This is a genomic window from Collinsella sp. An7, from assembly GCF_002159335.1.
Classification (GTDB): Bacteria; Actinomycetota; Coriobacteriia; order Coriobacteriales; family Coriobacteriaceae; genus Coprousia.
In genome coordinates, this window is the sequence record NZ_NFHP01000004.1 from 173015 (window position 1) to 230685 (window position 57671).

Sequence of the window (57671 nt, forward strand, 5' to 3'; positions counted from 1 at the left end):
GTGTTCTCCATGTCTGTTACCAGCTCAAAGGGCACGTCGGTGAGCTCGGCCCAGCCCATGCGGCACGCGATGCACGTGCGGCTGAAGCTCGGGTTGGTAAAGAGCGCCACCTTGAGCCCGCGCCCGAGCACCTGCTCGAGGGCCTCGTGCGCACCAGCCCGCGGGCAGGCGGCGATGAGCCGGTCGTTCTTGCGGGGGAGGATCTCGCGCTCGTAGTAGTCAAAGACCTCGGCAATGACCGGGTCGGTCACCGCCACGCCGCTGCGCCGTGTGAGCTCGTCATCAAAGAAGGCTCGGTTGGTGCGTGTGTCGTCAGGCTCGCGTACGTTGTTGTTGAGGTCGATCATCGCGCCGGAGTACGCCGCAAACGCGGCAAAGGGGTTCTTGCGGCCGATGTCGGCAAGCAGCGCAGCCTCGTCCTTGGCAAACACCGCGATGAACGCGCTCAGGTTGATGCTGAGCAGCGTGTCGTCCATATCAAATGCAACCGCTTTGAGCATGTACCGTCCCCCTCGCGCATGTTGCCGTCGGACCCTGTCTGTACCCGTTTTGGGCGCGCTGCACGCCGTCTCCACGCGATGCGCGCCTTACGGTTTTGTCACCCGCCGGCATCGCGCGCAGGGTGCGGGCCGACCTTTTACCGTTCTGGGCGCGCCGCCGGCCCGCGCGATTGCGCGAATTTTCGCACCGGTCGTAAAAATGCGCAAGTCATCCTTGAAAAACGGGGCACATCAACGTATTCTTTAGTCCTGTGAGTTTCTGTCGAGGCTCACGTCCGTATCTGTCGGCCCCCGAGTGTTCCCAACCGGTGGGAGGCGCGCCACCCGGCGCAACATCCATCGTAGGTCTAGCGGTCGGGGCCCCGTACATCGAAAGGGGTCCACCTTTGAGTGAGATTCAGAACGCGTCCATCTTCTCTCTCGACGATGTGAATGAAGAGGAGATGAACAACCTTATCGACGGCACCATCACCGATTTCGATGAGGGCGATCTTGTCAGCGGCACTGTCGTCAAGATCGAGAAGGACGAGGTCCTGGTTGACATCGGCTTCAAGTCTGAGGGCGTCATCCCCGTCCGCGAGCTCTCCATCCGCAAGGACGCCAACCCGGCCGACATCGTCAAGCTCGGCGATTCCATCGAGGCCCTCGTGCTCCAGAAGGAGGACAAGGACGGCCGTCTTGTGCTCTCCAAGAAGCGTGCCGAGTACGAGCGCGCCTGGAACCGCATCGAGGAGAAGTTCAACTCCGGCGAGAACGTCGAGGGCGAGGTCATCGAGGTCGTCAAGGGCGGCCTTATCCTCGACATCGGCCTGCGCGGCTTCCTGCCCGCCTCCCTCGTCGACCTCCGTCGTGTCAAGGATCTCAGCTCCTACCTCGGCACCCGCATCGAGGCGCGCGTCATCGAGATGGACCGCAACCGCAACAACGTCGTTCTCTCCCGCCGCGTGGTGCTCGAGGAGTCCCGTAAGGCAGAGCGCACCGAGATCCTCTCCAAGCTCAAGGCCGGTATGCGCCTCAAGGGCACGGTCTCCTCGATTGTGGACTTCGGCGCGTTTGTGGACCTCGGCGGCATCGATGGCCTGATCCACATCTCCGAGCTCTCCTGGAACCACGTCAACCACCCCTCCGAGGTCGTCAAGGTCGGCCAGGAGGTCGAGGTCGAGGTGCTCGACGTCGATCTCAACCGCGAGCGCATCTCGCTCGGCCTCAAGCAGACCACCGAGGATCCGTGGCGTTCGCTCGTCAAGAAGTACCCGGTTGGTGCCATCGTCGAGGGCACCGTCACCAAGCTCGTGCCGTTCGGTGCGTTCGTTGACCTCGGCGAGGGCATCGAGGGTCTCGTGCACATCTCCGAGATGGCCAACAAGCACGTGGACCAGCCGAGCCAGGTCACCCATGTGGGCGCCAAGGTGCAGGTGAAGGTCATGGAGATTGACCTCGACCGTCGCCGCATCTCCCTCTCGATGAAGTCCGCCGCCGAGACCCTCGGCGTCGAGATCGAGGTTGCCCCGCTCGACAAGCCGGAGGAGAAGGACGCCGAGTAGGCTCCAACCCTGCGGTAGCAGCGTGAGACGCACGGCCCGTCGCCCCTTCGGCGGCGGGCCGTTTTGCATATCGGGGCGGCGTGTGACCTGTCTGCCCGCGGCGGCTATCCGGCGGCTGAGGGCGTTTGGAGCGGGGTTGAGCGTCGGGCTCTCCACTGCCGCTCGTTTGATGATGTAAGGTGCAATCTGCGAAAGGAGTCGCTATGGGGGAGTGTACAGCCGACGTGCCGTTTGGCGTGTTGGCGCGGCCTGTTGTGATTTTTGACTTTGACGGGACGCTCGCCGATACGGGGCGGGCGGTCATCCACGTGGTGGAGGCCACGCTCCGCGTACACGGCTACGACCCCGAGGCAATGGGCGACCTGCGCCGCTTCATCGGACCGCCGCTCGTTGACGGCTTTGGGCTCGTCTGCGGTGTGACGGCTGAGGAGGCTGAGCCGCTTATCGCCACTTACCGGAGCATCTTTGCCCGCGAGGTGGGACCTAAGGACTACCCGCCGCTCCCCGGGATGGTAGAGCTCGTGGAAGTGCTTCGTGCGCATGGCGTGCGGACTGCGGTTGCGTCCTCGCGGCTCGAGACTTCGGTGCACGACATGCTCGCGAACCTGCCGTTTGCGCCCTTCGATGCGGTAGCGGGTCGCTTGGAGCCCGGGCGGAGTACCAAGGCGGACTGCATCCGCGCGGTGCTCGAGATGCTTGGGTGCACGGCGGCGGACGCTGTGATGGTGGGCGACCGGCATCACGATGTCGACGGTGCCCACGAGCTGGGGCTACCCTGCATCGGTATCTATCGCGACGAGGACGCCCGCGCGGAGCTTGAGGCGGCGGGCGCCGATGCCCTCTGCCCTAGCGCGGCCGCCGCGGCGCGGTTCCTTGGTGTGGTGCTGCGGTAGCTGCTGTCCGGCCGAACGGCTATCCTAGGGGAGGGTGCTCCGGCGCCCGCAACCGCGCAACCGCTATCGCCGCATCGCGGCAGAGAGGAACTCATATGGATATCACCAACCAGCAGGAGCTCGAGGCGCGCGTCGACGCCTACATCGACGAGGTCTGGCCGGAGGTCATCGCCGACATTGAGCGGCTCGTCAAGCACCCGTCCGTTGCCGACGAGACCAAGGCCGAGCCGGGTGCCCCGTTTGGTCCCGAGGTTCGCGGTGCGCTCGACGAAGCGCTCGGCATCGCGGAGCGCCTGGGCTACACCACGGGCGACGATAAGGGCTACCTCGGCTGGGGCGATATCCCCGGCGAGACGGAGACCCAGCTCGCCACGATCTGTCACGTGGACGTGGTCCCGGCCGGCCCCGGCTGGACGGGCGACCCCTTTACCGTGCGCCAGCGTGAGGGCTATCTCCTCGGTCGCGGCGTCTCCGACGACAAGGGCCCGGCTGTGCTCTCGCTCTATGCGGGAGCCTTCTTGCTGCATGAGGGTATCACGCCGCGCTACAGCTTCCGTGCGCTCTTGGGTTGCGACGAGGAGGTGGGGATGACCGACGTTCACCACTACCTCGAGACGCACGAGAACCCCGCCTTCCTCTTTACGCCCGATGCCGAGTTCCCCGTCTGCAACGCCGAGAAGGGCCTCTTTGGGGCGACCTTTGCCAGCGGGGCCATCGAGGACGGCCGCATCATCAGCTGGTCGGGCGCCGAGGCCACGAACGCCATCCCGAGCGAGTCGATCATTGAGCTCGCCGTCGACGCTGCGGAGCTTCCCGCCCCGAAAGCAAACGCCGACCGCCTCACCATCGAGGAGGTCCGTTCCGGTGTGACCCGCATCACGGCGCACGGCATCGGCGGGCACGCCGCCATGCCGGAGGGGTCGCTCAACGCCATCGGGCTCATCGTTACCTACCTGCGCGAGCTCACGGGGGTGCTTGCGCCCGAGGAGGAGCGCTTTGTTGAGCTCCTTGCCATCGTGCACGCCGACACAGCTGGGGAGGCCATGGGCATCGCGTCTGCGGACGAGGCGTTCGGCCCCCTCACGGCCAATGCCGGCGTGATCGAGGTGGCGGACGGCCATATTACCCAGACGCTCGACTGCCGCTGCCCGGCGAGCATCACCGCCGAGGAGATGGAGTGCACGCTCACGGAGCTCGCGACGCGCTATGGCGCCACACTCACCGTCGACAGCACCAAGCCGCCCTTCTCGGTCGATGCGGCGCACCCGGCGGTCCAGACGCTCATCAACGTGTACCGCGAGGTCTCGGGTAACCACGAGGCTGCCCCGTTCTCGATGGGCGGCGGCACCTACGCGCGCAACTTTGCCTGCGCGGTGAGCTTTGGCCCCGAGGAGCCCGCAGCCGCCACGCTGAGCTGGGTAGGGCCCATGCACGGCCCCGACGAGGGCGCCAGCGAGGAGGCCCTCAAGCGCGCCCTCAAGATCTACATCCTGGCCATCCTGAAGCTCCAGGAAGTCGAGCTCTAACGTAAAACGTGGCCCGGGTTTCCCGGGCCACACCATCTTTTCCCTCTTCCAAGCATCGGTTTGCGCGCAGTGGGGCGAAAGGCCCTGGACCCGGCGACGCCGGACTCCTCGCAGGGCGAGTCGCGAAGCGAGCCCAATGGGCGCCGAGCCCAGAGAGGAGCCCGGCGTCGCCGGGTCCAGGGCCGTCAGACCAGAACTGGCCCCTTTGTAAACTGCACGTAAACCGTGCGTACCCCATGCGTAACGTTTGATTAGACCTCGGTAATGGCTCGCCGACGCCGCCTGCAGGCGCTGCGAGCCGCTTTATTCTTCCTTCCGGTATTCGGACCTGTGCCGCGCAGCCCCTGGCGCGCGGGTCGTCGCGGGGAGCAGAGACCCCGCGCCGCCGTCCGGCAAACGTGTTCTTGGAAGGAGAACCATGCTCGCATTCGATTGCTCTCGTCGCCAGTTCCTCGGCCTCGCCGGTGGCCTCGCTGCCTTCGCTGGCCTCGGCCTCGCCGGCTGCGGCTCCGAGCCCGCCGCCACGGGTTCCGCCGCTGCTTCCGCCGATCTCACCGGTACGGTGACCTACGATGGCGCCTCCTCGTTCCAGGCGCTCGTCGAGGCCGCTGCCGAGCAGTTCATGGCTGAGAACGAGAACGTCTCCATCACCGGTTCCGGCAACGGCTCGGGCACCGGCCTCACCGCGGTTGCCGACGGCACCGTGACCATCGGCAACTCCGACGTCTTTGCCGAGACCAAGCTCGAGGCCGACCAGTGCGCCGACCTCGTCGACCATGAGGTGGCCGTCGTGGGCATGGGCCCCGTGGTCTCCATGAACGTCACCGTCGACGACCTCACGCTCGAGCAGCTCCGCGGCATCTTCTCCGGTGAGATCACCAACTGGAGCGAGGTCGGCGGCGAGGACGCGGACATCTACGTCATGAACCGCAAGTCCGGCTCCGGCACCCGCGCCACCTTCGAGGCTGCCGTCTTCGGTGCCGGCGAGCCCGAGTCCACCTTCAAGGGCGACGCCGAGCTCGACAAGTCCGGCGACGTCGTGACCCAGATCGGCGGCACCGACAACGCCATCTCCTACCTCGACTTCTCGCACTTCGACGACACCAAGTTCAAGGCCATCAAGGTCAACGGCATCGAGCCCACCTCCGAGAACGTCACGGACAACTCCTTCCCGATCTGGGCCACCGAGCACATGTACTGCAAGGAGGACGCCGACGAGGCGACCAAGGCCTTCCTCGAGTACATGCTCTCCGACGACGTCCAGGGTTCCCTTGTGGAGGAGCAGGGCTTCATCCCGGTTTCCGATATGAAGGTCGTCAAGGATGCCGAGGGCAACGTCACCGAGAAGTAAGTAATTACTTCGACTTGATTTACGCCTGTACGTAAACTCATCGAAAGGTGCGCTATGGCAAAGCAGATGCCAAAACGCAACCTTGAGAAGGTTGGCTTGAGTGTCACGGGCGCCTGCGTAGCGCTCGTGACACTTGTCGTTGTAGCGCTCATCTTCATGGTTGCGCAGCGCGGTCTCTCCACCTTCTTCAAGGATGGCGTTAGTGTTCTAGAGTTCTTCACCGGTACGGAGTGGAACCTCGCTGTCGAGAATCCGGAGACGGGCCTGCCCTTCACGGGTGCGCTGCCGCTTATCGTGACCTCGTTTGCGGTGACTATCATCTCCACGGTCATCGCCCTGCCCATCGCGATCGGTTCGGCCATCTACGTGGTTGAGATCCAACCCAAGTTCGGCCAGAAGTACTTCCAGCCGCTCATCGAGCTTTTGGTGGGCATCCCCTCGGTCGTCTTCGGTCTTATCGGCTTTCATGTCATCGTGGGTGCCGTCCGTGCGATTTTCAACGTGGAGCTCGGCCTCGGTATCCTGCCCGGCTCCATCGTGCTTGCGCTCATGATCTTGCCGACCATCACCACGCTCTCTATCGACGCGCTGCGCGCCGTGCCGCAGAGCTACCGCGAGGGCTCGCTCGCTCTTGGCTATACCCGCTGGCAGACCATCTGGCACGTGGTGCTCAAGAGCGCCACGCCCTCGCTCATGACCGCCGTCATCCTCGGTATGACGCGCGCCTTCGGCGAGACGCTCGCCGTGCGCATGGTCATCGGCGGCGTGGAGGCCATGCCCGCCGGGCTCATCGACTCCGCGTCCACCATCACCACGACGCTCACCACGAGCATGGCCGTATACGCCACGGGCTCGGTCCAAAACGACACGCTCTGGACGCTCGGTCTGCTTCTTATGGGCATGTCACTCATCTTCATCCTGATCATCCATCTCATCGGTGCAAAGGGGGCGAAGGCTCGTGGCTAACGCAACGACAACAACCGCTGCCACCTCCGGTGCGCACGCTCCCGAGCAGGAGGGGCGCATCCGCCGCGCCATGCGCAACGACAAGCTGGCGACGGGCATCCTCACCGTTATCGTGGGCGTCGTCATGGCGATCGTCGTGGCCATGGTCGCCTACATCCTCTTCCAGGGTGTGGGCCAGCTTTTCCAGCCGGGCTTCCTTACCGAGGCCAGCCGTTCCAACGGTACCGAGGGCGGTATCGCCTACCAGCTGTTCGACTCGTTCTACCTGCTCGTGCTGACCCTCATCATCTCGGTGCCGATTTCGCTGTTCGGTGCGGTCTTCCTCGTGGAGTACGCGCCCGACGGCCCCGTCACCAAGATCGCGTCCACGGCCATCGAGACGCTCTCAAGCCTGCCCTCGATCGTGGTCGGCATGTTCGGCTTCCTCATGTTCTCGGTGAACTTCGGCTGGGGGTACTCGCTCATCTCGGGCGCCATCGCGCTCACGATGTTCAACATCCCCATTCTGACCCGCGTCATCACCCAGGCGCTCGAGGACGTTCCCGCAAGCCAACGCGACGCGTGCCTGGCCATGGGCCTCACCCGCTGGGAGACGACGCTGCACGTCCTCATTCCAGCGGCCATGCCCGCCATCGTCACGGGCGTGGTGCTCTCTGCCGGCCGCGTGTTTGGTGAGGCGGCGGCGCTGCTCTTCACCTCCGGTATGTCGAGTCCGGCGCGCCTGAACTTCTTCTCCCTCAACTTCGCGAGCCCCACGTGCGCCTGGAACATCTTCCGCCCCGGTGAGTCGCTCGCGGTCCACATCTATAAGATCTACGGCGAGGGCAGCCCGGAGGCGCAGCACATCGTCTGGGGTACCGCTGCGGTCCTCATGATTTGCGTGCTTCTGTTCAACGTGCTTTCCCGTATCGCCGGCAAGGCCCTCGCGAGGAGGATGACCGCAGAATGACCAACGATACTGATCAGTTCCTCGCGAGCGTCGACTCCAGCGAGCGCACGCCGCGCGTGACAGGCCGGGCGATTTCGAACGAGGTCATGCTCGAGACCCATGACGTGAACGTCTACTACGGCGAGAACCACGCCCTGCACGACACCTCGCTCAAGTTCCACACCGGCGAGATCACGGCCCTCATCGGTCCGTCCGGTTGCGGCAAGTCGACGTTTCTGCGCTCGCTCAACCTCATGAACCGCGAGATCCGCGGCTGCCGCGTGACGGGCGAGATCATCTACCGCGACCATAACATCAACACCGCGACCGAGAACCTCTACGAACTTCGCAAGTCGATCGGCATGGTGTTCCAGCAGCCCAACCCCTTCCATAAGTCCATCCGCGAGAACATCACCTTCGCGCCCAAGCGCCACGGTTTGCACGACAAGGACGCGCTCGACGAGCTCGTGGAGGAGTCCCTGCGCGGTGCAGCACTTTGGGACGAGGTGAAGGACAAGCTCGACGAGAGCGCCTTTGCGCTCTCGGGCGGACAGCAGCAGCGCCTGTGCATCGCGCGCACGCTCGCCATGCATCCGGACGTGATCCTCTTTGACGAGCCCTGCTCGGCGCTCGACCCCATCTCCACGCTCGCGATCGAGGACCTCATGAACTCGATCGTGGAGAACCGCGCCATCATCATCGTGACGCACAACATGGAGCAGGCCTCGCGCGTGTCCAACCGCACGGCGTTCTTCTACATGGGCGAGATGGTGGAGTACGGCGAGACCGACCAGATCTTCCAGCGCCCCACCGACAAGCGCCTGAACGATTACCTCACGGGCATGTTCTCGTAGGCGTGTGGCGCAGCTCGATTGCTCCGAGCGCACGGTGCGGTGCTCAACCAGCTCCTTCCCTTCCAAGGCGGCGACCCTCTCTGCGGGTCGCCGCCTTCGTATTAGGGCCGATTCTTCGCGAGGGCTTAGGGGTCGAACTTGGCCGGGCGGGGCTTAGCGGCCGGGTGCCCCTGTACCCTTCGGGTGGAAGCGGGCCCTGCCCGGGGCGCGCGGGGGGGTTTTGCGCTACAGTAAGGCGGATATATCGGAATCACCGAGGGAGCAAACCCATGGCAGAAACCCCGACCGCCGCGCCCGCCTTTACGCGCGCGCACTTCATCGGCATCGGCGGTGCCGGCATGAGCGGCATCGCACTCGTCCTCCACGAGCGCGGTTACGTCGTTACCGGCTCCGACCTCAAGACCTCCCGCTACATCCGCCAGCTCACCCGAGCCGGCGTGGATATCCGCATCGGGCACCGCGCCGAGACCATCGACGAGGCCTCACCCGACGTGGTGGTGGTCTCGACCGCCATCCCCGAGACTAACCCCGAGCTCGCCCGTGCTCGCGAGCTGGGCATTCCCGTGTGGCCCCGCGCCAAGATGCTCTCTGCGCTCGGCGCCGGCTACACCACCGTTGCCGTGGCGGGCACCCATGGCAAGACCACCACGTCTTCTATGGTTGCCACCATGCTCGACCGCATGGGCGAGGACCCGAGCTTTCTCATCGGCGGCATCGTGGAGGGCTACGACACCAACGGCCGCAACGGCCATGGCCCGTACTTTGTGGCGGAGGCCGACGAGTCCGATAGCTCCTTCCTCTTTCTCAACCCCAACGTGGTCGTGGTCACCAATGTTGAGGCCGACCACATGGACCACTACGGCTCCCTTGCCGAGATCGAGCGCACCTTCGCCGAGTTCATGGACCTGGTGGGCGAGGATGGTACGGTCGTGGTATGCGGCGATTCCCAACACCTCGCCGAGCTGGCGCGCTCGACGGGTCGCCGCGTAGTGACCTATGGCTTTGACGCGGGCAACGACGTGGTCTGCACCCCGCGCGCCCACGAGCGCTCCATCGCCAACGCGGCGACGGTCGCCTTTGCGCCGGAGCGCAGCTACGATATCGAGATCAAGAGCAACCCGGGTCGCCACAATCTCCTCAACGCCACCGCCGCGCTCGTGGTGGCAGACGTGCTCGGGCTCGACGTGGCCAAGGCCGCCGAGGCGCTCTCGAGCTTTGAGGGGGTCCGCCGGCGCTTCACCCATGTGGGCGATGTGGACGGCGTGACGGTGGTGGACGATTACGGTCACCACCCGACCGAGATCCGCGCCACGCTCGCCGCTGCCAAGACGCTCGGGTTTGCGCACGTTGACGTGGTCTTTCAGCCGCACCGCTACTCGCGGCTCCAGGCCTTTGCGAGCGACTTTGCCGACGCCTTTGCCGACGCCGACCGGCTCGTGCTCATCGACGTGTTCTCCGCCGGCGAGATGCCCATCCCGGGCGTCACGAGCAAGATGCTCGCCGACCTCGTGCGCGAGCGGCATCCGGGCAAGGAGGTCCACTACGTAGCGGACCGCATGGCGCTCTCGGAGGCGCTCAGGGGTGTGGTCGAGTCGGGCGACCTGCTTATCACCATGGGTGCGGGCGACGTAACGACCGTCGGCCCCGACTTTATCGACTACTGCGCCGCGCAGGACGCGTGAGACGGCGATGGGACTCTTTAACGCCGTCATGGCGCTTTCGGGCGCCGCTGACACCGACCTCATCGAGCAGGAGCGCCTCGCGCGTCACACGAGCTACCGCATCGGCGGCAAGGCTGACCTCTTTCTCGTGTGCCATAGCTACCACGCGCTGCGCCGCGCCATCGACGTGCTCGGCGAGGAGGGGGTGCCCTGGGTCATCATCGGCAAGGGGTCAAACCTGCTCGTGGCAGACGAGGGCTATCGCGGCGCGGTGGTCACGCTCGGGCGCGAGTTCTCGCGCATGGTCGTCTCAGAGGACGGCGTCACGCTCACCGTGGGCGCCGGCGTGATTTTGGCGCGGCTCGTCAACGAGGCGCTCACGCGCGGGCTCACGGGCCTCGAGTTTGCCGTGGGAATCCCCGGCACGCTCGGCGGCGCCATCTCCATGAACGCCGGCACGCGCGAGCAGGGCATCGGCAGCGTGGTGGAGGACGTCCTCACGCTCAAACCGGGCGCGGGTCTCAGGCACTACGCGCACGACGACGTGCAGTGGGGGTACCGCGCGTGCACCTTGCCGCGCGACGAGATCGTGCTCGAGGCCACGGTCAAGCTCGCTCCGGGCGAGAAGGGTAAGATCCGCCAGGTTATGGAGAAGTCGCTCGATCGCCGGCGCAAGACGCAGCCGCTCGGCAGCGCATGCTGCGGCTCGGTCTTTAAGAATCCTGCCGACATGAGTGTGGGCAAGATGATCGAGGACTGTGGATTGAAGGGTTTTTCGGTCGGCGGGGCCGAGGTTTCGCCGATTCACGCTAACTTTATCGTGAACACGGGAACGGCAACGGCCGCCGACGTGGCGTCCGTCATCAAGAAGGTGCATGAGGAGGTACGAAAGGCGTATGGCGTCGAGCTCCAACCGGAAGTCAAATTCCTCGGCTTCTAAGGCCTCGAAGCCCACCTTCCGGCGCGCCGGCGGCAAGGGCTCGCCCCGCCCCGTCGCAAGCCCCTCGCCGCGCCCCGCGCAGCCCGCGCGGAAGGCGCCCTCCAAGCTCATCAGCTCGTATTCGCCCCGCACCAAGGCGGGCAAGCCCTCTGCGGGTTCGCTGCGGCAGCCTCGTTCCTCGGCGGTCCCACGTCCGCGCGCTGCGGGGCAGGGGAGCGTGCGGTCCGGCGCCCCCAAGCGCCTGGGGACCCCTGCGGGCATGTCTGCCGCGCGCCGTCCGCTTGCGCAGAAGCCCGCTCAGAAAAAGCCCCTCGCGCAGGCGCCCACCACGCAGAAGCCCGCCAAGCAGAAACCAACGAAGCAGAAGCCCACCAAGCAGAAGGCGGTCGCCGTCCGTAAGAAGACCTCCCCGCGCCCCTTCTCGGCCACCTCGGTGACGTCTGTTGCCGCCCAGCCGCGTACCGCACGCTCCGAGCGCGGTGCGGGCCCGGTTGCGCGGGTGCTCGGCGCGGTGGGCGGCGTCTTTGCCACCATCGGTCGGCTTATCGGACATATCGCCTCCGCGCGCGCTCTCGCCATCGCCATCGCCGCGGCCGTGGTGCTCGGCGTGGCGGGCGTGGTGGTTGCCAACTCGCCGATCTTTGCCGCCACGAACATCGTCGTCGAGGGGAGCGAGCACGTATCGGCCGAGACCGTCAAGCGCCTCATCTCCGTGCCTGACGGTACGACCCTCCTCAACGTCGACACCGCCGCCATCGCTTCCTCGCTCGAGGAGAATCCCTGGGTGAGCGGCGTGTCGGTGGAGCGCGAATGGCCCAACACCCTGCGCATCGTGCCGAAGGAGCGCGCCGTCTCGGCCATCGTCTACATCACGGCCGACGACATCGCCTGGGCGGTGGGGGACGACGGCTGCTGGATCGCGCCCGTCTCGCTCTCGGTGCAGGTGGACGCCGAGGGCAATGTCATAGATACCGCAACGGGCTCCGGCACCTCTGGGGCTGACGGCGCCGATACGGCCGCCACCGAGGGCGGAGACGGCACCGAGCTCGGCCAGGATCCCGCCGCTGCAACGGCTGCCCAGCAGCTCACGGGCACCGATGCCGCTCGCGCCCTCGCCCGTTCCTCGGGAGCGCTCCTCTTTACTGACGTACCGGCCGATATCGAGCCCTCCACGGGTCAGGAGGTCACCTCCGACGTGGTCCTTGCCGGCCTCAAATACGCCAACGGTTTCTCTGACGCCTTCAAGCAGCAGATTCAGAGCCTCTCGCTGCCCTCGGTCGATGCGATTACCGCCTACCTTACCTCCGGTATCGAGGTCGCCCTCGGCGAGCCCACCGATATCGAGACCAAGGAGCGGGTCGTCACGCGCCTGCTCGAGCAGCAGGAGGGCGTGACCTACATCAACGTGCGCGTGCCCGACAGCTACTCCTTCCGGAGCGCCCCTGCCGCTTAGCGGAGACGCGATTCGGTGAACGGTTGAGGGCATTACCTGCGCTTTGTCTGACAATTACACAATTCGGCGCTCGTCATTTGACGCATCCTGCCGATTTGTGCAAAGATAAGCGGGTTTACCTCGCACTTTAATGTAAACTTGAAGGTTAAGGTACGGGCTTCGGCATACAGAGCTTCGGCAGCCATCCGGCAACCGGCATCGGAGGACCACATGCACGAGAACGAGATCAACAACTATCTTGCCGTCATCAAGGTGGTCGGCGTCGGCGGCGGCGGCACCAACGCCGTCAACCGCATGATCGAGGAGGGCATCCGCGGCGTCGAGTTCGTAGCCATCAACACCGACGCGCAGGCGCTGGCGATCTCTGATGCCGACATCAAGGTCCACATCGGCACCGAGATCACCCGTGGCCTCGGCGCCGGCGCCAACCCCGAGATCGGCCGCAAGGCAGCCGACGAGAGCCGTGACGACATCAAGGAGGCGCTCGCGGGCGCTGACATGGTGTTCATCACCGCGGGCGAGGGCGGCGGCACCGGTACCGGCGCGGCACCCATCGTGGCCGATATCGCCATGAACGACATCGGTGCGCTCACCGTCGCCGTGGTCACCAAGCCCTTCACCTTTGAGGGTCGCAAGCGCAAGAAGTCGGCCGAGGAGGGCATCGCCACGCTCTCGCAGTGCGTCGACACCATGATCGTCATCCCCAACGACAAGCTGCTCGACATCGCCGACAAGAAGACCACCATGCTCGAGGCCTTCTCCAACGCCGACGGCGTGCTCTCGCAGGGCACCCAGGGCATCACCGACCTCATCACGGTCCCGGGCGTCATCAACCTCGACTTCGCCGACGTAAAGACCATCATGAAGCAGGCCGGTACCGCCATGATGGGCATCGGCACCGCCTCTGGCGACAACCGTTCGGTCGACGCTGCCCAGCAGGCCATCTCGAGCCCGCTGCTCGAGAGCTCCATCGACGGCGCGACCCGCGTGCTGCTCTCTATCGCCGGCTCCAAGGACCTCGGCATCCAGGAGATCAACGACGCGGCCGACCTCGTTGCCAACGCCGTCGACCCCGAGGCCAACATCATCTTCGGTACCGTGGTGGACGAATCCCTGGGCGATCAGGTGCGCATCACCGTCATCGCCACCGGCTTCTCCGATTCCAACGTCAGCCGTCAGGACGAGCTCTTTGCCGCGGCGCCCAAGTCGAGCGATTCGTCGAGCTCCTCGCGCGGCACCAGCTCCTCCACGAGCGCTCCCGCGAGCCGCACCATCGGCGGCCAGGAGGTCCACAACTTTGGTAACGACCAGTTTGAGCTCCCGGACTTTCTCAAGCGCGGTAACTTTTAAGGGTTTGTGCTAGAAGCGCAAACCTCGACGCTGCGCGGGCCTCAGGCACGTCATCTTGCCGTTCACTCGTGGGTCGCCGCCGTAAGGCGTGCTCCCTCTTAGTTCACGGCAACCTGGCGTGCCTGGGGCCCGCTCGCTGTTGTGGGTCCGACCTACGGGGATAAATGCTTGTGCGGGGGTGGCACGCTTGCTGTGGTGGGCTCTACCTATAGCGTTAGATACCTACGTGAACTGTGGCGTTCTCGCTATAGCGGGCTCCATCTAAGGAGGTCGAGTAGCTGTCCCTCTGAGGCTACCCTTGGCCGTGCGGGCTCTAGCCGGAAATGCGGTTGCCGCGCATGTATGGGGCTCACTGGCTGATGCCGGTGCCGCTTGGGTTGTGTCTCAGCAACGCCGGGTATAACGTTGCCTAACCGTTGTGGAGAGGAGCGCAGATGGAGCGGCGTACGTATAAGAACGGCGTGACACTCGTCGGGTCGTCTGAGGGGCCGGTTGCTTTTGCCTTTACGGAGCGGACGGGCGGGGTTTCTCATCCGCCCTTCTCCTCGTTGAACCTTGGGACGCACGTGGGGGACGACCCCGCGGCAGTGGGGGAGAACCGTCGCCTCGTACTCGAGGCTCTAGGCTGCGAAGATGCGCTCTGCCACCTCATCGTGCCCAATCAGGTCCATGGTGACCATGTGGCTGTGGTCCGCTCTCCAGACGAAGAGGCCCTCGACGCCGTGCGGGCCGAGGTGGCCGACGGAGCGGACGCCGTCGTCTGCACCTTGCCCGGTGTGCCCGTACTCCTCTGCTTTGCCGACTGCGTGCCGGTGCTGCTTACCTGCGAGCGCGGCTTTGCCGTGGTGCACTCCGGCTGGAAGGGCACGATCGCGGGCATCGCGGCCAAGGCCGCGCGCGTGCTCGCCCAAGAGACCGGTGCGGCGCCGCGCGAAATCCGCGCCTATATCGGCCCGCACATCACGGGAGCGGAGTACGAGGTGTCGACCGAGCTCATCGAGCGCTTCGCCGAGCGCTTCCCGGGTGTGGTCGCGCTTGGGCCGTCGCGCCTGCTCGACCTCGCCGCCTGCATCCGCGCCGCCTTGGGCGAGGCGGGGGTTTCCGCGGAAAACGTCTGCGACCCCGACCTCTCCACCGTGCGCGAGAACGACCGGTTCTTCTCCTACCGGGCGGAGAACGGGCGCTGTGGCCGTCACGGTGCGGTCGCCATCATGCGGTAGGCGCCGCCCGCGTCTGCCCTCGCGACGCGCCGCTATCGCACCAAACGCGCCCTGGCGGGCCCTGCACCGCGTGGGCGCCACTGCCCGCCGCATTGCCCAGCGCAGCCTTACCGTGACAGCGCGCTTACAAAACCCTGACACCCGCCCTCTAGACTAACGATGCGACTATTCCGGGGCGCTTGAGCGCCCGGCACCGATTGGAGTCTAGCTATGCGCAAACTGTTCTCCCGCCAGCTCGTCGAGGCGCGCCACGAGATGCTCGCCATCTACGAGGCCATCGACCTTACGCTTCACGACGCCGTGCACGCGTTTGTGACGGGCGACAAGAAGCTCGCGAGCAAGACCAAGAAGCGGACCCTCCAGATCGATGCGCGCTGCGCCAACCTCGAGGCCGTCTGCTACAACCTCATCGCCACGCAGGGCCCTGTCGCCTCAGACTTCCGCCTGCTCCAGACCATCATCTACACTGACTTCTGCCTGCAGCGCATGTGCGATAAGGTGCGCCGCGTCGCGCGTGCGGCAAAGCTGCGCGTCTCGTCCGAGATCGAGCTGCCCGCCGAGCTCATCGAGCTCGTGAAGCAGGAGGCCTCGAGCGTCTACAAGGTCATGGGCACCGCCGCCTCCGTCCTCGTGACGAACGACCTCGGTCTCCTCTGCACGCTGAGCGACCAGGAGGAGTCGGCGCACGGCATCTACGAGGAGTTCTTCCGCGCCTACAACCGCATGGTCACGGTCGAGCTCACCGACGACCGCTCCTACGATGACCTGCGCCGCGTGATCATGGTGTCGCGCTACCTCGACCGCTGCGCGCAGTATGCCATCGACGCTGCGGGCCGCATCGCCTTCCTCCTCACGGGGCAGCGCCTCAACTCCGGTGACATCGCAGGCTTTGACGAGGACGACCTCGAGGCCCTGCGCGTTCCCTCGGGCGAGGGCGTGATTCTGCGCCCTGCCATCGATGCCCAGAGCGTGGCCGAGATCCCGCTCGACGAGGTCACGCCCGAGCTGCGCGAGCTCATCGAGAACCCCGTCGACGAGGACGAGGACGACGAGGAGGAAGAGGACGGCCTCGCTTAGTAGCGCGGACCGCAGCCTGCGCGTGTGAAGCGGACGGTATGCGGTGCACTTCGTAAACCTTGCGTGATATGGGCGCGGCTCCCGGCTGGGGGCCGCGCCCTGCGCTAGTATGGGGCGGGGCGTTGTCCCCATCGAGGAAGAGGGTGCATCCATGACCACGTGCTTCGATATTCAGGCATATCGCGAGGAGCTCCGTCGTCGCCGCGGCGAGATTCTCACGCGCTTTGACGCCGCCCTCGCGCGTTCCGGGCGCCCGCGCGGATCAGCGCAGCTTATGGCCGTGTCCAAGACCGTTGGGGTCGACGAGGTGCTTGCGGCCATAGAAGTGGGCTACCGTCTCTTTGGCGAGAACCGCCCTCAGGAGCTCAACCGTAAGCTCGAGGGCCTGTCTGCGGCTGGCGTACCGGTAAACGGGCTCACCGCGTCGTCTGAGGCGGCGCCTGCGACTCCGGATGCCTTGACGGGGGAGACCGATGCCGAGCAGGCGTCTGTCCGCCTCGACATGATCGGGAATCTCCAGAAGAACAAGATCAACAGCGTCCTCGGCCGCGCCGCGCTCATCCACTCCGTGAGCTCGCTTCATCTGGCGCGCGCCATCTCCGAGCGGGCGGCGCGGCGCATCGCCGACGGCGGGCTTGCCGCTCCGCAGGACGTGCTGCTCGAGGTCAATGTATCGGGCGAGGCGTCCAAATCGGGCTTCGCCCCGGAGGAGCTCCGCGCGGCGATCGACGAGTTGCAGGGTCTTGATGGAATCCGCATCAGGGGGCTTATGACGATGGCTCCACGGGGGGATAACCGCATCGTGCACCAAACCTTCGCGGGCCTGCGCGAGCTGCGCGACGAGCTCGCCGCGGCGCATCCTGCGCTCGACCTCGCGGAGCTCTCGTGCGGCATGAGCGAGGACTTTGAGGCGGCGCTTGAGGAGGGGTCGACGCTCGTCAGGCTGGGCAGGGTGGTTTTCAACCCCGCCTTTGAGCTAGAATAGGCTGATAGCACATCTGTTGGGTAAAGCGTGTGTGCCAAACGCTCCATACGGAGGGGTTGAGTGACGTGGGATTCTTAGACGATATCAAGAGCCGCCTTCCCTTTGGTCAGCAGCAGGCTGGCTACGGGCAGGACGGATATGCCGATGACGGATACGATGACGGCTACTACGATGGCGATGGCTACGATGACGACTACGGCACGCAGGATGCGGGCTATGGCCAGAGCTACACCCCGCAGCACCAGCCCGAGACGAGCGGCGTGCTCGGTCAGACCCGCCGTGGCGAGGCCGAGTCGGTAGCGGTCTATACCCGCTCCGGTCAGCTCGTGGGCGACGCCGACCGCCACGCCACCACCTACAACCCGCCCGCTCGCTCGCAGGACGCCTATCGTCCCGGCGCGTACGACACTCCCTCGAGCTACGCCGCCACGAGTGCCGCTCGTGCCGCCGCGGCTCCAAGCCCGGCTGCATCTGCCGCCGAGAGCCATGCGGCCGCCATCTTAAACGCCACTCCGCAGCTGCCCATCTACGTGCTGCGTCCCGAGAGCTACGACGATGTGGAGACCGTCGTGCGCCGCGTGCGCACCAAGCAGCCTGTCGCCCTCATCTTTGTAGGCGTGCGCACCGAGGTTGCCAAGCGCGTGCTCGATTTTAGCTACGGCTTTGCCTGCGGTCTGGGCGCCTCGGTGCGTGAGGTGGGCGACCGCGTCTTTGTGGTGCTGCCCCAGGGCTGCGAGGTCACCGAGTCCGACCTCGCCAAGCTCCGGGCCGACGGATACCTCAAGTAACAGGAGCTGATTACCATTTATCAACTCGCACAGCTCGTCAGCACGCTCGTTAACTTCTACGAGATGCTGCTTCTCGTCTACATCATCCTCACGTGGTTTCCCCTGCGCGAGGGTGGGATTGTCTACGACATCGCGATGGTGCTGCGCTCGCTCTGCGAGCCGTTCCTCGGCATCTTCCGGCGCTTCATCCCGCCTATGGGCGGGATCGACTTCTCGCCGGTTATTGCAGTTCTTGCGTTGAACGTCGTGGCGCGACTGGTAATAGGTATACTGGTCTAGACGAAGCCTGGGCGTCCGCGAGCCCGTGCGGGCGCGAAGAAAAAGGAGTTTTCGCATGGCTATCACACCCCAAGACATCCAAGCGCAGACCTTCTCCGAGGCCAAGCGCGGGTACGATCCCGCCGAGGTCGACGTCTTCCTCGAGCAGCTTGCCTCCGAGGTCGACGCGATGCTCTCCAAGATCGTCGACCTTAAGAACCGCCTGACCGCGACTGAGCACGAGCTCGCCGACGCCCAGGCTCAGCTTGCTGCGCAGCCCGCGCCCGCTCCGGCGCCTGCGCCCGCTCCTCAGGCCGATTACTCCGCCACCGAGCGCCAGATCTCTGCCGCGCTCATCGCCGCTCAGCAGACGGCCGATCAGATCGTGGCCGAGGCGCAGCAGAACGCCGAGCGCATCTGCAACGAGGCCGACGCCAAGGCGCGCGATGTCATTCGTCAGGCGCTCCAGGAGAAGCAGAACGAGCTTGCCGAGATCGACCGCCTCAAGGCCTCTCGCGAGGAGTTCAAGAGCGAGTACCTCAAGCTCATCCAGCACTTCATGGACGATGCGCAGAACTCCTTCCCGTCCGACCTGCTGTCCTCCGCGCCCGTGGGTTCCGCTGCCGCCACTCCGCTGCCCGCTGCGGCACCTGCCCCTGCGCCTGCTCCGGCGCCCGCGCCTGAGCCCGCTCCGGTTGCCGATCCGTTTGCTCCGCTCGACAACTTTGGCATGGACGACCTGGACTAACCGTCTGGAGCATGCTGACCGCGAGGTCGTTTGCGGCTCGCACGTCATAGATTTGGTCTACGAGGCTGGGGTTTGCGCCCCGGCCTCTTTTTTTGCGCCGCATGGGCGTTGGGGATACGCCTCGTCCCTTCCGCGCTGCTGTGATTCTCAGCTGCTTCTGCCCATGTCTCCGCACCCGGGCGGTCCGCGTCTCGGCGCTCAGGGTGTTATCGCTTTGAGGCACGGCAGCCCTTCTGTGCTGTCGCAGCCCGCGATATCGCACTTCACCTGCCTCTGCTTCTCGTCGCAGCGCCTTGACCGCCCGTTTTGTCGTTCGCCCATGGTTTGTGCAAAATACGGGCTGAAAACGGCCGATAAAAGGGCAAACGGCATTTCTGCAAATGCGGTTCGTCCTTGTAAACGGCAAAACGGCGCCTAGCGGCCTTTTGAGTGAGAAGCTGCGGCGCAAGGCGGACCCTCGGGGCCTGCCAAGGCAGCGCCGGTGGCGTAAGGCTGACCCTGGGACGGTGCGCATTGTGTCCGCCCGATGGGGCATAATGGCTCCATCGGGCAACACGCGGGCGCGGGTTCGCTGAAAGGGGTTTTCGATGGGCAGATCGGCAGGCGGCGGTGGCGGCTCCCGAGGCGGAGGCGGCTTTGGCGGCGGAGGCCGAAGCTCTGGCGGATTCTCCGGCAGGCGCGGAGGCGGCGGAAGAAGTTTTGGCTCCCGTGGGTTCGGCGGCGGGGGAGCGCCGTGGGGCGGCTTTCGTCCGCCGCGACCCCCGCGCAGGGTCTATTACGGCGGGGGAGGCGGTTTTTGGCCCTTCCTCGCCGGCTGGGGCATCGGCAGGGGCTCATCTGCCCGTCGTGCCGCCGCAGCCGGACCGATGCCGCCCACATCGTGCGGCGACCCCGAGCGCAACAACGGAGCTGCGCGCGGCTGTCTCATCGGCATCGTGGTGGTGATTGCCTGCTTGCTGCTTTTTATGGTCATGGCACCGGGGCGCTCGTGCTCGATGTTCTCGGGCGGAGATGTCACGGCATCCACCCATACGCGCGAGCCACTGTCCGCCAGTGCAGTCAACGAGACGGCCTACTACACCGACGAGAGTGGCGACTGGATCCGCAGCCCCTCGACGCTCGAGCAGGGACTTCGCGCTTTTCAGGAGAAGACCGGCGTCCAGCCCTACATCTACATCCTGCCGAATGGCACCACAACATCTACCTCAGAGCTTACCAAGCGGGCCGAAGAGCTCTATGACACACTCTTTACCGACGAGGGGCATTTTCTGCTCGTTTTCTGTGACGACGGCAACGGCTCCTTCAACTGCGGCTATACGGCTGGGTCGCAGGCAAAGTCCGTTATGGATAGCGAGGCGGTCGGTGTTCTTGCCGATTATCTCGACCGGTATTACCAAGACCTCTCGCTAAGCGAGGAAGAGATCTTCTCCAAGGCGTTTTCGAGCACCGCCGACCGCATCATGTCGGTCACCACCTCGCCCATCGTTTATGTGGCGATCGCCGGGGCGGTGGTTGTGGTGGCCGTGATCGTGGTCGTTGTGGTGCGCCGCCGCGCGGAGGTCCGCCGCCGCGAGCAGGAGCACTTGGAGGAGATGCTCAACACCCCGCTCGAGACGTTTGGTGACGCTAAGCTCGACGATCTGGAGGAGAAGTACCGCTCGTCCTCCTCAGAGCAGTAGCGGCGCTTGCGCAGCGGGCTGACGGGGTACAAGAGTGGCTATATCGCGCGCGGGGACCGGCCTGCGCGCCCGGGCGATGCCCGGACCCGATGTGAGGGGAGCCCAAATGGGAGTGCTCGACCGTTTTGCAGACATCATCAAGGCCAACGTCAACGACTTGCTCGACCGCGCGGAGGACCCCGCCAAGATGGTCGATCAGTATCTGCGCGACCTTACCGAGTCGCTCGCGGAGGTTAAGCATGAGACCGCTGGGGTGATGGCCGAGGAGGCCCGCACGGCGCGCGCCGTGGCCGAGAACAACAAAGAGATCGAGAAGTACGCGGGTCTTGCGCGTCGGGCGCTGCAAGCCGGCAACGAGGACGATGCCCGCACCTTCCTTGCCAAGAAGCAGCAGCTTGAGGCTAAGGGCGAGAGCCTGGGCACGGCTGCCGAGGCTGCCTCGACAAACGCCCAGAGGATGCGCGACCTGCACGACAAGCTTGTGAGCGATATCGAGACGCTGCGTGGTCGGCGTGAGGCCATCAAGGCCAAGGTCGCCGTTGCCAAGACGCAGGACAAGGTCAACAAGGTGAGCTCAGCCGGTGATGGTGCCGCTGCCGCCATGAGCGCCTTTGACCGCATGGAGGCACGGGCGGACGAGATGCTCGACCGCTCCAACGCCATGAGCGAGCTCAATGCCACGCCCGAGGATGCGGCGGCTGCGCTGGAGCGCAAGTACGCTGAGGCCGGCTCGACGGCCGCGGTGGATGAGGAGCTTGAGGCGATGAAGCGGGAGATGGGGTTGTAGCTCTTCGCTTGATAAGTTGACTGACCTGATCGCCCGGGGAGGGCGGGTCCCCATGAGGTTCGGCGCCTTCGGCTCGCTGCGCGCTCACCTCACGGGGACCCGCCCTCCCCGGGTTGCTGGTACGTTGTCGCTTCGCTCCAACGTTGGGGGAAGGGCTAAGGTTGCAACTCGAACGTTGGGGGTGGGGTCGGCTTGGGTGCGCGGTCCCTGACCCGCTCTTCGGGCTTAGGCGTTGATGCTGGTGAACTCCTCTAGGGGGATGCGCCTTGCTTCTCGCTTGATGGGGTCGGCGATCGTGTCGGCTGGGTAGCCTAGGGTGAGCATCGAGATGGGGTCTGTACCCTCGGGGAGGCCAAATTCGGCGCGGGCGATGTCGGGGTCGAACATGCAGACCCAGCAGGTGCCGAGGCCAAGCTCGCAGGCCTGCATCATCATCTGGTCGACCACGATCGAGGAGTCGATGAGGGCGGCGCTCATGCCGTCGCCCCTTCGCATCCACGCGTCTTCAGTGCGGGCGCAGGCAAGGATAACCACCGGTGCCCCAAAGACGCTGCCGTCTTTAGCAAAGTGGTGCGCCGCACGCGCCGCCTTCTCGCGCAGCTCGGGCGTGTCACAGACCACGATGCGGGTAGGGTGGTTGTTATGGGCGGACGGAGCGACACGTCCCGCCTCGACCACCGCAGCAAGCACCTCAGGTTCAACGGCGCGCGACTCATAAGAACGGCACGAATACCGAGCAAGCGTAAGATCAGCAAAAGACATAGGTTCCTCCCAAGTTGAAGGACATTCTCACCGCATTGTACCGCCCATAAAAACTCGTGACAGGAACAACGCGTATGAGGAAGCGTCGTTCAGCCAACTCAACGAGCCCAGAAACCCATGCATCCCCTCAGTGCGGACAAGCCATAGTTCGAACCCGCGAGGCTCTACCTGCCTGTAGCCCGCGCAGTATCCTTCCACCCCTATTGAAGCGTGGGAGACAAGGCTGATGCCGGGAGCCCCTGCCGCCCACTGGGCAGTGAGTCGCGAAGCGAGCCGCAGGCGCCGAACTGCCCTGTGGGCGGCAGGGGCTCCCGACATCAGCCGATGCGGGCCCGACTGTGCTACAATCTCCCTCCGAAGCGGGCCAGACGGTCGCGCGAGGACGCTTTGCGCTCTCGTGAGGAAAGTCCGGGCTCCACAGGGCAGCATGCTGGCTAACGGCCAGGCGGGGCGACCCGACGGAAAGTGCCGCAGAAAAGAAGACTCCCACCTGCGCACAAGCGTAAAGGGAAAAGCTGAAACGGTGGTGTAAGAGACCACCAGCGCCGCGGCGACGTGGCGGCTGGGTAAACCCCATGCGGAGCAAGCGCGAATAGGAGCGCGATGGGCCGGCCCGGTCCGCGCTCGGGTAGCGTGCGAAGAGCCGCGCGGCAACGCGTCGGCCAAGATAAATGACCGTCCGCGACAGAACCCGGCTTATCGGCCCGCTTCATATCTTGCCTCCGCCGCCCGCGGCAGGGTGTTTTGATTCCGCTCAAGGCGTCAGATGTACGTAAGGTAAATGTAAAGGCTTCGTAAGCTCATAAACCCCCTCTATAGAACGGGCAGGTCAGAGCGCTGCCGCCTGCCGGCGCCGCGTGCCGGGGAGCGACAAATTGTCAGCTCAACATCAGAATCACGTTAAGAACCGTTAAAATGTTTGCGGTTTTGTGAAACAGTGCGCCTCGGCGCATCACGTGAGGGAAAAGAGCATACGTGGACGTTTCGCTAGGGCTGTTCCTGCAAGAGGTGGTGGCAAACCCCATCCTCGCCATCACCGTGTTGCTCACGCTCGGTGTCATCTTCGTCAACGGGTGGACCGACGCGCCCAACGCCATCGCAACCTGCGTTACCACGCGCTGCATGAACGCCCGTCCGGCGATCATCATGAGCGCCATCTTCAACTTCATGGGCGTGCTCATCATGACGCACATCAACGCCTCGGTGGCCTCAACCATCTCCAACATGGTCGACTTCGGCACCGATACGCAGATGGCCCTCGTGGCGCTCTGCGCGGCCCTCTTCTCCATCGTGGTTTACAGCGTGGGCGCCTCGATCTTTGGCATTCCCACGAGCGAGAGCCACTCGCTCATTGCCGGCCTTACCGGTGCCGCGCTCGCCACGCAGGGCGGCCTCGACGGCGTGAACGGCGAGGAGTGGGTCAAGGTCATCTACGGCCTCGTGCTGAGCTTGGCGATCGGTTTCGCCCTCGGCTGGGGCATCTGCAAGGGGCTGACCATCTTGTGCCGTAACATCGACCGGCGGCGCGCCAACGGCTTCTTTACGGGTGCGCAGATTTTTGGTGCGGCGGCCATGAGCTTCATGCACGGCGCGCAGGACGGCCAGAAGTTCATCGGCGTGCTGCTGCTCGGCGTGGCCTTCTGCAACGGCCAGCCCGATGTCTCCGGCGCGGTCATCCCCGTGTGGCTCATGATTCTCTGTTCCACGGTGATGGGCATCGGTACGAGCGTCGGCGGCGAGAAGATCATCAAGTCGGTGGGTATGGACATGGTCAAGCTCGAGAAGTACCAGGGCTTCTCGGCCGACCTCGCGGGCGCCATCTGCATCCTGCTCTCCACGGTCTTCGGAATCCCCGTCTCCACCACGCACACCAAAACGAGCGCCATCATGGGCGTCGGCGCGGTCAAGCGCCTCTCGGCCATCAACTTTACCGTGGTGCGCGATATGGTGCTCACCTGGATCTTCACCTTCCCGGGGTGCGGCCTCATCAGCTTTGTGATGGCCAAGATCTTCCTCATGGTGTTCTAGGCGAGTTATCTCTTTAGGTTGGACGGATCGGCGCGGCGCGGCCGCGTCTTCGCAAGGTTGCGATCAGCGATTGGGAGGCAATCTGCCATGGCAAGAAAGAATGACGCGTTTTACTACGACTCGTTCCGCGAGCACGCTGCGCTCTCGTGCAAGGCGGCCGAGCTTCTGCACGAGGTCATGAGCTCCTATAACGTGGAGGAGTTCAAGGCCGCGGTGGACAAGATGCACGCCATCGAGCAGGCGGCCGACGAGAAGAAGCACGAGATCAACGACGCCCTCGTCACCGCCTTTGTGACCCCGATCGAGCGCGAGGATATCGCCTTGCTGAGTGAGAATCTCGATACGGTGACCGACCGCATCGAGGGCGTGCTGCACCGCCTCTACTTTGACAACATCACCGAGATTCGCGATGATGCGCTCGAGCTTTCCGAGATGATCGTGCGCGCCTGCACCGAGATGGCCGCGCTCCTCGAGGAGCTTCCGCAGTTCAAGCGCTCCAAGACCCTGCGCGAGCACGTGATCGCCATCAACTCCCTCGAGGAGGAGGCCGACCACGCCTACATCCGCGCCATGCGCCGCCTGCACACCACCTGCACCGATCCGCTGACGGTCTTTAGCTGGCACGAGGTCTACACCTTCCTGGAGTACTGCGTCGACAGCTGCGAGCACGTAGCCGACACGGTGAGCAGCATCGTAATGAAGAACTCGTAGCGGCGTTTCGCATGCAGCGATGGGCGCCTGCGGCGGGAGCCCCACCTTCATCCTACGCTTCGGACAGTCCTGACTCGCGCGGAGGCGCCACTGGCGCCTCCGGCTCATGCGGAACTCGCGTAGGACGAAGGTGGGGCTCCCGCCGCAGGCGCCCATCGGCATTTTGTCCACGGGTGCCCTTGTAACGAGTTGACGTTCCAACTCATAATAGGCTGCGGTATTGCACATGTTTGTTATCGTGTCGAATCACTCATGCGGCAGGTCGCCGGTCGGGGTCTCCTGTTAGGGTGAATCGCGAAGCGAGGCCGCAGGCCGCTGAGCCCTAACAGGAGACCCCGACCGGCGACCGGTGGGATGCGTATAGGGAGGGTACCGTGGAGAGCTATCTTACGCTGCGTGAGGGCGTTGAGGCGGTTGGGGAGTTTGAGGATCGCCGTAGCCGCTTTATTGCGCAGCTCGTGCATGTCTCTTCTGAGGAGGAGGCTGCGGCGCACCAGGCTGCGGTGAGGGCGCGGCACTTTGATGCGCGGCATAACGTCCCTGCGTGGATTCTCGCAAACGGTACGGAGCGCGCGAGTGACGATGGCGAGCCGCAGCGTACGAGCGGTCTTCCCACGCTTGAGGTGCTCCGCGGGGCGGGGTTGCGCGATGTCTGCTGTGTGACCACTCGATACTTTGGCGGGACGCTTCTCGGTCCCGGCGGGCTCGTGCGGGCCTATACCGCGGCTGCGCAGGCGGCCATCGCTGCGGCGGAGCGCGACGGCCAGGTGGTAGAGATGACGAGCGTGCTGCCCGTTTTGCTCACGGTGCCCTACGCCCGCTACGACCAGGTGCGCGATCTGGTGGAGCGCACGGGTGGCAAGATCGCGGATACCGCCTATACCGATGCGGTGGCGCTCAGCCTCGTATATAAAGCGGGAGAGGAGCGCCCGTTTCTCGATCTGCTAACTGAGCGCTTTGCCAATACGCTTGAGCCGAGTGTGGGCGAGCCTAGGTTCGCGGAGTTCTAGAAGGGCCGCTGCCTGTTCCGTCTCGTTCGCATCGTATCATCCAGTCAGCATACTCAAACAAAAACGGACCCCGCACGCGTGTGCGGGGTCCGCTGCATCTCGGGCTTACATCCGAGCTTGGGAGTTATTAGCCCTGGTAATCGACGACATCGATCCAGCTCAGGAGGAACTCCTCGTCGACCTTGCGACCGCGCGCGAGCTCGGAGGCGGCGACGATGCTCATCCACTGGCGGACGACCTGCATCGGCATGTCGGCGCGCTCGCAGTAGAGCTCGAGGTAGGCGTCGGCCTGCTCCTTGGAGTGCAGGGCAAAGAGCAGGTAGGTCATTGCGGCGTCGGCGGCAGGGGAGCCCTGGGTGGCGTGTGCCCAGTCGCAGACGTAGAACTCGCCGTCGTCACCCACGATGACGTTGGTGGGGTTAAAGTCGCCGTGGCAGACATAGCCCTTGCTCTTGAGGCCGTTCAGACGCTCGAGCAGGTTATAGCGGGTGGTCGCGTTGATCTGCTCGAGGGAGTTGATCATGCGGGTGTACTTGTCAAACTGACGGTTGAGCTGGGTGCAGGTGTAGCTGTTGATCTTGATCTGCAGATCGACAAACTGCTCCAGGTACTCGCCAAAGCGCTGGGGCTCGGCGTCCATCTTCTCGGCGAGGGTGACGCCGGGAACCTTGCTCGTGATGAGCGCCCAGCCGCCGTCATCGAGCTGCGTGACCTCGAGCGCCTTGGGGCTCGGGATGCCGGTCTCGTTGATGCGGGCGAGGTTAAGGGCCTCGTTAAAGACGTCGGAGACGGGCTTGGTCTCGTTAAAGACCTTGGCGATCTTGTCACCGAGGTCGTAGACGACCTTGTTGCCACGGTGGACGAGCTCGACCTTGGAATCGGGAAGCATCATGACGTAACCGTCCTTTCAATCAGAAATCAGGATTGCGACCTGACGTAATGGTACCCCGTCGCAAAAAGCGCCGTCCGCGTTGGCGGCGAACGGCGCTCTGTGCTAGGTAAACGAACGGGTACCGAGCTCCGTGCGCCTTACGCCTCGTAGGACTGCGGCTCGCGGCCGTAGTACGCGTCGAGGTAAAGCTCCTTGATCTCGCTCATGAGCGGGTAGCGCGGGTTGGCGCCCGTGCACTGGTCGTTGAACGCGTTCTCGGACATCTCGTCGAGCGTCTCGAGGAAGTACTTCTCGTCCACACCGTAGTCGGCGATGGTCTTCTTGATGCCGATGGTGTCCATGAGCTCCTCGAGCTTGGTGATGAAGTTCTCAAAGACCTCGCGATCGTCGGCGCCGGTGCAGCCGCAGTAACGGCCGAGCTCAGCGTAGTCGTGGAGCGCGTGCGGATACTGATACTGCGAGAAGGTGCCCATCTTGACGGGCTTCTCGGCGGCGTTGTAGCGCATGACGCGCGTCAGGATGACGGCGTTGGCCAGGCCGTGGGGCAGGTGATGGTAGGCACCGAGCTTGTGGGCCATGGAGTGGTTGAGGCCGAGGAAGGCGTTGGCAAAGGCCATGCCGGCGAGGCAGGAGGCGTTGTGCATCTCTTCGCGGGCGTGCGGGTCGCTGGCGCCCTTCTCGTAGGCCGCGGGCAGGTTCTCAAAGACGAGCTTAGCGGCGCGCATGGAGAGGCCGCGCGTGTAGTCGGAGCTCATGATGGAGACGTAGGACTCGATGGCGTGGGTCATGACGTCGATGCCCGAGGCGCAGGTGAGTCCCTTGGGCGCGGTCATGGCGTTGTCGACGTCGACGATGGCCATGTTCGGCATGAGCTGGTAGTCGGTGATCGGCCACTTGATGCCGGTCTCGGCGTCGGTGATGATGGCGAACGGCGTCACCTCGGAGCCAGTGCCCGAAGAGGTCGGCACGGCGACGAAGTAGGCCTTCTTGCCCATCTCGGGGAAGGTGTAGACGCGCTTGCGGATGTCCATGAAGTCCATGGCCATATCCTCGAAGTTCGCCTCGGGGTGCTCGTACATGAGCCACATGATCTTGCCGGCGTCCATCGCGGAGCCGCCGCCGACGGCGATGATGAGGTCGGGTTCAAACAGGCGCATGCGCTCGACGCCCTTCTCGGCGTCCTGCAGGCGCGGATCGGGCTGGATGTCGTAGAACGCGTCGTGCGCGATGCCCAGCTCGTCGAGCTTGTCCTCGATGGCACGGCAGTTGCCGTTCTTGTAGAGGAACTGGTCGGTCACGATGAAGGCGCGCTTCTTGCCCATGACGCGGCCGAGCTCCTCGATGGCGACGGGCGTGCAGCCCTTCTTGAAGTAGATCTTCTCGGGAGCGCGGAACCACAGCATGTTCTCGCGGCGCTCCGCCACGGTCTTGATGTTCAGCAAGTGCTTCACCCCAACGTTCTCGGAGACGGAGTTGCCACCCCAGGAGCCGCAGCCCAGCGTGAGGGACGGCGCCATGGCAAAGTTGTAGAGGTCACCGATGCCGCCCTGGCTGGACGGGGTGTTGATGACGATGCGGCAGGCCTTCATGGTCTCCTCGAAGAGGGCGATCTTCTCGCGCTCGGCAGGGTGCACGTAGAGCGAGGCGGTGTGGCCCGGGCCGCCGGCGAGCACGAGGTGCTCGGCCTTGTCGACAGCCTCCTGGAAGTCCTTCGCGTGGTACATGGCGAGCACCGGCGAGAGCTTCTCGTGGGAGAACTCCTCCTTGAGCGGATCGGTGGAGGTGCACTCGACGATCAGGATCTTGGTCTTGGCCGGAACCTTGATACCGGCAAGCTCGGCGATCTGGGGAGCGGGCATACCGGGGATGCGGTGATCGAGGGCGCCGTTCTTGAACATGGCCTCGCGCAGGGCCTCGAGCTCCTTGCCCTTCTTGACAAAATAGCAGCCGCGGTACTGGAACTCGGCCTTGACCTCGTCGTAGATCGAGTCGAGCGCGGTCACGGACTGCTCGCTCGCGCAGATCATGCCGTTGTCGAAGGTCTTGGAGTGGATGATGGAGTTGACGGCGAGCTTGATGTCAGCCGTGTCGTCGATGACGACGGGGGTGTTGCCGGCGCCGACGCCGAGGGCGGGCTTGCCGGAGGAGTAGGCGGCCTTCACCATGCCGGGGCCACCGGTGGCGAGGATGATGTCAACGTCGCTCATGAGCTTGTTGGTGAGCTCGAGGGAGGGCTGATCGATCCAGCCGATGATGCCCTCGGGGGCGCCGGCCTTGACGGCGGCGTCGAGCACGACCTTGGCGGCGGCGATGGTGCACTTGGCCGCGGCGGGGTGCGGGGAGATGATGATGGCGTTGCGGGTCTTCAGGCAGATGAGGCACTTGAAGATGGCCGTCGAGGTGGGGTTGGTGGTGGGGATCACAGCGCCCACGATGCCGATCGGCTCGGCAACCTTGGTGATGCCATAGGCCTCATCGCGCTCGACGACGCCGCAGGTCTTGGTGTTCTTGTAGGCGTTGTAGATGTACTCGGCGGCGTAGTGGTTCTTGATGACCTTGTCCTCCACGACGCCACGGCCGGTGTCCTCGACCGCGAGCTTGGCGAGCGGGATGCGCTGCTTGTTGGCAGCCATGGCGGCCTCGTAGAAGATCTTGTCGACCTGCTCCTGCGTGTAGGTGGCGAAGACCTTCTGGGCCTCACGCATGTGCGCGAGCTTGGCCTCGAGGGCGTCGACGGAATCGATGACCTCAGGCGCGGCTGTTGGTTTTTTCACCATGTGTCTCTCCTCGTGACTGGTGATTTACCCTACGGCCTTGATTTTAGCAAGTAAGAACTCGGTGAATGGCAAGATTCTGGTAAACGGTACATTAAAACGTTTCATTTATTTGGAGCGTTTCAATTTTGAATGAGGGGGATTGGCGGCGAATTTGACAGCGGATACCCGGGTGGATGGGAGGGCGGAAACATTGCCTGACGCGCGGACGAACGGACTTGCCGGTTCGCCGGAAAAGGGGTCGGTCGAAGCGTCACCGCCGGCCGGTGGTAATTCCTTCTATTAGAACGAATTGGTCAAGTGCAACCCTTCAATTGACTGATTCGTTCTAGTAGAAGGGATCGGACATTGTTGGTAGAAGGATTTAGGCAGGCGACGTTGTGCTGGCGGAAAGGGTCGGCCAACCAACGACACCTTGGTGAGAAGCCAGGCCGGCGCCGGCGGGCCTTGAGGCAGAATGGGTCAGACTGGATCGACGGTATGCTGTCGGGAGGAGTCAGGCTGGTGCGCCGTTGTGCCGGTAAAAGGTATCGGGCAGGCGGCGCGTCATATCGGTGGAAAACCGTTCGGGCGATCTCAGTGCCCGCCGCCGGCCATCATCTTGACGGCGTGGCCGAACTGGTCGGCCACGGCCTCCCAGCACTCGCGCGCGGCCTTGGTCGAACCGGGAAAGTTCACAACGAGGGTGTGCCCGCGCTGCATGCAGCGGGCGCGCGAGAGCATGGCGCGGCGCGTCTTGGTGAGGGAGTAGGCGCGCATGGCCTCGGCGATGCCGGGCACGTCGCGCGGGCAGACGTCGGCGGTTGCCTCGGGTGTTACGTCACGGGGCGAAAGGCCCGTGCCGCCGCAGGTGATGACGATATCGGCCCCCTCATCGGCGGCGGCGCGGATCGCCTCGGCGATCTGGGCTCGGTCGTCGCGTACGACCACATGGCCCGTACAAACCCAGCCGGCATGGGCGACGAGCTTCTCCAAGGCCGCGCCCGCCTCGTCCGAGGCGAGGTCGCGCGTGTCCGAGCATGTGACGATGGCGAGCTTGACCGCCGGCCCCTCTGCGTGCATGTGGGCCTGCTTCATCTCCGCCGCCATTAGAGTTCAGCCCCTTCGGGGAGGTCGATGCGCACGCACGTGGCCTCGTCGCCCGCCGTGTAGCCCTGCAGGCCCTCCGGGACCATGAGCAGGCAGTTGGCGCGATGGAGCGTGCCGAGCAGGGCGGAGTTCTGCGAGCGCTCCTCGGTGACGGTGGCCTCGCCCGTCTCGGGGTCGCGCGCCACGCGGGCCCGGTCGTAGAAGCGCCGCTCCTGCCGTTTGCGCACGTTGTGGGTCACACGGGCGCGCTCGAGCGGCCGCTCGAGCAGGGTGTGGCCGCGCATGGCGCGGATGGCCGGGCGCGCGAGCATCTCAAAGCCCACACAAGCGGCAGCCGGGTTGCCCGAGAGCCCGAGGAAGGGCACGCCGCGCACGAGCCCAAAGGTGATGGCCTTTCCGGGGCGCATGGAGATGCGGTCGAAGAGCACCTCGCCCTCGCGCTGCACCAGGGCCTCGATGTAGTCGTAGTCGCCGGCGGAGGCGCCGCCGCTCGTTACCACAAAGTCGCAGCTCTCGACCATTTCGAGCACCGCTTGGGCAATGGCATCCTCGTCATCCGCCACGATGCCGAAGAATCGCGGCTCCGCGTCCGCGTCGAGCGCGGCGGCCATAAGGGCCGGTCCGTTGGCGTCGCGGATCTGCCCTCGCTGGGGCTGCTCCGTGGGCGGGACGAGCTCGGTTCCCACCGAGAGGATTCCCACCCGCGGGGCCCGGCGCACGGCGACCTCCGCCACGCCTGCCGAAGTGAGGAGCCCCGCACCCGCTGCGGTCACCACCTCGCCGGCATGCATGATAACGTCGCCCGCATGCGCTTCGAGGCCCGCCTCGCGGATGTTTTCGCCCGGTTTCGCCGGCGCCCGGAAGGTCGCGAGGGCACCCTCGTTGCCCGAGCCGTCGCCACCGGTGACCTCAACGATCTCGTACTTCACCACGGCGTCGGCACCAGCGGGTACCGGGGCGCCCGTCATGATGCGCACCGCCTCGCCAGGGCTCACCTCGCCGGTAAAGACGTGGCCCGCCGCCTCGTGGCCCGTGACCTTGAGGGTGACGGGGCGTGCGTCCGAGGCGTCCGCCAGATCGGCCGTGCGTACCGCATAGCCGTCCATGGCGCTGTTGGCAAAGGGGGAGAGGTCGATGTCGGTGGTGGCGTCGGCTGCGAGCGGCAGGCCCACGGCCCGCCATGCCTCGAGGTGCTCCTCGGGCATGGGGTGTATGTGCTCGAGCACGATGGCGCGCGCTTTTTCGACCGAGATCATCTGCTCAGACATCGCGTTCCTTTCTCACGTGGCCGGGGCTGCCCTGGCGGCGGGCCCGGGATGCGCCGGTTCGATTGCTGCTCGGCGAGCCCGCGCTGGGCTGTGCGGACGCAGCGCCCCGAGGCGGAATCTCGCGGGGGTTTGGCCGAATACAGCCGACCCCCTCTGATAGTAACAACCGATTGGGGCGCCGTGCCGGACGAGCTAGCGCCCCTTCGTCAAGAGGCGAACCGGGCTCGCCAAGATTGAATTATTCTCAAGTGAGTATAATATAGAACAGCACTCTCGTTGCGAAGCGGAGGAGGGGCGGCATACGTTGCCCCGCGCATTCGCAGAGAAAGGAGTAATCATGTCGCGCGCAACCTGCTCTCGCCGGAAGTTCGTGGCCCTCGGAGGTGTTGCCGCGGCTGCCGCCCTAGCGGGTTGCAGTTCGCAGACCGATTCAGACACGTCGGCGACCGGCTCTATGCCTGTTAAGGGTGACGCGACCGCCGATGACGTTGTGAATCTCCAGATTTTTGCCGCCAACTCGCTCGAGAAGGCCCTGCCCGATGTTGAGTCGCTCTACACCGAGCAGACCGGCGTGACGTTTGCCGACACGCAGTACAAGGGCTCCGGCGACTTGGTGGAGCAGATGCGCGGCGGCGCTCCGGTGGACATCCTCATCACCGCTTCCGCGGGCACTATGGACGATGCCGCCGAGGACGGGCTCATCGATGACGATACGCGCAAGGATATGTTTACCAATGAGCTGGTGATCGTCCGTGCGATGGGCAGCGACGTAAAGGTGGATTCGCTCGAGGACGTGGCCTCCGTCGAGGGCAACATCGCCATCGGCGAGCCGGGCGCCGTGCCCGCCGGCAAGTACGCCAACCAGGCGCTTGCGAGCGCGGGGCTCTATAGCAACGTCGAGGGCGAAGACGGCAAGTACGCCTCTTCGATCGCCGATCGCGTGGTTGAGGCGGACAAGGTCGGAACCGCAGCGCAGTATGTCGCCACAGGCGACTGCACCATCGGCTTTGTGTACTCCTCGGACGTCTATCGCTACGACGGTATCGAGATCGCCTATACCTGTCCGGCGGAGTCGCACCAGCCGATCGTCTATCCGGGTGCAGTTGCGGCCTCCTCAAAGCAGGCAAAGGCGGCCGAGGAGTTCCTCGACTTCTGCATGACCAACGAGGATGCACTCGGCGTGTGGGCCGAGTACGGCTTTGAGCTCGCTTAGCGCGGCTCTAGCTACCGAAGAAGCATGTGCCGTATCCAGCCATGATGATTAACGCCGTACCGACCGCCATGTATCGCTGGGCCCGCGGCCTTGCGTGTGTATTGCTCGCGCTCGCGCTGGTATGCGCGGGCGCGGCTGCTTGCTTGGCGCCCATGCCTGCGTGGGCGGAGGTTGAGTCGGGGGCAGAGGAGGGGAGCGCCCTCGATGCGGACTCCGGCTTGGGCGTGATCGGCTTTACACGCTATCAGCGCGGTGCCGCGCGCCCGGTTGCGGGCGAGGACGTGGGCTATCGCTTCCCCCTGCCCGCGGGCGCCAACCTCGTTGCCCTGAACACCCCGGAGCATCTGCTTGTGTACGTGGCGCCCGAGGCGGCGGAATCCCTAGAGCTCGACCTTGCGGACCCCGCCAGTGCGCAGGCGGTTTTTGAACTTGTTGCTACGCTCGACGATGAGGCCTCGCATGGCGGCGGGCGCATGTCTGACGAGGCCGGCAGCAAAAGCCTCGTGGTAACGAGCGACCCGAGCGTTAGCGTGGGCGCCTACACCTATATCTTTTTCATCGAGGCCGGGGGGCGCGCCTATTGCGCGGTGCAGCCCGCCGGCCTTGCCGCGGGCGCCGCGCCCACCGAGGCGGCCGAGGCCATGGGGCTCGATCTGGGCGAGGGCGCCGGGTGGTGCGACGGCGGTACGCTCGTCTCGGCCGAGGACGTGGCGCCCGCTGTGGAGCCTGGTCCGTTCGACCGGTTTCTCTCCTCTATCTCCCATGTTGACCTGAGCCCCCTTTGGGTCTCGCTCAAGACGAGCTTCACCGCGCTCGCCATCACCTTCGTGCTCGGGCTCTTGGCCGCGTGGCGGACCATGGGCACCTCGAGCCGCCTCAAGGGGCTCCTCGACTCCGTCTTTACCATCCCCATGGTGTTGCCGCCCACGGTCTGCGGTTTTCTGTTGCTTCTGCTCTTTGGGCGGGCCACGCCGGTGGGCAGGTGGCTCATCGAGCATGGGGTGTCGCTCGTCTTTACCTGGGAGGCCGCCGTTATCTCGGCCGTGGTGGTGAGCTTTCCGCTTATGTACCGCACGGCGCTCGGCGCCTTCGAGTCGCTCGACGCCGCCATGCTCGATGCGGCTCGCACGCTCGGCTGGAGCGAGGGCCGGATTTTCCGCAGGCTTATGATGCCCCTTGCCTGGCCGTCCATTGCGGCGGGGACCGTGCTCGCCTTTGCGCGCGCAATGGGCGAGTTTGGGTGCACGCTCTTTTTTGCCGGCAACTACGCGGGCGTTACGCAGACGATTCCGATCGCCATCTACTTTGAGTGGATGAGCGGCAACACCGATGTGGCGATCTTCTGGGTCGTCGTGGTGATCGCGCTCAGCTTTGCGGTGGTGCTCCTCATCAACCTCTACGCGGCGCGCTCGCAGCGCTATCGGATGCGCGGCGGCATTGCCCGGGGGCGGGCACGGCGGCGGGCGCCGGGGGTGGTTGCCTCTGAGGGGGATCGAGGCGGCGTCGTCGGCGCGGATGAAGATGCCGAGGCAGGCGGAGACGTGCTGCGCATCGACCGTGAGGCGCTCCGCGAGCTGCTTGGCGAGCCGGCTGGGGGCTCGGGCGCGGGCCGCCACGCCGCCGACGATGCGTCCGCGCACCCGAAGGGAGGCCGCTGATGTCGCTCTCGCTCGATATCCGCAAGCGCTATCCCGGCTTTACGCTCGACATGCAACTCGAGGCGGGGGAGGAGCGCGTAGCGCTGCTCGGTGCCTCGGGGTGCGGCAAGAGCTGCACGCTCCGGTGCATCGCCGGCGTGGAGACGCCTGACGAGGGCAGGATCGTGGTTAACGGCGTTACGTTCTTTGATTCGGCGAGGCGCATAAACCTCTCGCCCCAGAAGCGAAAGTGTGCCCTCCTCTACCAGAGCTACCAGCTCTTTCCCAACCTCACGGTGGCCGAGAACGTCTGCGCCGGCATGGACCGCGCTCGCCCCGCCCCCGAGCTCCGCGCGCTTGCGGAGCGCTACCTCGCGATCTTTGGCATGGAGCGGTTTGCCGAGCGCTACCCCGCTCAGCTCTCGGGCGGGCAGCAGCAACGGGTGGCGCTCGCCCGCATGGTGGCCGCGCGTCCGGGCATCTACCTGCTCGACGAGCCGTTCTCGGCGCTCGATGCCTACCTCAAGAGCGCGCTTGAGCAGAACCTCCTTGACCTCTTTGACGTGGTGGGTTCGACCGTGCTCTATGTGAGCCACGATATCGACGAGGCCTGCCGCCTGTGCGACCGCATCTGCGTGGTGCACGAGGGGCGCGTGGCCGAGTCGGGGACGCCCGAGGAGCTCATGCGCCGCCCGCAGACGCTCGCGGCGCTCCGGCTCACGGGGTGCAAGAACACCTCGCCGGCGCGCAAGGTGGGCGAGACCGTGGTTGAGGCGCTCGATTGGGGGATGACCTTCGACGTGGGGGCACCGGTGCCCAACGACGTGGCCTACCTGGGCGTTCGCGCGTCGTACTTCCATCGTGACAACCGTCGTGCGCCCGGGCGCAACACCTACGACCTCACCGTGGTGCGCGTGAGCGACGCGCGTTTTGAGCGGCTGGTGCTGCTTGAGCCCCCGCGGGCGGACTCGCCGCACCTCCTGCAGTGGAAAGTGAACCTGGTGGGTGCCGACCGGGATGCACTGCCGCGCGAGGGCGAGACGCTCCGGATGCACTTTGACGCGCGGCGCATCCATCTGGTGAGTCGCTAACGAGTGCGGCCGCGGCCCCCGTCACACCGCTTGCTCGGCTGCGCGGCCCCGCGAGGCGGGCTGCGGTATCCTAAGGGCGTTACGACCGCTTACGTTGAGGAGGATTCATGAGCAAGACCGCCGTTGTTTCCGACCAGGCGCCCGCCGCGGTGGGCGCGTACTCCGCCGGCATCTCCGCGGGTGAGACCGTTTACCTCTCGGGCCAGCTCGGACTCGACCCTGCCACTGGTGCCCTCGTGGAAGGTGTTGAGGCCCAGGCGGCCCAAGCGCTGCGCAACATCGGCGCTCTGCTCAAGAGCGAGGGGCTCGACTACGGCGACGTGGTCAAGACGACCGTGCTGCTTGCGAATATCGACGACTTCGCCAAGGTCAACGAGGTGTATGCGACCTTCTTTGCCAAGCCCTACCCGGCGCGCAGCTGCTTTGCCGTGGCGGCGCTCCCCAAGGGTGGGCTTGTTGAGATCGAGGCGACGGCCGTTCGCGACTAGGGGCGACCGGGCGTCGGCGCCCTCAGCCGCACTGCCGGCTACATTGTGCCGAGCAGCGTGTTCTTAAGGATCGCGAAGCACTCCCGCAGCAGGTTGTTGGGGAGGTACCACGGCGTTGAGTACGCCGGGATGCCCCAAGTGTGCTCGAGGCCCTGGTGCTCGGCAATCTGCAGCGCGCGGTAGACGTGGAAGTTGTTGGTGACAATCCCCACGCGGTCGCGCGCGGGGTCGATGAGCTTGCTCGCAAAGGCGAGGTTCTCGGCCGTGGTGGTCGAGCGGTCCTCCCGGATGATGCGCTCGGAGTCTATCCCGGCATCCACGAGCCAGGCGGCCATGCAGTCCGCCTCGGACACGGGTTCGTTGTCGCCCTGGCCGCCGCAGGCGATCGCCTTCGTCTCGGGATGGTCCGCGAGGTAGTTGCGGGCCGTCTCGAGGCGATGACGGAGGACCTCGGCCGGCGTGCCGTCGGCGCGCACTTGGGCGCCGAGCACGAGCAGGTAGTCGAGGTCGTCGGGCGTCTCGGTGCGGTCCGCCGTCATGATAAAGGTGCTGAGTGCCACGGTTGCGACCACAAACACCACCGTGATGGCGCTCGCCGCGATGCGCGCCATGCGCACAGCGGCATTCTCCGGAGCGAGGAGGCTCGCGATGCCGGGGACGAGACACACCGCGGCGATGACGTACCACACAAGAAAAAACGAGCTCCCTGAGTTTACGAGCATGATGGTTGTGCCATAGAGGGCGCACGCGGCGCCAAAGACGATGAGCGCGATGGCCATGGAGCCTCCTCGCTGGTGGGTGCGTTTGATTTTGCGTGTCCATTGTTGCATAGAAGTGCGTGGTTGCCGCCGGTAGGTTATCCCGCGCCTGCGCTCCGGTGCCGGTGTCCGCGCTCGCCCCCTGCGGCGCTCGTCACTGCCGTTCCCGCCTCCGGCGTCCGCCGCGCCCTCCGCATATCAGCGTTTTGAAAAGAAGTGTCAGGATCCTGCAGCTCACTTGTCCGAACGAGTGGTCGCGCGTATCGTGGTGGGCGTGTGTTGTCGTTGGGAGGGCTCATGCCTGCAGGATTGCTTCCGATTATCTACCTCGCGTTCATCAGCCTCGGCTTGCCCGATTCGGCGTTGGGCTCCGCTTGGCCGACCATGGCGCCCGGATTTGGCGCGGGTGTGTCGTGGGTCGGTCTTGTCACCATGATCATCGCGGCGGGGACGATCGCGTCGAGCCTCATGTCGGTTAAGGTAGTCGATCGCTTTGGCACGGGGCGCGTGACCGTCGCGAGCGTCTTTCTTACCGCGGCGGGTCTCGTGGGCTTCTCCCTCTCCGATGCGTTCTGGCAGCTCTGCGTGTGGGCGATTCCCTACGGGCTCGGTGCGGGCGCGGTCGATGCGGCGCTTAATTCCTTTGTGGCCGTGCATTACGAGTCGCAGCACATGAGCTGGCTCCACTGCATGTGGGGCGTGGGCGCGAGCGGCGGGCCCGTCATCATGGCGCAGTGCATCGGCGCGGGGTCGTGGTCGCTCGGCTTTATGGTGCTCGGCGGCATCCAGGTGCTCATTGCCGTGGTGCTCACGGTCTCGCTGCCGCTGTGGAAGGACCGCACGCTCCCCAAGCCGGCTGGCCGTGGCGCGGGCGATGGGTTGGGCGACGGCGCAACGGAGGAGGGCGCTCTTGCCGTGAGCCGGCGCGACCTTCTGCGCCGCCCGGGCGTGCTCGCCGTGCTGGTCTGCTTTTTCTGCTATTGCGCGCTCGAGACCACCTGCGGCGCGTGGGCGGCCACGTACTGCACGCTCGCGCGCGGGATCCCGGCCGAGACGGCGGCCGCCTGGGCGTCGCTTTTCTATATCGGAATCACCATCGGGCGCGGCGTGAGCGGCTTTATCTCCATCAAGGTGGCCGACCACAACATGATTCGTCTGGGTCAGGTGCTCGTTGCGGTGGGCGTTGCCTGCATGTTGCTGCCTCTGGGTGACGGTGCGCTCGTGGCGGGGCTCGTGCTCACCGGCCTCGGCTGCGCGCCGATCTACCCCTCGATCATCCACGCCACGCCCGCGCGATTCGGCGACGACGCGGCGCTCGCGCTCACCGGCATGCAGATGGCATTCGCCTATGTGGGATCGCTGGTGATGTCGCCGCTCTTTGGCGTGCTCGCGCAGCTCATCAGCCCTGAGCTGTATCCGTTCTACCTCGCGGTTCTCTTGGTGGTGATGATCCTCTTTGCCGAGAAGCTCAACCGCGTGGTGAGCCGCCGCCGGGCGCGCGCGGCATAGGGGCGGCAAGCCTGCCGGGCTGCGCCGTACGGATGGCGGTGTTACAGAAGCCCGCTCGGCGGATTGATGAGTAGCTCACCCGCGAGTTGGCGCTGCACGGTAAGCGCTGCGGACATAGGCGACAGAAGGGGAGTCACCATGACGGAACGGGAGAAGATGGAGCAGGGCGCCTGGTACGATCCCGGTGCAGACTGGGAGCTCCGCGAAGCGCGGCGCCGGGCGGCGGACCTCGCGTTTGCTTACAACCAGACGCAGCCGAGCGACCGCGACCGCCAAGGCGAGCTCTTGCGGGAGCTCTTTGGTCATGTGGGAGATCACGCGAGCGTGCTTGCGCCCCTGCAGGTCGATTACGGATACAACGTGTCGCTCGGCAACCGGTCGTTTATCAACCACGGGGCTTACCTTATGGATTGTGCACCGATCACGATTGGCAACGACGTCTTTATCGGCCCCAACCTCGGCGCGTACACCGCTCAGCATCCGCTGGTTGCCGAAGAGCGCAACCTCGGGGTGGAGCGGGCATTACCCATCACCATCGAGGACGATTGCTGGCTCGGAGGCGATGTCAAGATCATGCCGGGTGTGACCATCGGCCGCGGCTGCGTGATCGGCGCGGGGAGCATTGTCACGCGCGACGTGCCCGCCGGGCATCTTGCCGTGGGCGCGCCGTGTCGGGTGGTTCGCGCTATCACCGACGAGGACCGGATCGGGCTGTAACGGCGGCAGCATTCGCGCATCTCGTGAAAGCGTTGCCCCGGCTGGCGTTTGGCCGTATACTACTGGCTCTGGACGTCGGGACGTGGCGCAGTTTGGTAGCGCGCCTGCTTTGGGAGCAGGATGTCGCAGGTTCGAATCCTGTCGTCCCGACCATATGCGGGCGTAGTTCATCGGTAGAACCTCAGCCTTCCAAGCTGATGAGGCGGGTTCGACTCCCGTCGCCCGCTCCATTGAGAGACGAGCCCGGTGCCCACGCGGCGTCGGGCTTTTTGCTACCGCGTGCCGGGAGTCGAACCCGGGAGGGTGCGGAACAGAGCCGGCGGCATCGTTCGTGACCGATTCCGCGTGCGTTGTTACATCGTCGGGCCATTCGCCGACATCTTCCCGCTCCCGCACCGAGCGTGTCCGTACCATAGGGCTGTGTGTTGCCGGACACGACGGCAACGGGAAGGAAGGAGATCCGTATGAGGGCCGTTCCGGCGATTCTGTCCGTGTTCTGCTTGTCCGCCGTGCTCCTTACGGGGTGCAGCCAGGGCGCGTCTGCAGGCTCCACGCCGTCCGAAGGGTCCACGCTCGCGGCGGTGGAGGAGGAGACCTCCGAGCCCGCCATGGAAAACTGGACGGAGAGTGCATTCTACGAGCGCCCCGTCACCGAGGTCATCTCCGATCTTGAGCTGCTCTCCTTTGAGGTGGCGGATGCGTACTACGACGGCAGCGAGGAGTACGGCTACAGTTACTTCTATATCACCCTGACCGGCGAGCTCAACCAGCCGCTTGTCGAGGGGGCGAGCGAGTACCTGCAGATCTCGCTGACCATCGATCATCCGGTATTCACGAGCGACTCTGAACAGACCTTGGAGGCGCTCGACCCCGCGACCATCGTCACGGGGGTCGATGCCATGATGTACCACCCCGAGGTCGATCCTTCGGAATGGGAAGGTCTGGCGCAGCAGGCGATCGACGCGTTCGGTCTTGAGCCTATGACGAGCTCCTCAACCGATGTGAGCCCGTTTGACGAGAACAGGATGCTCGGCAACTACACCGGACCCTCGACGTTTAATGGTCAGGAGGCCGAGTACATGATCATCATCTCCTCGTCTAGGGAGGGCGGTGACCTCCCTGAGCCTGACAAGCCGCTCTTCATCGACGTTTCGCTTTTCTTTATAGCTGCAACCGAGTAGGAAGAGCTGCTTCATTCGCGGTCGTTCTCCTGCTCATCTACCCCCGCGAGCCGGGCGTGGCCATAACACCGCCCTGTCCGCGGGGGCCTTGCGCTGCGTGTCTCCGGCGTCGGGCAGTCCGGCGCCGGAGGCCGCCTAGCGCAGCACGAGGCGGATGAGCCGATCCTTCCAGCGGGCATAGGGCTGGTAGCGCATCGGCGGGTCCGCCCACAGGCTGCGCTTGAGGATGCTCTTCTCGTGGCTGAATGTGTCGAAGCTCTTCTTGCCGTGGTAGCTGCCCATGCCGGAGGCGCCCACGCCGCCGAAGCCCATCTCGCTCGTGGCGAGGTGCACGATGGTGTCGTTTATGCAGCCGCCGCCAAAGGGCACGTAGCGCAGTAACCGGTCCTCGAGCGCGCGGTCGCGCGTAAAGAGGTAGAGCGCGAGCGGCTTGGGCCGCGCCTTGATAAGTGCCTCCGCCTCCTCGACGCTACGGTAGGTGATGACGGGCAGGATGGGTCCAAAGATCTCCTCGCCCATGACGGCGTCCTCGGCGGTGACGCCGTCCATCACCGTGGGCTCGATCTGGAGCGTCTCTGAGCACGACCCGCCGCCCGTGACGACCTTGCTCGGGTCGATGAGGCCGAGAAGCCGGTCGAAGTGCTTGCGGTTGATGATCTTGCCCCAAGCGGGGTTCTCCAGCGGGCGCTCGCCAAACATCTTGTTGATCTGCCGCTCTACCTCGCTTAGAAAGGCATCGTGCACCCGCTCGTCTACGAGCACATAGTCCGGGGCAACGCAGGTCTGCCCGCAGTTGAGAAACTTGCCAAAGACCACGCGCGCCGCGGTGACGCGCAGGTCGGCGTCGGCGGCGACGATGCACGGGCTCTTGCCGCCAAGCTCAAGCGTGACGGGCGTGAGGTGCTCTGCGGCGCGCTGCATAACGAGACGCCCTACCGCAACGCTGCCGGTAAAGAAGATGTAGTCAAAACGCTGGTCGAGGAGCTCGGTGTTCTCGGCGCGGCCGCCCTCCACAACGGTGACGAGCTCGGGCGGCAGGCAGCTCTCCACAATCTGGCGGATGACCACGGAGGTGGCGGGCGCGTAGGCGCTCGGCTTGACGACGCAGGTGTTGCCGGCGGCAAGCGCGCCCACGAGCGGCTCCATGGTGAGCATGAAGGGGTAGTTCCACGGGCTCATGATGAGGACGACCCCGTACGGCTCGGCGATGGTGAAGCTCCGGCCGGGGAGGTTTGCGAGGTCTGTGCGCACACGGTGGCGGCGAGCCCAGCGGCCAACGTGGTGGAGCTGATAACGGAGTTCGGCGAGGGTGAGGCCGACCTCGCACATGTAGCCCTCGGTCGGCGTTTTACCGAGGTCCGCGTGGAGCGCCTCCTCGATGTCGCTCTTGTGCGCGCGGATGGCGCGGTCGAGTGCGGTGAGTGCGCTGCGGCGCGCGGCGAGGGGGATGGTCGCTCCGGATGCGGCGTAGGTGCGGCAGCGCTCGACCTTCTCGGCGATGGACGCGGGTGTGGTGGTCATGGGTCCTCCCGGGTTGGGGCGATACGCTAGGTAGGTACCCGCTGATCTGGCGTAGATACAGCCAGCGGGGAGGGCGAGGTACTGCGACACGTCAACTGCATATCGTTGGCTTGCGTGGAGCCCGGCCGACGGGTGCGGGCCACACAGGGAACCGAGCAACCGAGATCGTGGCGAATGTGTCGGTCAACCTGCGCGATGGCCTGTGGTGGGAAGCTGGACGTGCGCGGCGCGCCACCCGCCCGTGGTTCCAGATTTCCGTTGGGCGTTCGTTTCCATCCTGTTGCACGGTCGTTTCCGTTTTATGAGCTGACCCACTGTGCAGATGCCGACGCTACACTACTCTAGGCCGGTTTTGTACCGCATTGCGGCGCACGGACGGCCGATGGCCGACACCCAGGCGCTGCCCGGGGAGGCCGCAAGCAACGAGTGAAGGAGTATCTATGAGCTATACCCAGAGGGTCATCGACGAGCTGCGCGAGCGCTACGCCGACCAGCCGGAGTTCCTGCAGGCCGCCATCGAGGTGCTCGAGACCATCGAGCCCGCGGTGGAGGCGCACCCGGAGTTTGAGGAGCAGTCGCTGCTCGAGCGCCTCGTGGAGCCCGAGCGCGTCATCATGTTCCGTGTGCCGTGGGTCGACGATGCCGGCAAGGTGCAGGTCAACCGCGGTTATCGCGTGGAGTTCAACTCCGCGATCGGCCCCTACAAGGGCGGTCTGCGCTTTAACCCCACGGTCACCCTCGGCATGCTCAAGTTCCTCGGCTTTGAGCAGATTTTTAAGAACGCACTCACGACGCTCCCCATGGGCGGCGGCAAGGGCGGCAGCGACTTCGATCCCAAGGGCAAGTCCAACCGCGAGGTCATGGCGTTCTGCCAGTCGTTTATGACCGAGCTTTCGCGCCACATCGGTCCCAACACCGACGTCCCCGCCGGCGACCTCGGCGTGGGCGGCCGCGAGATCGGCTACCTCTTTGGTCAGTACAAGCGCCTGCGCGACGAGTGGTCGGGTGTGCTCACTGGTAAGGGCCTTTCTTTTGGCGGCTCGCTTGCCCGCACCGAGGCCACGGGCTACGGCCTTGTGTACTTTGTTGACGAGTACCTCAAGAGCCAGGGCGACTCTTTTGAGGGCAAGAAGGTCGTCGTGCACGGCTCCGGCAACGTAGCCATCTACGCGATCCAGAAGGTGGCGCAGCTCGGCGGCACGACCATCGCCTGCTCCGACACCAAGGGCTGGGTCGAGGACCCCGAGGGTATCGACTACCAGGTGCTCGAGCACATCTACAACAAGAAGCGCTCCGGCCACGACCAGGGCGTGAGCTTGGCGATGTACGTCGACGAGCGCCCCGGTGCCACCTGGCACCCCGGCGACGGTCGCGGCGTGTGGCAGCTCCCGTGCGACGTCGCGCTGCCCTGCGCTCGCGAGAACACGCTCATCCTCGAGGATGCCGAGGCGCTCGTGGCCCATGGCTGCAAGGTTGTGGGCGAGGGCGCCAACATGCCCACCACGCCCGATGCGACCGTCTACCTCCAGGAGCACGGCGTTGCCTTTATGCCGGGCAAGGCGGCCAACGCGGGCGGCGTGCTCGTGTCCGGCCTGGAGATGAGCCAGAACGCCGAGCACCTCTCTTGGACCTTTGAGGAGGTTGACGGCAAGCTCGAGAGCCTCATGCGCGGCATGTTCCACAACGTGGACGACACGGCACGCGCGTACGGTCATGAGGGGAACTTTGTCATGGGCGCTAACATCGCCGGCTTCCTCAAGGTTGCCGACGCTATGATGGCCCAGGGCGTGTGCTAACTGCCTGTCTGACGCTTTGGACGAATTTGGGGGCCCTTCGGGGCCCTCTTTTTGAGCGGTTTGTCGGGCGCGAAAGCTTTTAATCGGAGTTTTTACTAGATTCCGGCTCGATGCATCGACCTGCTGAGAGGCGAGCGCCCCGCGATTCGCTGTACGAGCCAGGACGCTGCCGCCGGGCGGGCCTATAATGAACGCCATTGCCCCATTCGCGTTGGGAGGAACCATGCCCAAAGAGATCGCGTCGATCGTGCTTGGCGTGCTGTCGATGATCGTATCGTTTGTGCCGATTATTCCGCTCCAGATCGTGGGCGCCGCGGTGGGTGTGTGGGGCTTTTTGATGGGGCGTCGCGCTCGTCGGGAAGACTATCGCCGCGACCTTCCTGCGACGATCGGCCAGATCTGCTCGGGCGTCGGCGTTTTTCTGTGCCTGCTCGCACCCGTGCTCGCTGTGGTGAGCAACATCGTCTTGCTGTTCATGCGTTAGGGGATGTTGGCCGAAGGGGACTGCGGACGTTTTCTGGTGCATCCCCGTCCTGCCGTTTGGATTCTGCTGCAGTTTGTCAAATAAGCGGGCCGACGCGTCGTTTGGATTGACGATTTGCGGCACTATTCGGCGCGCCATCTCAGTTCTGCTGCGGTTCGTCAAACAAGGGGCGCGCCGCCGCGCTACGATTGACCATCTGAAGCGCAATGCGCGGGCTCGCTTCTGTTGCGCTGCAGATCGTCAAAGGATTGGTTGGGGATGTGTTCCGTTTGACCCATTCCAACCGCGGCTCGTCACGCAAGGCGGCGTTTCGACCGGTTTAGGTAACAATCTGCGGCAACGATGAGGAGGCGGGACCGCGGTTGCCGCACTTTGTCACGCAAGACCGTCGAGGCACCCCCTTAGGTGCGAAACTGCGGCAACGGTGGTCGGGCTCTCTTGCTGTTGCCGCAGATGGTCACGTAAGGAAACGCTGGTGCATCGATCGACGTGCGTCCGTGGATGCCCGGGGCGCCCGGGAAGGGCTGGCATTCCGCACGATCGGTACAAAAGGGCAGGGGCTTTGTGATCGACCCTGGCGCCCGACCGCGCGCCGGGGCAACCGTTTACCGAGAGAACGGCCGCGCTCACGATGCGACAGCGGGTATCTGCAGAAGATGTGCGTAAGGTAGTACCTGCGACAGGCATGCGCTTACATTGGTTACGCAATGAGAGGGCGGCACGGGCAGGTGAGCCAGGGCCGTCCTGACGTGATACGAAAAGGAGCGCGCATGCAACCCGATACCCCAACATCCAAACGCAAGACGACAAGCGCGCCGGCAACCCGCACGCAGAGTGACTCCAAGGCGGAGAGCCGCAAGGCAACGCCCTCTGGTGACGAGGCAAAGACGGCCGCGAAAAAGTCCGTCAGCCCGAGCAAGGCCGCTGCCGCCAAGCCCGCAGCAGCCAAGCCCGCCGCCAAGCGGCGCACGGCGGCCAAGGCGCCAGCTGCATCCACAGCGTCGGCCGCAGCAAAGCCGGCTGCCGCAGCGCCCGGGCCGAAGGCATCGGCCCCGGCAAAACCGGCTGCAGCCAAGGCATCGGCCACAGCCAAGTCAGCCGCGGCACCCAAGCCCAAGGCCAAGGCATCGGCCACACCCAAGCCGGCCGTGGCGTCCAAGTCCAAGCCCGCCGTCCCGGCCGGTCCGGATCCGCACTTTGCCGAGCGTCTTACCCGTCATCACGACGAGCTCCGCTGGCTCTACATGGAGCTATACGACAATCCCGACATGTTCGGCGAGCTCGTTGAGCAGATGGGGCGCTTCTCCACCGAGCGCAGCGCGGCGCTACGCGACCTCGATGCCGAGCGTGAGGCCGAGGGCGCCTGGTACCGCAACCGAGATATGCTCGGTATGCAGATGTATATCGACAACTTTGCCGGAACCATCAAGGGCGTCGAGGAGAAGCTCGACTACCTCAAGCGCTGCAGCGTCAACTACATCCACCTCATGCCCTTCCTCGACACGCCGGCCGATAAGAGCCGCTCCGACGGCGGTTACGCGGTCAAGGACTTCCGGCGTGTCCGCCCCGATCTTGGCACCATGGACGACCTCGCGCATCTTGCTGCGACCTGCCACAAGCAGGGCATCAGTCTCTGCATGGACTTTGTGATGAACCACACCTCCGACGAGCACGAGTGGGCGCGCCGCGCTCGTGCCGGCGAGGGCGAGTACATGAGCCGCTATTTCTTTGAGGCAAACCCGGCGGTTATCGAGCAGTACACACGCGACGTGCCGCAGGTCTTTCCCACCACGGCGCCGGGTCACTTTACCTACCTGCCCGAGCTCGGCCAGTCGGTCATGACGCAGTTCTATCCCTACCAATGGGACCTCAACTACCGCAACCCGCGCGTCTTTAACGAGATGATGTACAACTTCCTCTACCTCGCCAACCGCGGGCTCGACATCATTCGCATCGACGCGGTGCCCTACATCTGGAAGCAGCTCGGCACCAACTGCCGAAACCTCCCACAGGTACACACCATCGTGCGCATGATGCGCATGATCGGCGAGATCGTCTGTCCGGGGATCGTGCTGTTGGGCGAAGTCGTGATGGAGCCCAAGGAGGTCGCTCCGTACTTTGGCACGCCCGAGAAGCCCGAGTGCCACATGCTCTACAACGTCACCACCATGGCGACCACGTGGCACACGGTGGCGACGCGCGACACGCGCCTGCTGCGTCGGCAGATGGACGCGGTCTGCAGCCTGCCACGCAGCTACACGTTCCTCAACTACCTGCGCTGCCACGACGACATCGGCTGGGGGCTCGATTACCCCACCCTCAAGTGTTGGGGCATGGAGGAGGTCCCGCACAAGCGCTACCTCAACGAGTACTTCCTCGGGCACGTGGAGGGCAGCGACAGCCGCGGCTCCCTCTACAACGCCGATCCGGTGACGGGCGACGCGCGCTTCTGCGGCACCACGGCCTCGATGTGCGGCGTGGAGGCCGCGGGCTTTGAGGGCGACGACGAGAAGATGGCGTGGGCGATCCAGAAGGACCTCATGCTCCACGCCTATATGCTCACGCAGTCGGGCCTGCCCATCATCTACAGCGGTGACGAGGTCGGGCAGGTAAACGACTACTCCTACCAGGACGATCCCGAGCGTGCGGAGGACTCGCGCTACATTCACCGCGGCAAGTTCCCCTGGAACCTCGTGGACGAGATTGACGACCCCGCGACCGTGTCGCACCGGATCTTTGAGTCGCTCTCCGACCTTGAAGATATTCGCCGCGAGGAGCAGGTCTTTAACGCAGATGCCGAGGTTGAGGTCGTGGACTACAGCGATCCAGCCATTCTTTGGATCGTGCGCCGTGCGGGCGGCGAGACGCTGCACGCGGTCTTTAACTTCAGCGACGAGCCGCGAACCATCTGGATGCCCGCCGTGCGCGAGTACACCGACCTCGTAACAGGCGTGACCGAAGGGGTCGAGACGGTGGACCTCCAGGGTTGGGACTTCATCTGGATGAAGGAGGCGTAGGAGTCCCGCAATGTGCTCGTTGGAGCACAGATCATCTTGAAAATCGGGCCGCGGCGAGGTCGAACACCGACCTCGCCCCGGCCCGGTTTGGATGCACCTGGATTGCAGAGGTGCAGGGATATTCCGCGTTTCACCGAAGGAACAAGGGGTGAATAAATCCCGGCACAGTACTCGTAGATGCATTAGATTAAAACTATGTATAATCTAGCAATAATATGCATAACAATGCATGAAAGAAGCAAACTCCTGCCTAGTGGCGGCGAGCAAGTCGCACGCATGGTCAAAATCCGGAGAAATCAACGATTCCTGAGAGCAGGACAACGGCCGAAGGGGTTGACTGAGACGCTGACGCAGTAAAACCGCAGGTGAAGTTATATGCAAAAGCAACGCACGCATGCCAAATCGTTGATTTCTCGAGATTTTGACCAAGCGAAGCCATGATACGCCTCGTGAGGGGTTTATGCCGGGGACGGCAAAGCCGGCCCCGGCGGCGCCGGGATCCACCACCCTCACAGCCGCGTCGCTCACCCCGCAACCGCGTCACCGTAGGCCGCCCGGCACGCCCGAGGGCCGGTGGGACCAACGCGCGGGGCTACCGCACAGGCGTGATGTCGGCAGATGTGCTCACGTTCCCCGCGTGCTCCCGGCGCCACGCCCGCGGCGAAACCCCGTGGACGGACTTGAACGCGCGCGAGAAATGCAACTGGTTGGGGTAGCCTACGGCCCGGCCGACCTCGGCCACCGAGAGCGCCGATAGCTTGAGCAGGTCCGCCGCCTTCTCCATGCGGTACCCGATCAAAAACTGCTGCGGCGAGACGCCCATGGTCTCTTTGAAAATCTTGCCAAAGTAGCTGCGGTTGAGCCCCACATGGCGTGCGATGTCTTCCACGCCGATATCGCTGCGGTAGCGCTCGGCGATAAAGGCGAGCGCGGCGTCGACGTAGTAGCCGTGGAGCTTACCGGCGGAGGCGGCACGATAGGGTTCGGCCGAGCGAACAAAGCCGTCGAGAAAGCGATAGGTCTCGGCCACGAGCACAAAGGGCGACGCGGCCCGTTTGGAGAGAAGCGACCGCATGGCGGCGAGCATGTCCGCGGCGGCCTCGGGGTCCTGTGCGCGGTAGACGGGCGCGGCGGGGGAGAGCCCGAGTCGGTCGAGCGTGCTTTTGACCTGCGTGCCGTCAAACTCGACCCAGATATACTCCCAGGGGTCGGCGAGGTCGGCCACGTAGGTGGTAATCTCGGTGGGGAAGATGAGAAAGCCCTCACCGGCCGAGATGGGGTGGTCGGTGCGCTCGCCGCTTCTGTTGACGGTGGTGTAGACCCCCGAGCCGGAGATCACGTAGTGAAAGAGGTAGTGGCTGCGCCGGGCCGGGCCAAAGGCGTGTCCAGGCGAGCAGACCTCGCGCCCGTACTGGTAGGGCATGAGGTCGGTGAAGACGCCGCCCTCAAAGGTCGAGAACTCGATTTCGTGTGGACGCATGGTTCCTCCCATGGTTCTTCTGACTGCTTCAAGAATATACCAATATGCAACAAAGGTCAAATAATGCTATAAATTACTGATATAGAAGAACCATAATGGTATATAGATTTTCGCATCAAGTTTATGTCTCGCATTATAGCATGAGCACACTTAAAGCCAGCATAATAGGGGTGAAACAAGAGCAGGGGGTTATAAACCGCTGCCGCCGCAAAACCGACCGTTTGGCGAAAAAGCAGCAGATGTAACCGTCTTGAAACACCATAAACTACCTGCGTAACCACAGAATATGATAATAAATATACCAAAACAACCGTCAAAGACAGCAAAATGGTAGGTGTTAGTATCACGAACAGATACGCTTTGCCTGTCGCACTGCAAAGCCAAACCCGCTATGGAAGGGGAAGATCAATGGCCGGTCTTACGCTCGAACACGTGGGCAAGAAGTACCCGAACGGGTATGAGGGGGTGAAAGATTTCAATCTCGACATCGCCGACAAGGAGTTCATCATCTTCGTCGGCCCGTCCGGCTGCGGTAAGTCCACCACGCTGCGCATGATCGCGGGCCTGGAGGACATCACCTCGGGCACCCTCAAGATCGACGGCAAGGTCGTCAACGACGTCGAACCCAAGGACCGCGACATCGCGATGGTCTTCCAGAACTACGCGCTCTACCCGCACATGACCGTCTACGACAACATGGCGTTCCCGCTCAAGCTCCGCAAGGTCGACGCCGCCGAGATCGACCGCATCGTGCACGAGACCGCGCGCATCCTCGACCTCGAGAAGCTCCTCGACCGCAAGCCCTCCGCGCTCTCCGGCGGCCAGCGCCAGCGCGTCGCCATGGGCCGTGCTATCGCGCGCCAGCCCAAGGTCTTCCTCATGGACGAGCCGCTCTCCAACCTCGACGCCAAGCTCCGCGTTCAGATGCGCGCCGAGATCTCCAAGCTGCACGACCGCCTGGGCGCCACGATCATCTACGTCACGCACGACCAGACCGAGGCCATGACGCTCGGCACGCGCATCGTTGTTATGAAGGACGGCGTCATGCAGCAGGTCGACACGCCCTCTAAGCTCTACTCTGAGCCGTGCAACCTCTTTGTTGCAGGCTTTATCGGCAGCCCCCAGATGAACTTCATCGACGCCACGGTGGGCGAGGCCGCGGGCAAGATCGTCCTCAACTTTGGCGGTAACACCGTGACCGTACCCGACTCCAAGGCCGAGGCCCTCAAGCCCTACGTGGGCAAGGTCGTCGTTGCCGGTATCCGCCCCGAGGACGTGGTGGAGGAGAACGAGTACGCCGAGGGCCGCAATCTCTCCGAGGCGATCGATGCCGCCGTTACGGTCTACGAGCTCTTGGGCTCCGAGGCCATGATCTACGGCGACGTGGACGGCGGGGCCATCTCGGCTCACATCTCTGCCGCCAACCCGGCGCGCACCGGCAGCCGCATCAAGGTCGCGTTCGATATGGACAAGCTCCACGTCTTTGACAAGGACACCGAGCTCGCCATCGTCCACTAGTCCGAGAGGAGCGCAACACATGCCCACCAAACCCATCACGCGGCGCTCAATGCTCGGCCTTTCTGCCGCAGCGCTCTCGTCGCTCATGTTCGCGGGGTGCGCAAGCGAGGGCGCAGACGGCGCGGTCGAGGTCGAGATCGTCTCGTACAAGCAGGAGGCCAAGTCGATCTTCGATCAGATCCAGGCGGACTTTAACAAGACGCACGACGACGTCAAGCTGAAGATCGACAGCCCGGCAGACGCCGTGACCATCATGAAGACGCGCTTTGTGCGCGAGAACTACCCCGATGTCATCGGCATCGGCGGCGACGGCGACTACGCGAGCTTCACCGACTCCGACATCCTCGCCAACGTGTCCGACTGCCCCGCGCTCGAGGAGGTCAAGCCGGCCTACACCGACATCCTCAAGAGCGTGACCTACATTCCCATGGAGGGCATCTACGGCGTGCCCTACGTGGCCAACGCCGCCGGCATGCTCTACAACAAGGACATGTTCGACGAGAAGGGATGGCCCATTCCCGAGACCTGGGATGAGCTCATGGACCTCTGCAAAGAGATCAAGGACGAGGGCCAGGTGGCGCCGTTCTACCTCGGCTACCTCGACACCTGGACGATCCTCTCCCCATGGAACTCCATCGCCGTCAACATGGTCCCCTCCGACCTTGCCCGTCAGGTAAACGCCGGCAAGGCCAAGTTCGCCGACTACTACGCCGGTCCCGCTCGCCGCATGCGCGAGATGCTCCAGTACAGCCAGACCTGCCTGCCCGGCGAGCCCGGCCCCTTTGCCGCGAGCTACAACGACGCCTGCACGAGCTTCGCCAACGGCAAGAGCGCCATGTACCCCTGCGGCAGCTTTGCCGTGCCGCAGATCCTCACTGGCAACCCCGACATCAACGTCGGCATGTTTGCCATGCCCTCGGCCGACAACCCGGCCGACCGCATCGTGGTTTCGGGCGTCGACCTGCAGTGGTGCGTCTCGGCCGCCTGCAAGCACAAGGACGCGGTCTACGAGGTCATCGCCTATCTCTCCGACCCTGATAACCTCCAGACCTACATCTCCGACCAGCGCGCCATCCCGTGCCTCGAGGGCAATTTCCAGCTCGACCCGCTCTTTGATGGCATCCAGGAGTTCCTGGACGATGGCCGGGTGCTCGACTACCTCGACCACTCCTACCAGAGCGCCATGGCCGTCGATGCGCAGCTGCAGACGATGCTCCTCGACAACCGTGATGACGACACCGCAATCGCCACCTTCCTCGAGAAATTCGACACCGACTGGCAGCGCTACAACCGCGATGTCATCCGCAAGGTCCAAGAATACGAGAGCCAGCAGTAAGGGGGATATGCCATGGCAAGTCTTGCAAGAGCAAAGAGCAAGATCGGCTCCGGCCGCATGAAGACGTTCTACGCGATTCTTATCCCGGTGCTCATCCTGTTTTGTGCGTTCAACACGTTCCCGCTGATCACGGGCGTGTTCTACAGTTTTACCAACTCCAAGGGCTACGGTGCCTTTGACATCGTGGGCATTCAGAACTACCTTGATCTCTTTAGCGACGCGCGCGTGGGAAACTCCTATCTCTTCACCTTTAAGGTGGCCGTCGTCGCCACGATCCTCACCAACGTGATCTCGCTCATCCTGGCTATCGCGCTGTCGAGCAAGATCAAGTTCAAGAGCGCGCTGCGCGGCCTTTACTTTGTGCCGCAGATCCTGGGCGCACTCGTCGTCGGCTACGTCTTTAGCTACCTCTTTACCTGGATCATCCCGGCGCTCACCGGCTCCGAGTCGATCCTGGCATCGCCCGAGCTCGCGTGGATCGCGATCGTGGTGGTGCTTGTGTGGCAGAGCTGCGCGCAGACCACGATCATCTACATCACCGGCCTCTCGTCGGTGCCCGAGGACGTCTACGAGGCGGCGAGCCTCGACGGCGCCACGGGCTGGAACAAGTTCCGCTACATCACCTTCCCGCTCATCATGCCGAGCGTGACCACCAACATGGTGCTCGTGATGAAGAACATGCTCATGGTGTTTGACCAGATCATCGCCATGACCTCCGGCGGCCCGTCGCAGTCGACCGAGTCCATCTCGTACCTCATCTACAACAACGGCCTGTCGGGCGGCCAGTTTGGCTTCCAGTGCGCGAACGCCGTGATCTTCTTCCTGCTGATCGCGGTCATCTCGATCGTGCAGACCAACTTCCTGAGCAGCAGAGAGGAGCAGCTCTAATGGCTAAAGACGCATTTGGGGCCAAGATTCGTGAGCGCGTCAACTGGCCCGTAACCGTGGCACTTATCCTCGTGGCGCTCATTGTCGTGGTGTTTCCGCTCTATATGACGGTGCGCATCGCCGTCTCCACCTCCATGCCCACCGGTCTCGAGATCTTCACCCTGCCCGAGCATTGGGACTTCGCGAACTTCGCCGAGGCCATGGAGGAGACGCAGTTCTTCAGCTCCTTCATGAACTCGCTCATCATCACGGTCGTGGCCGTGGTGGTTTCGATCCTCGTGCATTCGCTCGCGGCGTACGCCATCGGGCGCAACATGGACCGCAGGGCCTTTAAGTGGAGCTATCTCTTTATCATCGCCGGCATGTACGTGCCCTTCGCGATCCTCATGATGCCCCTCGTTAAGCAAACGGCCATCATGCACCTCGACAACATGGTCGGCGTCATGATTCTCTATGTTGTGTTCTACATGCCGATGAACGTGATGCTCTACACCGGCTACCTGCGCAACATCCCCGTTGCGCTCGAGGAGGCGGCGCGCGTGGACGGCGCCTCAACCTGGACGACGTTCTGGAAGGTGATCTTCCCGATCATGAAGCCCATGCACGCCACCGTGGCGATCCTGACGGGCCTCGCGGTCTGGAACGACGTCATGACCCCGCTCGTCATCATGGGCGGCTCGGGCGTCTACACCCTGCCGCTTGCGCAGATGAGCTTCCAGACGGCGTTTGGTACCGACTACCCGCTGGCCTTCGCCTCGTACCTCTTGGCGATGCTGCCGATGATCATCTTCTACATCTTTGCCCAGAAGCAGATCATCAACGGCGTGACCAACGGTGCTGTGAAGTAACCGTGCAGCTTGCGAGCTGATGAGAACCCGGGCCGGTTGTGCCTATAATGCAAGGCTGCGAGGTGGGGTGAGCGCCCTTTCTCGCAGCTTGCGCGCCATATTGGCGCTTGGCCTAGGACGCGCCGCGCCGGCCCGGTTTTGTTTCTGCCCCTCGATTCCCCTGTAACGGAGGACCCATGTCGATCGTTATCGATGAAGCGACGCTCACTTTTACCCTCAACACCCGCTCCGCGACCTACCAGATGGAGGTCGACCCCCACGGGTACCTGCTGCATCTCTATTACGGTACGCGCAGTAAGGGGAGGATGGACTACCTCATCACCTACGCAGACCGCAGCGGCATGTGCGCCACGCCCCACGACGTGCGCGACCGCACCTGGTCGCTCGACTGGCTCCCGCAGGAATTCCCCTTTGACGGCGCGGGCGACATGCGCTCGCCGCTTATCCGGGTGCGCGATGCGCGCGGCATCTACGGGTGCGATCTGCGCTACGTGCGCCATGAGGTGCGCGAGGGCAAGTACGCGCTGCCCGGCATGCCCGCCGTGTACGACGAGGGTCCCGCCGACGGGGCGCAGACGCTTTCGGTTACGCTCGCCGACCCCAGGATCGGGCTCGAGGTCGAGCTCCTCTACGGCGTCATGCCCGAGCTCGACGTGATCTGCCGCGCCGCCGTGGTGCGCAACGCGGGTGCGGAGCCCTTTACGGTCGACCGCCTGCAGACGGCCTGCCTCGACTTTACGCACGGCAACTTTGACGTCATCACCTTTAGCGGTCGCCACGCCATGGAGCGCCGGCTCGACCGCCATTATGCCGACCACGGGAGCTTCCGCGTGGGGAGCCGCCGCGGCATGTCGTCGGGGCAGTACAACCCGTTCATGATCCTCTGCGACCGCAATGCAACCGAGAACTCGGGCCGGGCCTGGTCGATGAGCTTTGTCTGGAGCGGTGGCTTTGACGCGGAGGCCGAGCGCTCGCAATACGCCGAGACCCGCATGCAGATGGGCCTTGCCGATGACCGGTTCTCGTACCCGCTCGCACCCGGCGAGGAGCTCATCGCCCCCGAGGTCATCATGACCTACTCCGCCACGGGCCTGGGCACCCTCTCGCAGAACCTCCACCGCTGCATCCGCACGCGCGTGGTGCGCGGCGAGTGGCGCGACCGTCCGCGCCCCGTCCTCCTCAACAGCTGGGAGGCGTACTACTTCGACTTTACGGGCGACAAGCTCGTCGAGCTCGCCGAGAAGGCGGCCGAGCTCGGTATCGAGATGCTCGTGATGGACGACGGCTGGTTTGGCGCACGCAGCGACGACTTCCGCGCGCTCGGCGACTGGTACGTCAACGAGGAGAAGCTCGGCGGCACCTTGCACGAGCTCGTGGAGCGCGTGAACGCCCTCGGCCTCAAGTTTGGCATCTGGGTGGAGCCCGAGATGGTCTCGGAGGACAGCAACCTCTATCGCACCCACCCCGACTGGGCGCTCGCCATCCCCGGCAAGGACCCGGTGCTCGGCCGCGACCAGCTCGTGCTCGACTTCTCGCGCAAGGAGGTCCGTGACAACATCTACGAGCAGCTCTGCGCGGTGTTCGATCAGGCAAATATCGACTACGTCAAGTGGGACTGCAATCGCAACATCGTCGACCTCTACTCCGCCACCGCTACCGACCAGGGGCGCGTTCTCTACGACTACACCCGTGGCCTCTACGATGTGCTCGAGCGGCTCGTCCAGCGCTATCCTCACATCCTCTTTGAGGGGTGCTCGGCGGGCGGCTGCCGCTTTGACGCGGGCATGCTCTACTACACGCCGCAGATCTGGACGAGCGACAACACCGACGCCGTCAACCGTCTGGCAATCCAGTACGGCACGTCGTTTGGCTACCCGGCGAGCACCATGGGCGCGCATGTCTCCGCTTGCCCCAACGAGATCAACTGGCGGACGACCCCCATCTCTGCCCGTGGCACCGTGGCTATGGCGGGCGGCGGCTTTGGCTACGAGCTCGACCTTCTGGACTTGCCCGAGCGCGCCTGCGAGCACATCAAGCAGCAGATCGCCCTCTACCACAAGATCGAGGGCGTGGTGCGCGAGGGCAGCTACTTCAGGCTGTCCGGCCCCGCAGACGAGGCCTGCGCCTGGGAGTTTGTGTCCGAAGACGGCAGCATGGCCGTGGTGGGCATGGTGCTTCTGCTCATCGAGGGTTACGGCGCGGCCCGCTACGTAACGCCCCGGGGCCTCACGCCGGGCGCCTTCTACCGCGAGCTCACCACGGGCGCGGTCTTTGCGGCCGACGCCCTCATGGACAGCGGTTTTCCGTTGCCGGTCAATGCCGAGCCGTACATGGGTCGCATCTACCGCTTCGAGCGTCTGTAGACGCTAGGGGGCGGGTGGCACCTTCGGCTCGTCCGATGTTTCCGGCCTGAGCGGACACACCGCGCGTCACCGGTGACAGGCCGATGACTCCCACGCGTCTGGCGTCTGGAGCCATCGGCCTCGGCATCGGCGTTAGGTAGGTTGTCGGGGCCGTCCGTGTTGCAAGAGGGGAGAGCGCATGCTCGACGACTACCGTCGCGCGCGCAAGCGCGGCATCAAGGAGTTTCAGTCCGACGTCCAGGCGGGCCGTTATCCGTATCCTCCGGCCCTCGACGATATCCTCAAAGGTCAGGGCTATCAGGGTGAGGTGCCCATCGGTACGACCGAGATCGACCTCCCGCTCATCGCGGGCACCCGCACGCGGGGGCGGCAGAACAGCTTCTCGTCGGGGTTCATGCCGCTTCAAGAGGCCGGCTCGGAGTTTGCGAGCAAGTGGAGCGACCTCATCGACTCGCAGCGCGCCGAGGGCATCCGCGAGCCCATCGTGGCCTACGAGTACCTGCAGCGCTTCTATGTGCAGGAGGGCAACAAGCGCGTGTCGGTTCTGCGCTACCTCGGCCAGCCGACCATCTACGCCAAGGTCACGCGCGTGGTGCCCATGCCCTCCGACTCCCAGGCCTACCGCGTCTACCAGGAGTTCATGCGCTTCTATAGCGCGGCCCCCATCTACGGCATCGTGTTTGACAACGAAGGCGACTACCTCAAGCTCGCGGCGCTCGTGGGTGAGGACCTCGACCACCCCTGGACCGACGAGCACGTGCGCGACCTCCGCTCGCTCTACGGTGTGTTTGCGCAGGCGTTTCGCAACCGCCACGGCGAGAACCTCGGCCTCTCGGAGGGTGCTGCCTTTCTCATCTTTCTCAAGGCGTACGGGTTCCCGGCGGTGGAGCGCGCCACGCCCGCCGAGATCGACGGCTATGTGGCGCGCGTGTGGGGCGAGTTTGTCGTGGCGCGCGACGGGGGCCACGTCACGTACCTCGAGGACCCCTCGGGCGGCCGGCCACACCTCTTTCCCGAGGTCAAGAACCTCTATCACGATGTGGTGCACCCCAAGCCCTTCAGCCTCGCCTTTGTGTACGAGCGCAACCCGCTCACCAACGGTTGGACGCTCTTGCACGAGAAGGGGCGCGTGCACCTCAAGGCGCGGCTCGGTGCGAGCGTGATGACGCGCGCCTACCCCGACTGCGCGGACGACGAGGCCTTTGACCATGCGGTCGACGATGCCCTCGCCGATGGGGCCGATCTGGTGGTCACCATCTCGCCCACGCAGATGCGCTCGTGCCTGCGTGGAGCGCTCGCCCATCCGGGTCGGCGCTTCATCAACTGCTCGGTGAGCCTCTCGCACAGTGCGGTGCGCACCTTTGCCTGCCGGACGTACGAGGCCAAGTTCTTGCTCGGCGCGCTTGCTGCGGCCATGGCCGAGAACCACCGCGTGGGCTATGTGGCCGAGACGCCGGTCTTTGGCATCGTGGCCGAGATCAACGCCTTTGCCATCGGCGCTCAGATGGTCGATCCGTACGCGACGGTCTATCTCAAGTGGTTCTCGGCCAAAGACTACGACTGGAAGCGCGAGCTCGCCGAGACGGACGTGCGCATCGTTTCGGCGCGCGACTACGTGAGCCCCAACGACCCAACCGAGCCGTGGGGTCTCTACCGCATCGGTGACGACGGTGTGGCGGAGCATCTGTCCGAGCCCGTGTGGGACTGGGGGCGCTACTACGAGCTCATCGTGCAGTCCATTCGCAACGACACTTGGGAGGAGGAGGGTCTTGCCCGGCGAGGCG

At 64.5% G+C, this 57671-nt stretch carries 47 protein-coding genes, 2 tRNA genes and 1 other RNA gene (2 of these 50 running past the window's edge); 41 read left to right on the top strand and 9 right to left on the bottom strand.

What is annotated here, in order from left to right; translation table 11 throughout:
* A protein-coding gene (locus B5G20_RS06245) for an HAD family hydrolase (protein ID WP_087355936.1) crosses the window boundary here: on the bottom strand, nt 1-500 show its 5' portion. It extends 256 nt beyond the left edge of the window; the window shows 500 of its 756 coding nt (coding positions 1-500); the start codon lies at nt 498-500; its stop codon lies beyond the left edge, outside the window.
* Nucleotides 501-886: 386 nt separating this feature from the next.
* Between B5G20_RS06245 and rpsA the strand changes: the two genes are divergently transcribed.
* The 19 genes from rpsA to B5G20_RS06340 all read left to right on the top strand — a co-directional run bounded on the left by rpsA (nt 887) and on the right by B5G20_RS06340 (nt 21508).
* Nucleotides 887-2044, top strand: coding sequence for a 30S ribosomal protein S1 (gene rpsA, locus B5G20_RS06250; protein ID WP_087355937.1), 1158 nt, complete (start codon nt 887-889; stop codon nt 2042-2044).
* A 203-nt stretch (nt 2045-2247) separates the two neighbouring features.
* Entirely contained in the window at nt 2248-2937 is a 690-nt protein-coding gene (locus B5G20_RS06255) for an HAD hydrolase-like protein (RefSeq protein WP_087355938.1), read from the top strand.
* Between the two features lie 95 nt (nt 2938-3032).
* Complete coding sequence (locus tag B5G20_RS06260; RefSeq protein ID WP_087355939.1) at nt 3033-4463, top strand: Sapep family Mn(2+)-dependent dipeptidase; 1431 nt, start codon at nt 3033-3035, stop codon at nt 4461-4463.
* 418 nt (nt 4464-4881) lie between these two features.
* Nucleotides 4882-5814 (top strand): phosphate ABC transporter substrate-binding protein, encoded by a 933-nt coding sequence (locus B5G20_RS06265; RefSeq protein WP_087355940.1) that lies wholly within the window; start codon nt 4882-4884, stop codon nt 5812-5814.
* Between the two features lie 54 nt (nt 5815-5868).
* Entirely contained in the window at nt 5869-6780 is a 912-nt protein-coding gene (pstC, locus tag B5G20_RS06270) for a phosphate ABC transporter permease subunit PstC (protein ID WP_087355941.1), read from the top strand.
* Entirely contained in the window at nt 6773-7729 is a 957-nt protein-coding gene (pstA, locus tag B5G20_RS06275; RefSeq protein ID WP_239286902.1) for a phosphate ABC transporter permease PstA, read from the top strand. The genes pstC and pstA overlap by 8 nt, the downstream gene beginning before the upstream one ends.
* Entirely contained in the window at nt 7726-8562 is an 837-nt protein-coding gene (gene pstB, locus B5G20_RS06280; protein WP_087355942.1) for a phosphate ABC transporter ATP-binding protein PstB, read from the top strand. Before pstA ends, pstB begins: the two co-directional genes overlap by 4 nt.
* Nucleotides 8563-8831: 269 nt before the next feature.
* Nucleotides 8832-10244, top strand: coding sequence for a UDP-N-acetylmuramate--L-alanine ligase (murC, locus tag B5G20_RS06285; protein ID WP_087355943.1), 1413 nt, complete (start codon nt 8832-8834; stop codon nt 10242-10244).
* Between the two features lie 7 nt (nt 10245-10251).
* Nucleotides 10252-11163, top strand: a complete 912-nt coding sequence (murB, locus tag B5G20_RS06290) for a UDP-N-acetylmuramate dehydrogenase (RefSeq protein ID WP_087355944.1) — start codon at nt 10252-10254, stop codon at nt 11161-11163.
* Nucleotides 11164-11422: 259 nt separating this feature from the next.
* Nucleotides 11423-12616 (top strand): FtsQ-type POTRA domain-containing protein, encoded by a 1194-nt coding sequence (locus tag B5G20_RS06295; protein WP_087356036.1) that lies wholly within the window; start codon nt 11423-11425, stop codon nt 12614-12616.
* A 210-nt stretch (nt 12617-12826) separates the two neighbouring features.
* Nucleotides 12827-13966: a cell division protein FtsZ gene (gene ftsZ, locus B5G20_RS06300; protein ID WP_087355945.1), complete on the top strand. Its 1140-nt coding sequence runs from the start codon at nt 12827-12829 to the stop codon at nt 13964-13966.
* A gap of 434 nt (nt 13967-14400) precedes the next feature.
* The gene (locus tag B5G20_RS06305) at nt 14401-15186 is read left to right on the top strand and encodes a polyphenol oxidase family protein (protein ID WP_087355946.1); all 786 of its coding nucleotides are present in this window, start codon (nt 14401-14403) and stop codon (nt 15184-15186) included.
* Between the two features lie 210 nt (nt 15187-15396).
* Nucleotides 15397-16263 carry a PhoU domain-containing protein gene (locus tag B5G20_RS06310; RefSeq protein ID WP_087355947.1) on the top strand — a complete coding sequence of 289 codons (867 nt, stop codon included), beginning with the start codon at nt 15397-15399 and terminating at the stop codon, nt 16261-16263.
* Between the two features lie 151 nt (nt 16264-16414).
* The gene (locus B5G20_RS06315) at nt 16415-17248 is read left to right on the top strand and encodes a YggS family pyridoxal phosphate enzyme (protein WP_087355948.1); all 834 of its coding nucleotides are present in this window, start codon (nt 16415-16417) and stop codon (nt 17246-17248) included.
* Nucleotides 17249-17313: 65 nt separating this feature from the next.
* On the top strand, nt 17314-18036 hold the full coding sequence (locus B5G20_RS06320) for a cell division protein SepF (RefSeq protein WP_087355949.1): 723 nt from the start codon (nt 17314-17316) through the stop codon (nt 18034-18036).
* A 15-nt stretch (nt 18037-18051) separates the two neighbouring features.
* The gene (locus B5G20_RS06325; protein WP_255376992.1) at nt 18052-18315 is read left to right on the top strand and encodes a YggT family protein; all 264 of its coding nucleotides are present in this window, start codon (nt 18052-18054) and stop codon (nt 18313-18315) included.
* A gap of 55 nt (nt 18316-18370) precedes the next feature.
* A complete protein-coding gene (locus B5G20_RS06330) occupies nt 18371-19042 on the top strand; it encodes a DivIVA domain-containing protein (protein WP_087355951.1) in 672 nt (223 codons plus the stop codon).
* A gap of 866 nt (nt 19043-19908) precedes the next feature.
* Entirely contained in the window at nt 19909-20721 is an 813-nt protein-coding gene (locus B5G20_RS10360) for a hypothetical protein (protein ID WP_158094409.1), read from the top strand.
* Nucleotides 20722-20827: 106 nt separating this feature from the next.
* A complete protein-coding gene (locus B5G20_RS06340) occupies nt 20828-21508 on the top strand; it encodes a PspA/IM30 family protein (protein ID WP_087355952.1) in 681 nt (226 codons plus the stop codon).
* Between the two features lie 225 nt (nt 21509-21733).
* Here the strand turns inward: B5G20_RS06340 and B5G20_RS06345 are convergent, their stop codons facing one another.
* On the bottom strand, nt 21734-22270 hold the full coding sequence (locus tag B5G20_RS06345; protein WP_087355953.1) for a nitroreductase family protein: 537 nt from the start codon (nt 22268-22270) through the stop codon (nt 21734-21736).
* A gap of 356 nt (nt 22271-22626) precedes the next feature.
* On the opposite strand from B5G20_RS06345, the gene rnpB reads away from it, so the two are divergent.
* The 4 genes from rnpB (at nt 22627) to B5G20_RS06365 (ending at nt 26019) form a co-directional block, all read left to right on the top strand.
* Nucleotides 22627-22985: RNase P RNA component class A (gene rnpB, locus B5G20_RS06350), an RNA gene on the top strand.
* Nucleotides 22986-23245: 260 nt separating this feature from the next.
* Nucleotides 23246-24298 carry an inorganic phosphate transporter gene (locus tag B5G20_RS06355; protein WP_087355954.1) on the top strand — a complete coding sequence of 351 codons (1053 nt, stop codon included), beginning with the start codon at nt 23246-23248 and terminating at the stop codon, nt 24296-24298.
* An 87-nt stretch (nt 24299-24385) separates the two neighbouring features.
* Nucleotides 24386-25009, top strand: coding sequence for a DUF47 family protein (locus B5G20_RS06360; RefSeq protein ID WP_087355955.1), 624 nt, complete (start codon nt 24386-24388; stop codon nt 25007-25009).
* A 374-nt stretch (nt 25010-25383) separates the two neighbouring features.
* Nucleotides 25384-26019 carry a YigZ family protein gene (locus B5G20_RS06365; RefSeq protein WP_087355956.1) on the top strand — a complete coding sequence of 212 codons (636 nt, stop codon included), beginning with the start codon at nt 25384-25386 and terminating at the stop codon, nt 26017-26019.
* Nucleotides 26020-26146: 127 nt separating this feature from the next.
* Here the strand turns inward: B5G20_RS06365 and B5G20_RS06370 are convergent, their stop codons facing one another.
* The 4 genes from B5G20_RS06370 to glp form a co-directional block, all read right to left on the bottom strand.
* Nucleotides 26147-26911: an aminoglycoside phosphotransferase family protein gene (locus B5G20_RS06370; protein ID WP_087355957.1), complete on the bottom strand. Its 765-nt coding sequence runs from the start codon at nt 26909-26911 to the stop codon at nt 26147-26149.
* Between the two features lie 137 nt (nt 26912-27048).
* A complete protein-coding gene (gene adhE, locus B5G20_RS06375; protein WP_087355958.1) occupies nt 27049-29688 on the bottom strand; it encodes a bifunctional acetaldehyde-CoA/alcohol dehydrogenase in 2640 nt (879 codons plus the stop codon).
* Between the two features lie 573 nt (nt 29689-30261).
* Complete coding sequence (locus B5G20_RS06380; protein WP_239286904.1) at nt 30262-30774, bottom strand: MogA/MoaB family molybdenum cofactor biosynthesis protein; 513 nt, start codon at nt 30772-30774, stop codon at nt 30262-30264.
* Nucleotides 30774-32042, bottom strand: coding sequence for a gephyrin-like molybdotransferase Glp (gene glp / locus B5G20_RS06385; RefSeq protein ID WP_087355959.1), 1269 nt, complete (start codon nt 32040-32042; stop codon nt 30774-30776). The genes B5G20_RS06380 and glp overlap by 1 nt, the downstream gene beginning before the upstream one ends.
* Nucleotides 32043-32379: 337 nt before the next feature.
* On the opposite strand from glp, the gene modA reads away from it, so the two are divergent.
* The 4 genes from modA to B5G20_RS06405 all read left to right on the top strand — a co-directional run bounded on the left by modA (nt 32380) and on the right by B5G20_RS06405 (nt 36471).
* Complete coding sequence (gene modA, locus B5G20_RS06390) at nt 32380-33255, top strand: molybdate ABC transporter substrate-binding protein (RefSeq protein WP_087355960.1); 876 nt, start codon at nt 32380-32382, stop codon at nt 33253-33255.
* A 152-nt stretch (nt 33256-33407) separates the two neighbouring features.
* Complete coding sequence (modB, locus tag B5G20_RS06395) at nt 33408-34913, top strand: molybdate ABC transporter permease subunit (RefSeq protein ID WP_239286905.1); 1506 nt, start codon at nt 33408-33410, stop codon at nt 34911-34913.
* Entirely contained in the window at nt 34913-35983 is a 1071-nt protein-coding gene (locus B5G20_RS06400) for an ATP-binding cassette domain-containing protein (protein WP_087355961.1), read from the top strand. The genes modB and B5G20_RS06400 overlap by 1 nt, the downstream gene beginning before the upstream one ends.
* Before the next feature lie 107 nt (nt 35984-36090).
* Nucleotides 36091-36471, top strand: a complete 381-nt coding sequence (locus tag B5G20_RS06405) for a RidA family protein (RefSeq protein WP_087355962.1) — start codon at nt 36091-36093, stop codon at nt 36469-36471.
* A 38-nt stretch (nt 36472-36509) separates the two neighbouring features.
* Here B5G20_RS06405 and B5G20_RS06410 read toward each other — a convergent pair whose 3' ends face one another.
* Entirely contained in the window at nt 36510-37250 is a 741-nt protein-coding gene (locus tag B5G20_RS06410; RefSeq protein ID WP_158094410.1) for a YdcF family protein, read from the bottom strand.
* A 276-nt stretch (nt 37251-37526) separates the two neighbouring features.
* On the opposite strand from B5G20_RS06410, the gene B5G20_RS06415 reads away from it, so the two are divergent.
* The 5 genes from B5G20_RS06415 to B5G20_RS06435 all read left to right on the top strand — a co-directional run bounded on the left by B5G20_RS06415 (nt 37527) and on the right by B5G20_RS06435 (nt 40636).
* Nucleotides 37527-38738 (top strand): MFS transporter, encoded by a 1212-nt coding sequence (locus tag B5G20_RS06415; protein WP_087355964.1) that lies wholly within the window; start codon nt 37527-37529, stop codon nt 38736-38738.
* A gap of 138 nt (nt 38739-38876) precedes the next feature.
* On the top strand, nt 38877-39455 hold the full coding sequence (locus B5G20_RS06420; RefSeq protein WP_087355965.1) for a sugar O-acetyltransferase: 579 nt from the start codon (nt 38877-38879) through the stop codon (nt 39453-39455).
* A 76-nt stretch (nt 39456-39531) separates the two neighbouring features.
* A tRNA-Pro gene (locus B5G20_RS06425) sits at nt 39532-39608 on the top strand.
* Between the two features lie 3 nt (nt 39609-39611).
* Nucleotides 39612-39685, top strand: a tRNA-Gly gene (locus B5G20_RS06430).
* 234 nt (nt 39686-39919) lie between these two features.
* Nucleotides 39920-40636 carry a hypothetical protein gene (locus B5G20_RS06435; RefSeq protein WP_087355966.1) on the top strand — a complete coding sequence of 239 codons (717 nt, stop codon included), beginning with the start codon at nt 39920-39922 and terminating at the stop codon, nt 40634-40636.
* A gap of 135 nt (nt 40637-40771) precedes the next feature.
* On the opposite strand, the gene B5G20_RS06440 is transcribed toward B5G20_RS06435, so the two are convergent.
* Complete coding sequence (locus B5G20_RS06440; RefSeq protein ID WP_255376991.1) at nt 40772-42247, bottom strand: aldehyde dehydrogenase; 1476 nt, start codon at nt 42245-42247, stop codon at nt 40772-40774.
* A 350-nt stretch (nt 42248-42597) separates the two neighbouring features.
* Here B5G20_RS06440 and gdhA point away from each other — a divergent pair, with 350 nt between their 5' ends.
* From gdhA to B5G20_RS06455, 3 genes are all read left to right on the top strand, one after another.
* Entirely contained in the window at nt 42598-43953 is a 1356-nt protein-coding gene (gene gdhA, locus B5G20_RS06445; RefSeq protein WP_087355968.1) for an NADP-specific glutamate dehydrogenase, read from the top strand.
* Nucleotides 43954-44176: 223 nt separating this feature from the next.
* Nucleotides 44177-44437: a hypothetical protein gene (locus B5G20_RS06450; RefSeq protein WP_087355970.1), complete on the top strand. Its 261-nt coding sequence runs from the start codon at nt 44177-44179 to the stop codon at nt 44435-44437.
* A 770-nt stretch (nt 44438-45207) separates the two neighbouring features.
* Nucleotides 45208-47454 (top strand): amylosucrase, encoded by a 2247-nt coding sequence (locus B5G20_RS06455; protein ID WP_239286906.1) that lies wholly within the window; start codon nt 45208-45210, stop codon nt 47452-47454.
* 592 nt (nt 47455-48046) lie between these two features.
* Here the strand turns inward: B5G20_RS06455 and B5G20_RS06460 are convergent.
* Entirely contained in the window at nt 48047-48934 is an 888-nt protein-coding gene (locus B5G20_RS06460) for an AraC family transcriptional regulator (protein ID WP_087355972.1), read from the bottom strand.
* A gap of 408 nt (nt 48935-49342) precedes the next feature.
* Between B5G20_RS06460 and ugpC the strand changes: the two genes are divergently transcribed.
* The 6 genes from ugpC to B5G20_RS06490 form a co-directional block, all read left to right on the top strand.
* Nucleotides 49343-50452, top strand: a complete 1110-nt coding sequence (ugpC, locus tag B5G20_RS06465) for a sn-glycerol-3-phosphate ABC transporter ATP-binding protein UgpC (protein ID WP_087355974.1) — start codon at nt 49343-49345, stop codon at nt 50450-50452.
* A 19-nt stretch (nt 50453-50471) separates the two neighbouring features.
* Nucleotides 50472-51788, top strand: a complete 1317-nt coding sequence (locus B5G20_RS06470) for an extracellular solute-binding protein (RefSeq protein WP_087355976.1) — start codon at nt 50472-50474, stop codon at nt 51786-51788.
* Between the two features lie 12 nt (nt 51789-51800).
* The gene (locus tag B5G20_RS06475; RefSeq protein ID WP_087355978.1) at nt 51801-52676 is read left to right on the top strand and encodes a sugar ABC transporter permease; all 876 of its coding nucleotides are present in this window, start codon (nt 51801-51803) and stop codon (nt 52674-52676) included.
* A complete protein-coding gene (locus tag B5G20_RS06480; RefSeq protein ID WP_087355980.1) occupies nt 52676-53524 on the top strand; it encodes a carbohydrate ABC transporter permease in 849 nt (282 codons plus the stop codon). Before B5G20_RS06475 ends, B5G20_RS06480 begins: the two co-directional genes overlap by 1 nt.
* A gap of 176 nt (nt 53525-53700) precedes the next feature.
* Nucleotides 53701-55887 (top strand): alpha-galactosidase, encoded by a 2187-nt coding sequence (locus B5G20_RS06485; protein ID WP_087355982.1) that lies wholly within the window; start codon nt 53701-53703, stop codon nt 55885-55887.
* A 178-nt stretch (nt 55888-56065) separates the two neighbouring features.
* A protein-coding gene (locus tag B5G20_RS06490; protein WP_087355984.1) for a BMP family ABC transporter substrate-binding protein crosses the window boundary here: on the top strand, nt 56066-57671 show its 5' portion. 353 nt of this gene lie beyond the right edge of the window; only the first 1606 of its 1959 coding nucleotides appear in the window; it begins with the start codon at nt 56066-56068; the stop codon falls past the right edge of the window.

Bases quoted from the DNA above. Each gene is read 5' to 3' on its own strand.
- B5G20_RS06260 (WP_087355939.1), top strand. From the start codon at position 3,033: ATGGATATCACCAACCAGCAGGAGCTCGAGGCGCGCGTCGACGCCTAC.
- B5G20_RS06400 (WP_087355961.1), top strand. From the start codon at position 34,913: ATGTCGCTCTCGCTCGATATCCGCAAGCGCTATCCCGGCTTTACGCTC.
- B5G20_RS06405 (WP_087355962.1), top strand. From the start codon at position 36,091: ATGAGCAAGACCGCCGTTGTTTCCGACCAGGCGCCCGCCGCGGTGGGC.
- B5G20_RS06450 (WP_087355970.1), top strand. From the start codon at position 44,177: ATGCCCAAAGAGATCGCGTCGATCGTGCTTGGCGTGCTGTCGATGATC.
- B5G20_RS06380 (WP_239286904.1), bottom strand. From the start codon at position 30,774: ATGGCGGCGGAGATGAAGCAGGCCCACATGCACGCAGAGGGGCCGGCG.
- B5G20_RS10360 (WP_158094409.1), top strand. From the start codon at position 19,909: ATGCCGCCCACATCGTGCGGCGACCCCGAGCGCAACAACGGAGCTGCG.
- modB (WP_239286905.1), top strand. From the start codon at position 33,408: ATGCCTGCGTGGGCGGAGGTTGAGTCGGGGGCAGAGGAGGGGAGCGCC.
- B5G20_RS06340 (WP_087355952.1), top strand. From the start codon at position 20,828: ATGGGAGTGCTCGACCGTTTTGCAGACATCATCAAGGCCAACGTCAAC.
- B5G20_RS06255 (WP_087355938.1), top strand. From the start codon at position 2,248: ATGGGGGAGTGTACAGCCGACGTGCCGTTTGGCGTGTTGGCGCGGCCT.
- B5G20_RS06470 (WP_087355976.1), top strand. From the start codon at position 50,472: ATGCCCACCAAACCCATCACGCGGCGCTCAATGCTCGGCCTTTCTGCC.
- B5G20_RS06410 (WP_158094410.1), bottom strand. From the start codon at position 37,250: ATGGCCATCGCGCTCATCGTCTTTGGCGCCGCGTGCGCCCTCTATGGC.
- B5G20_RS06420 (WP_087355965.1), top strand. From the start codon at position 38,877: ATGACGGAACGGGAGAAGATGGAGCAGGGCGCCTGGTACGATCCCGGT.
- B5G20_RS06455 (WP_239286906.1), top strand. From the start codon at position 45,208: ATGCAACCCGATACCCCAACATCCAAACGCAAGACGACAAGCGCGCCG.
- adhE (WP_087355958.1), bottom strand. From the start codon at position 29,688: ATGGTGAAAAAACCAACAGCCGCGCCTGAGGTCATCGATTCCGTCGAC.
- B5G20_RS06265 (WP_087355940.1), top strand. From the start codon at position 4,882: ATGCTCGCATTCGATTGCTCTCGTCGCCAGTTCCTCGGCCTCGCCGGT.
- B5G20_RS06480 (WP_087355980.1), top strand. From the start codon at position 52,676: ATGGCTAAAGACGCATTTGGGGCCAAGATTCGTGAGCGCGTCAACTGG.
- B5G20_RS06370 (WP_087355957.1), bottom strand. From the start codon at position 26,911: ATGATGCTTCCCGATTCCAAGGTCGAGCTCGTCCACCGTGGCAACAAG.
- pstC (WP_087355941.1), top strand. From the start codon at position 5,869: ATGGCAAAGCAGATGCCAAAACGCAACCTTGAGAAGGTTGGCTTGAGT.
- B5G20_RS06305 (WP_087355946.1), top strand. From the start codon at position 14,401: ATGGAGCGGCGTACGTATAAGAACGGCGTGACACTCGTCGGGTCGTCT.
- gdhA (WP_087355968.1), top strand. From the start codon at position 42,598: ATGAGCTATACCCAGAGGGTCATCGACGAGCTGCGCGAGCGCTACGCC.
- B5G20_RS06360 (WP_087355955.1), top strand. From the start codon at position 24,386: ATGGCAAGAAAGAATGACGCGTTTTACTACGACTCGTTCCGCGAGCAC.
- glp (WP_087355959.1), bottom strand. From the start codon at position 32,042: ATGTCTGAGCAGATGATCTCGGTCGAAAAAGCGCGCGCCATCGTGCTC.
- B5G20_RS06435 (WP_087355966.1), top strand. From the start codon at position 39,920: ATGAGGGCCGTTCCGGCGATTCTGTCCGTGTTCTGCTTGTCCGCCGTG.
- B5G20_RS06330 (WP_087355951.1), top strand. From the start codon at position 18,371: ATGGCTATCACACCCCAAGACATCCAAGCGCAGACCTTCTCCGAGGCC.
- B5G20_RS06345 (WP_087355953.1), bottom strand. From the start codon at position 22,270: ATGTCTTTTGCTGATCTTACGCTTGCTCGGTATTCGTGCCGTTCTTAT.
- B5G20_RS06295 (WP_087356036.1), top strand. From the start codon at position 11,423: ATGTCTGCCGCGCGCCGTCCGCTTGCGCAGAAGCCCGCTCAGAAAAAG.
- modA (WP_087355960.1), top strand. From the start codon at position 32,380: ATGTCGCGCGCAACCTGCTCTCGCCGGAAGTTCGTGGCCCTCGGAGGT.
- B5G20_RS06415 (WP_087355964.1), top strand. From the start codon at position 37,527: ATGCCTGCAGGATTGCTTCCGATTATCTACCTCGCGTTCATCAGCCTC.
- murB (WP_087355944.1), top strand. From the start codon at position 10,252: ATGGGACTCTTTAACGCCGTCATGGCGCTTTCGGGCGCCGCTGACACC.
- murC (WP_087355943.1), top strand. From the start codon at position 8,832: ATGGCAGAAACCCCGACCGCCGCGCCCGCCTTTACGCGCGCGCACTTC.
- B5G20_RS06485 (WP_087355982.1), top strand. From the start codon at position 53,701: ATGTCGATCGTTATCGATGAAGCGACGCTCACTTTTACCCTCAACACC.
- B5G20_RS06310 (WP_087355947.1), top strand. From the start codon at position 15,397: ATGCGCAAACTGTTCTCCCGCCAGCTCGTCGAGGCGCGCCACGAGATG.
- B5G20_RS06315 (WP_087355948.1), top strand. From the start codon at position 16,415: ATGACCACGTGCTTCGATATTCAGGCATATCGCGAGGAGCTCCGTCGT.
- B5G20_RS06460 (WP_087355972.1), bottom strand. From the start codon at position 48,934: ATGCGTCCACACGAAATCGAGTTCTCGACCTTTGAGGGCGGCGTCTTC.
- B5G20_RS06475 (WP_087355978.1), top strand. From the start codon at position 51,801: ATGGCAAGTCTTGCAAGAGCAAAGAGCAAGATCGGCTCCGGCCGCATG.
- pstB (WP_087355942.1), top strand. From the start codon at position 7,726: ATGACCAACGATACTGATCAGTTCCTCGCGAGCGTCGACTCCAGCGAG.
- ugpC (WP_087355974.1), top strand. From the start codon at position 49,343: ATGGCCGGTCTTACGCTCGAACACGTGGGCAAGAAGTACCCGAACGGG.
- ftsZ (WP_087355945.1), top strand. From the start codon at position 12,827: ATGCACGAGAACGAGATCAACAACTATCTTGCCGTCATCAAGGTGGTC.